This is a genomic window from Bacillus sp. NPDC060175, from assembly GCF_042728695.1.
Lineage (GTDB): Bacteria > Bacillota > Bacilli > Bacillales > Bacillaceae_G > Bacillus_A.
In genome coordinates, this window is the sequence record NZ_JBHWYR010000040.1 from 1 (window position 1) to 48,394 (window position 48,394).

General features: G+C 36.2%; 50 protein-coding genes, 2 tRNA genes and 1 rRNA gene. 52 read left to right on the plus strand and 1 reads right to left on the minus strand.

Annotation, left to right across the window (positions count from 1 at the left end):
* The 10 genes from rrf to rsmI form a co-directional block, all read left to right on the plus strand.
* Nucleotides 1-93, plus strand: a 5S ribosomal RNA gene (gene rrf / locus ACFWDE_RS19060); the annotation flags it as partial.
* Nucleotides 94-292: 199 nt separating this feature from the next.
* Nucleotides 293-472, plus strand: a complete 180-nt coding sequence (locus ACFWDE_RS19065; RefSeq protein WP_002091596.1) for a sigma factor G inhibitor Gin — start codon at nt 293-295, stop codon at nt 470-472.
* A gap of 79 nt (nt 473-551) precedes the next feature.
* Complete coding sequence (locus tag ACFWDE_RS19070) at nt 552-1,973, plus strand: aminotransferase class I/II-fold pyridoxal phosphate-dependent enzyme (protein ID WP_377894007.1); 1,422 nt, start codon at nt 552-554, stop codon at nt 1,971-1,973.
* Between the two features lies 1 nt (nt 1,974).
* Entirely contained in the window at nt 1,975-2,601 is a 627-nt protein-coding gene (gene tmk, locus ACFWDE_RS19075; RefSeq protein WP_377894009.1) for a dTMP kinase, read from the plus strand.
* Nucleotides 2,602-2,636: 35 nt separating this feature from the next.
* Nucleotides 2,637-3,620: a DNA polymerase III subunit delta' gene (holB, locus tag ACFWDE_RS19080; RefSeq protein WP_002144548.1), complete on the plus strand. Its 984-nt coding sequence runs from the start codon at nt 2,637-2,639 to the stop codon at nt 3,618-3,620.
* Between the two features lie 5 nt (nt 3,621-3,625).
* Nucleotides 3,626-4,453, plus strand: coding sequence for a PSP1 domain-containing protein (locus ACFWDE_RS19085; RefSeq protein ID WP_002144546.1), 828 nt, complete (start codon nt 3,626-3,628; stop codon nt 4,451-4,453).
* Between the two features lie 14 nt (nt 4,454-4,467).
* Complete coding sequence (gene yabA, locus ACFWDE_RS19090; RefSeq protein ID WP_002009639.1) at nt 4,468-4,818, plus strand: DNA replication initiation control protein YabA; 351 nt, start codon at nt 4,468-4,470, stop codon at nt 4,816-4,818.
* Nucleotides 4,819-4,938: 120 nt separating this feature from the next.
* The gene (locus tag ACFWDE_RS19095) at nt 4,939-5,679 is read left to right on the plus strand and encodes a tRNA1(Val) (adenine(37)-N6)-methyltransferase (protein WP_016106811.1); all 741 of its coding nucleotides are present in this window, start codon (nt 4,939-4,941) and stop codon (nt 5,677-5,679) included.
* The gene (locus ACFWDE_RS19100) at nt 5,666-5,956 is read left to right on the plus strand and encodes a GIY-YIG nuclease family protein (protein WP_002144543.1); all 291 of its coding nucleotides are present in this window, start codon (nt 5,666-5,668) and stop codon (nt 5,954-5,956) included. Before ACFWDE_RS19095 ends, ACFWDE_RS19100 begins: the two co-directional genes overlap by 14 nt.
* Entirely contained in the window at nt 5,925-6,800 is an 876-nt protein-coding gene (gene rsmI / locus ACFWDE_RS19105) for a 16S rRNA (cytidine(1402)-2'-O)-methyltransferase (RefSeq protein ID WP_002144542.1), read from the plus strand. Before ACFWDE_RS19100 ends, rsmI begins: the two co-directional genes overlap by 32 nt.
* 20 nt (nt 6,801-6,820) lie before the next feature.
* Here rsmI and ACFWDE_RS19110 read toward each other — a convergent pair whose 3' ends face one another.
* A complete protein-coding gene (locus ACFWDE_RS19110; protein ID WP_002063374.1) occupies nt 6,821-7,105 on the minus strand; it encodes a transition state genes transcriptional regulator AbrB in 285 nt (94 codons plus the stop codon).
* A 368-nt stretch (nt 7,106-7,473) separates the two neighbouring features.
* Between ACFWDE_RS19110 and metG the strand changes: the two genes are divergently transcribed.
* From metG to lysS, 42 genes are all read left to right on the plus strand, one after another.
* Nucleotides 7,474-9,456: a methionine--tRNA ligase gene (gene metG / locus ACFWDE_RS19115; protein WP_377894011.1), complete on the plus strand. Its 1,983-nt coding sequence runs from the start codon at nt 7,474-7,476 to the stop codon at nt 9,454-9,456.
* A gap of 165 nt (nt 9,457-9,621) precedes the next feature.
* The gene (locus tag ACFWDE_RS19120) at nt 9,622-10,389 is read left to right on the plus strand and encodes a TatD family hydrolase (protein WP_377894012.1); all 768 of its coding nucleotides are present in this window, start codon (nt 9,622-9,624) and stop codon (nt 10,387-10,389) included.
* A gap of 260 nt (nt 10,390-10,649) precedes the next feature.
* Nucleotides 10,650-11,207: a ribonuclease M5 gene (rnmV, locus tag ACFWDE_RS19125; RefSeq protein WP_002107292.1), complete on the plus strand. Its 558-nt coding sequence runs from the start codon at nt 10,650-10,652 to the stop codon at nt 11,205-11,207.
* The gene (gene rsmA, locus ACFWDE_RS19130; protein ID WP_002091590.1) at nt 11,204-12,082 is read left to right on the plus strand and encodes a 16S rRNA (adenine(1518)-N(6)/adenine(1519)-N(6))-dimethyltransferase RsmA; all 879 of its coding nucleotides are present in this window, start codon (nt 11,204-11,206) and stop codon (nt 12,080-12,082) included. The genes rnmV and rsmA overlap by 4 nt, the downstream gene beginning before the upstream one ends.
* A 110-nt stretch (nt 12,083-12,192) precedes the next feature.
* The gene (gene yabG / locus ACFWDE_RS19135) at nt 12,193-13,056 is read left to right on the plus strand and encodes a sporulation peptidase YabG (protein ID WP_377894015.1); all 864 of its coding nucleotides are present in this window, start codon (nt 12,193-12,195) and stop codon (nt 13,054-13,056) included.
* Nucleotides 13,057-13,294: 238 nt separating this feature from the next.
* Complete coding sequence (veg, locus tag ACFWDE_RS19140) at nt 13,295-13,558, plus strand: biofilm formation stimulator Veg (protein ID WP_002107294.1); 264 nt, start codon at nt 13,295-13,297, stop codon at nt 13,556-13,558.
* A 91-nt stretch (nt 13,559-13,649) separates the two neighbouring features.
* A complete protein-coding gene (gene sspF / locus ACFWDE_RS19145; protein ID WP_002094215.1) occupies nt 13,650-13,829 on the plus strand; it encodes an acid-soluble spore protein SspF in 180 nt (59 codons plus the stop codon).
* 196 nt (nt 13,830-14,025) lie between these two features.
* Nucleotides 14,026-14,895, plus strand: a complete 870-nt coding sequence (gene ispE, locus ACFWDE_RS19150; protein ID WP_157383855.1) for a 4-(cytidine 5'-diphospho)-2-C-methyl-D-erythritol kinase — start codon at nt 14,026-14,028, stop codon at nt 14,893-14,895.
* A gap of 54 nt (nt 14,896-14,949) precedes the next feature.
* Nucleotides 14,950-15,798: a pur operon repressor gene (gene purR, locus ACFWDE_RS19155; RefSeq protein WP_377894018.1), complete on the plus strand. Its 849-nt coding sequence runs from the start codon at nt 14,950-14,952 to the stop codon at nt 15,796-15,798.
* A gap of 123 nt (nt 15,799-15,921) precedes the next feature.
* A complete protein-coding gene (locus ACFWDE_RS19160; RefSeq protein WP_000869819.1) occupies nt 15,922-16,296 on the plus strand; it encodes a RidA family protein in 375 nt (124 codons plus the stop codon).
* A gap of 152 nt (nt 16,297-16,448) precedes the next feature.
* Nucleotides 16,449-16,742: a septation regulator SpoVG gene (spoVG, locus tag ACFWDE_RS19165; protein ID WP_000454042.1), complete on the plus strand. Its 294-nt coding sequence runs from the start codon at nt 16,449-16,451 to the stop codon at nt 16,740-16,742.
* A gap of 322 nt (nt 16,743-17,064) precedes the next feature.
* Nucleotides 17,065-18,444 (plus strand): bifunctional UDP-N-acetylglucosamine diphosphorylase/glucosamine-1-phosphate N-acetyltransferase GlmU, encoded by a 1,380-nt coding sequence (gene glmU / locus ACFWDE_RS19170; protein WP_002091584.1) that lies wholly within the window; start codon nt 17,065-17,067, stop codon nt 18,442-18,444.
* A gap of 18 nt (nt 18,445-18,462) precedes the next feature.
* On the plus strand, nt 18,463-19,416 hold the full coding sequence (locus ACFWDE_RS19175) for a ribose-phosphate diphosphokinase (protein WP_002091580.1): 954 nt from the start codon (nt 18,463-18,465) through the stop codon (nt 19,414-19,416).
* Nucleotides 19,417-19,488: 72 nt separating this feature from the next.
* Entirely contained in the window at nt 19,489-20,049 is a 561-nt protein-coding gene (gene pth / locus ACFWDE_RS19180) for an aminoacyl-tRNA hydrolase (RefSeq protein ID WP_377894042.1), read from the plus strand.
* 70 nt (nt 20,050-20,119) lie between these two features.
* The gene (locus ACFWDE_RS19185) at nt 20,120-20,344 is read left to right on the plus strand and encodes an anti-sigma-F factor Fin (protein ID WP_377894021.1); all 225 of its coding nucleotides are present in this window, start codon (nt 20,120-20,122) and stop codon (nt 20,342-20,344) included.
* Nucleotides 20,345-20,449: 105 nt separating this feature from the next.
* On the plus strand, nt 20,450-23,980 hold the full coding sequence (mfd, locus tag ACFWDE_RS19190) for a transcription-repair coupling factor (RefSeq protein ID WP_377894023.1): 3,531 nt from the start codon (nt 20,450-20,452) through the stop codon (nt 23,978-23,980).
* A 134-nt stretch (nt 23,981-24,114) separates the two neighbouring features.
* Nucleotides 24,115-24,651, plus strand: a complete 537-nt coding sequence (gene spoVT / locus ACFWDE_RS19195; protein ID WP_215554940.1) for a stage V sporulation protein T — start codon at nt 24,115-24,117, stop codon at nt 24,649-24,651.
* A 229-nt stretch (nt 24,652-24,880) separates the two neighbouring features.
* Nucleotides 24,881-26,482 (plus strand): putative polysaccharide biosynthesis protein, encoded by a 1,602-nt coding sequence (locus tag ACFWDE_RS19200; RefSeq protein WP_377894024.1) that lies wholly within the window; start codon nt 24,881-24,883, stop codon nt 26,480-26,482.
* Nucleotides 26,483-26,494: 12 nt separating this feature from the next.
* The gene (yabN, locus tag ACFWDE_RS19205; RefSeq protein WP_377894026.1) at nt 26,495-27,955 is read left to right on the plus strand and encodes a bifunctional methyltransferase/pyrophosphohydrolase YabN; all 1,461 of its coding nucleotides are present in this window, start codon (nt 26,495-26,497) and stop codon (nt 27,953-27,955) included.
* A gap of 14 nt (nt 27,956-27,969) precedes the next feature.
* Nucleotides 27,970-28,245 carry an RNA-binding S4 domain-containing protein gene (locus ACFWDE_RS19210; protein ID WP_377894027.1) on the plus strand — a complete coding sequence of 92 codons (276 nt, stop codon included), beginning with the start codon at nt 27,970-27,972 and terminating at the stop codon, nt 28,243-28,245.
* Between the two features lie 58 nt (nt 28,246-28,303).
* Nucleotides 28,304-28,612 carry a sporulation protein YabP gene (yabP, locus tag ACFWDE_RS19215; protein ID WP_001059101.1) on the plus strand — a complete coding sequence of 103 codons (309 nt, stop codon included), beginning with the start codon at nt 28,304-28,306 and terminating at the stop codon, nt 28,610-28,612.
* Nucleotides 28,609-29,262 (plus strand): spore cortex biosynthesis protein YabQ, encoded by a 654-nt coding sequence (gene yabQ / locus ACFWDE_RS19220; protein WP_002091573.1) that lies wholly within the window; start codon nt 28,609-28,611, stop codon nt 29,260-29,262. Before yabP ends, yabQ begins: the two co-directional genes overlap by 4 nt.
* Entirely contained in the window at nt 29,259-29,618 is a 360-nt protein-coding gene (divIC, locus tag ACFWDE_RS19225; protein WP_002124547.1) for a cell division protein DivIC, read from the plus strand. Before yabQ ends, divIC begins: the two co-directional genes overlap by 4 nt.
* Before the next feature lie 87 nt (nt 29,619-29,705).
* Nucleotides 29,706-30,194 carry a S1 domain-containing RNA-binding protein gene (locus tag ACFWDE_RS19230; RefSeq protein ID WP_002063394.1) on the plus strand — a complete coding sequence of 163 codons (489 nt, stop codon included), beginning with the start codon at nt 29,706-29,708 and terminating at the stop codon, nt 30,192-30,194.
* 159 nt (nt 30,195-30,353) lie between these two features.
* Nucleotides 30,354-30,427: transfer RNA gene (locus ACFWDE_RS19235), tRNA-Met, on the plus strand.
* Between the two features lie 13 nt (nt 30,428-30,440).
* A tRNA-Glu gene (locus ACFWDE_RS19240) sits at nt 30,441-30,512 on the plus strand.
* A gap of 261 nt (nt 30,513-30,773) precedes the next feature.
* Entirely contained in the window at nt 30,774-33,245 is a 2,472-nt protein-coding gene (spoIIE, locus tag ACFWDE_RS19245; RefSeq protein WP_377894031.1) for a stage II sporulation protein E, read from the plus strand.
* A gap of 204 nt (nt 33,246-33,449) precedes the next feature.
* Nucleotides 33,450-34,880, plus strand: a complete 1,431-nt coding sequence (gene tilS, locus ACFWDE_RS19250) for a tRNA lysidine(34) synthetase TilS (RefSeq protein ID WP_377894033.1) — start codon at nt 33,450-33,452, stop codon at nt 34,878-34,880.
* Nucleotides 34,877-35,419 carry a hypoxanthine phosphoribosyltransferase gene (gene hpt, locus ACFWDE_RS19255; protein ID WP_002124550.1) on the plus strand — a complete coding sequence of 181 codons (543 nt, stop codon included), beginning with the start codon at nt 34,877-34,879 and terminating at the stop codon, nt 35,417-35,419. Before tilS ends, hpt begins: the two co-directional genes overlap by 4 nt.
* Nucleotides 35,420-35,504: 85 nt before the next feature.
* A complete protein-coding gene (ftsH, locus tag ACFWDE_RS19260) occupies nt 35,505-37,406 on the plus strand; it encodes an ATP-dependent zinc metalloprotease FtsH (RefSeq protein WP_341307909.1) in 1,902 nt (633 codons plus the stop codon).
* A 222-nt stretch (nt 37,407-37,628) separates the two neighbouring features.
* A complete protein-coding gene (locus tag ACFWDE_RS19265) occupies nt 37,629-38,417 on the plus strand; it encodes a type III pantothenate kinase (RefSeq protein WP_215554947.1) in 789 nt (262 codons plus the stop codon).
* 6 nt (nt 38,418-38,423) lie between these two features.
* Nucleotides 38,424-39,299: a redox-regulated molecular chaperone HslO gene (gene hslO, locus ACFWDE_RS19270; RefSeq protein ID WP_377894036.1), complete on the plus strand. Its 876-nt coding sequence runs from the start codon at nt 38,424-38,426 to the stop codon at nt 39,297-39,299.
* Between the two features lie 117 nt (nt 39,300-39,416).
* Nucleotides 39,417-40,340 (plus strand): cysteine synthase A, encoded by a 924-nt coding sequence (gene cysK / locus ACFWDE_RS19275; protein ID WP_002144517.1) that lies wholly within the window; start codon nt 39,417-39,419, stop codon nt 40,338-40,340.
* Between the two features lie 223 nt (nt 40,341-40,563).
* Nucleotides 40,564-41,961, plus strand: a complete 1,398-nt coding sequence (gene trpE, locus ACFWDE_RS19280; protein WP_377894037.1) for an anthranilate synthase component I — start codon at nt 40,564-40,566, stop codon at nt 41,959-41,961.
* A 5-nt stretch (nt 41,962-41,966) separates the two neighbouring features.
* A complete protein-coding gene (gene pabA / locus ACFWDE_RS19285; RefSeq protein ID WP_215554950.1) occupies nt 41,967-42,554 on the plus strand; it encodes an aminodeoxychorismate/anthranilate synthase component II in 588 nt (195 codons plus the stop codon).
* The gene (gene pabC / locus ACFWDE_RS19290) at nt 42,548-43,420 is read left to right on the plus strand and encodes an aminodeoxychorismate lyase (RefSeq protein ID WP_215554951.1); all 873 of its coding nucleotides are present in this window, start codon (nt 42,548-42,550) and stop codon (nt 43,418-43,420) included. Before pabA ends, pabC begins: the two co-directional genes overlap by 7 nt.
* Entirely contained in the window at nt 43,395-44,255 is an 861-nt protein-coding gene (folP, locus tag ACFWDE_RS19295) for a dihydropteroate synthase (protein WP_219916808.1), read from the plus strand. The genes pabC and folP overlap by 26 nt, the downstream gene beginning before the upstream one ends.
* Nucleotides 44,256-44,618: a dihydroneopterin aldolase gene (gene folB / locus ACFWDE_RS19300; protein WP_002113276.1), complete on the plus strand. Its 363-nt coding sequence runs from the start codon at nt 44,256-44,258 to the stop codon at nt 44,616-44,618. It begins immediately after the preceding gene.
* The gene (folK, locus tag ACFWDE_RS19305; RefSeq protein WP_377894039.1) at nt 44,615-45,130 is read left to right on the plus strand and encodes a 2-amino-4-hydroxy-6-hydroxymethyldihydropteridine diphosphokinase; all 516 of its coding nucleotides are present in this window, start codon (nt 44,615-44,617) and stop codon (nt 45,128-45,130) included. Before folB ends, folK begins: the two co-directional genes overlap by 4 nt.
* A complete protein-coding gene (locus tag ACFWDE_RS19310; protein ID WP_002009706.1) occupies nt 45,082-45,285 on the plus strand; it encodes a helix-turn-helix domain-containing protein in 204 nt (67 codons plus the stop codon). The genes folK and ACFWDE_RS19310 overlap by 49 nt, the downstream gene beginning before the upstream one ends.
* Nucleotides 45,286-45,308: 23 nt before the next feature.
* Nucleotides 45,309-46,307, plus strand: coding sequence for a tRNA dihydrouridine synthase DusB (dusB, locus tag ACFWDE_RS19315; protein ID WP_215554954.1), 999 nt, complete (start codon nt 45,309-45,311; stop codon nt 46,305-46,307).
* A gap of 160 nt (nt 46,308-46,467) precedes the next feature.
* Nucleotides 46,468-47,967 (plus strand): lysine--tRNA ligase, encoded by a 1,500-nt coding sequence (gene lysS, locus ACFWDE_RS19320; protein ID WP_377894040.1) that lies wholly within the window; start codon nt 46,468-46,470, stop codon nt 47,965-47,967.
* The last annotated feature ends 427 nt before the right edge of the window (nt 47,968-48,394 follow it).

Below are 48,394 nucleotides of genomic sequence, written 5' to 3' on the forward strand. Positions count from 1 at the left end.
CACACCCGTTCCCATACCGAACACGGAAGTTAAGCTCTCTAGCGCCGATGGTAGTTGGGACCTTGTCCCTGTGAGAGTAGGACGTCGCCAAGCAAGATAAAAACACAAGTCTTTTGACTTGTGTTTTTTTGTGTTTAAACAGTACACGAAAGAAGTAAAGGGAATACATAAGTAATACAAACACGTTGCCCAAGGGTAAATCATATTATATAAGAAATTGATGTATATTTTTCTGAAATTTGTTAAGGAATAGAGGTATATAATATGTTTATTTAAAAAGGGAGGAAAGATTATGAAATTACCAAGTGAAATTTGCATCGTTTGTGAGACAAAAAGAGGAGAAGGAATATATGTATATAATAATTTAATATGTTACGAGTGCGAAAGAAATTTGGTTAATACTGAGACAAATGACCCGAAGTATATACATTATTTAAAACAACTGCGAAAATTAGAAGTATCATATTTTTAAATAGGCATTATGCCTATTATTTTTTTTGCCCTAATATCTGTATAATAGATACAGAATGAATAATAAGGAAGAGATGTATATGAATCAAAATCGTATGCCTTTATATGAGGCGTTAATAGAATTTAAAGAAAGGCGACTACTATCTTTTCATGTTCCGGGTCATAAGAATGGTTTAAACTTCCCTCAGAAAGCTTCAGAGGGGTTTAAGGACATATTATCGATTGATGTAACAGAGTTAACAGGATTAGATGATTTACATAGTCCATTTGAATGTATAGATGAAGCACAGCAATTATTAGCTGAAGTATATGGCGTGCACAAAAGTTATTTTTTAATTAATGGTTCAACAGTTGGAAATTTAGCAATGATTTTGTCTTGCTGCGGCGAACATGATATTGTCCTCGTACAAAGAAATTGTCATAAATCAATCATTAATGGTTTGAAATTAGCAGGGGCTAATCCGGTCTTTTTAAACCCATGGATTGATGAAGTACATAACGTACCAGTAGGTGTTCATGATGACATTATTAAGGAGGCAATTACAAAGTATCCAAATGCAAAAGCACTTATTTTAACACATCCTAATTACTATGGTATGGGAATTGATTTAGAGGCAAGTATCGCTTACGCACATGCACATAAAATTCCTGTTCTAGTAGATGAAGCCCATGGGGCACATTTTTGTATAGGGGACCCCTTCCCGAAGTCAGCATTAGTTTATGGTGCGGATATTGTGGTTCATTCCGCACATAAAACATTACCTGCGATGACAATGGGATCTTATTTACATATAAATAGCGGTTTGGTGAGTGAAGAAAAAGTTTCCTCCTATTTAAGTATGCTACAATCTAGTAGCCCATCGTATCCAATTATGGCTTCTCTTGATATAGCACGTTTTGCAATAGCAGTTATAAAGGAAGAGGGTCATGATGAAATCATTGAGTTTTTACGCCGATTTAAAGAAGGATTGCGATCTATCCCACAAATAGCCATCTTGCAATATCCATCGCAAGATGAATTAAAGGTTACGGTGCAAACTCGCTGTCAGTTATCGGGGTATGAATTACAGTCTGTATTTGAAAAGGTCGGTATATATACGGAAATGGCAGATCCATATAACGTCCTATTTATATTACCGTTACAAGTAAATGAGGGTTATATGAAAGCTATAGAGATAATTCGAGTAGCTTTGCAGCAATATAAGGTAAAAGACAAGACAGCATCAATTCGGTATACTTATAAAGGGGAGATTTCCCCTTTACCGTATACGTATAAACAATTAGAGAGATACGAAACGAAGTTAGTATCTCTAGAAGAAGCCGTTGGTATGATAGCAGCAGAAATGGTGATTCCATATCCACCTGGAATTCCATTGATCATGTATGGAGAGAGGATTACTCAAGAACATACAAAGCAAATTACTCATTTAGAGAAAGCAGGGGCTCGTTTCCAAGGCAGTACGAAATATATGAACGTGTATGATATAGAAAGTAGGTTTTAGGATGAAGGGATTATTTGTAACAATTGAAGGGCCAGAAGGATCGGGTAAAACAACATTAATTAAAAGCTTATTACCGTACTTTGAGCAAAAGGAACAAAAGGTAATGGCAACGAGGGAACCAGGTGGTATTGCAATTTCTGAAGAGATTAGGACAATTTTACATAAGCAGGAATATACGATGATGGAAGCACGTACAGAGGCTCTTTTATATGCTGCTGCACGTAGACAACATTTAGTGGAGAAAGTTATGCCAGCGCTTGAGGAAAACTATCTTGTACTATGTGATCGTTTTGTTGATAGCTCCTTAGCTTATCAAGGTTATGCAAGAGGATTAGGCGTAGATAAAGTATTCGAAATGAATCGCTTTGCAACTGAAGATTGTATGCCAGGTTTAACTATTTATTTAGATATTAAGCCAGAAGTTGGGTTAGCTCGAATTGCAAAAGATGCAGGCCGCGAGGTGAATCGACTAGATATGGAAGATATCTCTTTCCATAAACTTGTGCGTGAAGGCTATTTACAAGTTGTAGAACGCTTTTCAAATCGCATTGTACTAGTAAATGCTGATCAGCCAATGGAAAAACTTATAGAAGAAGTTGTTCAGATTATAGAAGATAAATTGTTATAATAGAAGGAAAGAATGAAATAAGTGAGGTATGCATTATGATGAAGACGTGGGAGCAGCTTTCTGCTATACAGCCCATTGGTGTCAAAATGTTGATGAATAGCATTGCAAAAGAGCGTATATCCCATGCTTACTTGTTAGAGGGAGGAAAAGGTACTGGGAAGTTCGCAACAGCAATTCAAATGGCAAAAAGTTTTCTCTGTTCACAAAGAAATGGTGTAGAGCCTTGTCATGTATGTACGAATTGTCGCCGAATTGATTCAGGTAACTACCCAAACTTACATATTGTAAAACCAGATGGATTATCTATTAAAAAGCAGCAAATTCATGATTTACAAGAAGAGTTTTCAAAAACAGGATTAGAAGCAAATAAAAAAGTATATATTATTGAGCATGCAGATCGTATGACAGCAAATGCAGCGAATACGCTCTTAAAGTTTTTAGAAGAACCAAGTAGTGATACAACAGCTATTTTACTTACTGAACAAAGTCATCAGATTTTAAATACAATCTTATCTCGTTGTCAAGTTGTTACGTTTAGGCCGTTGCTTACAGAATCTTTAATTAAGAGGTTAGAGGAAGAAGGTATTACAGTTTCTTTATCTACACTTGCTGCGCAGCTTACGAATAGTTTTGAAGAAGCTTTATTAATGTGTAATGATGAATGGTTTGCACAAGCGAGAGCTTTAGTGATAAAATTATGTGAAGCGCTCGAAAAAGATAAGGCCTCTATTTTTTTTGTACAAGAAAAATGGGGAAAGCACTTTGGAGAGAAAGAACAATTACAGCAAGGCTTAGATATGTTACTCCTTATTTATAAGGATTTATTATATGTTCAACTTGGAGAAGAAGATCGTCTTGTTTTTCATGAGCAGAAAGAGATGTTCGAATCCTTTTCTTATGCTCAGAAGCGCATTGTATCAGCTCTCTTTAATATATTAGAGGCAAAAAATAGAATCAACGCTAATGTAAATGCGCAGCTTGTGTTCGAACAGTTAGTGTTGCGGTTGCAGGAGGGATGACCGTTTTGTATGATGTAGTAGGTGTTCGCTTTAAGAAGGCCGGAAAGGTATATTACTTTGATCCAAATCAGTTCGATATCTCAGAAAATGAGTTTGTAATTGTAGAAACGGTAAGAGGTATTGAATATGGAAAAGTAGTTATTACCAAAAAGCAAGTTGATGAAAACGACGTTGTATTACCGCTTAAAAAAGTTATTCGTATTGCAAATGAAAATGATCGTACCATTGTTGAAGAGAATAGACATGCTGCGAAAGAAGCATATCAAGTTTGTCAACAAAAGGTAGGAGAACATAATCTTGATATGAAGCTTGTAGATGTAGAGTATACGTTCGATCGTAATAAGATTATTTTTTACTTTACTGCGGATGGACGGATTGATTTCCGGGAACTAGTGAAAGACTTAGCGGCAATTTTTAGGACAAGAATTGAGCTGAGACAGATTGGCGTTCGTGACGAAGCAAAAATGCTTGGTGGTATTGGTCCATGTGGTCGTATGCTTTGTTGTTCTACTTTTTTAGGAGATTTTGAACCTGTATCCATTAAAATGGCAAAGGATCAAAATTTATCATTAAACCCTGCAAAAATCTCTGGTTTATGTGGTCGCTTAATGTGTTGCTTAAAATATGAGAATGATGAATATGAGGCAGCAAAGGAACAACTTCCTGATTTAGATCAACGTATACAAACACCGCAAGGTACTGGCCGTGTTATCGGATTAAATATTTTAGAAAGATTAATTCAAGTGGAACTAGTAGACAAGGAACGGATAGTAGAATATACGTTAGATGAATTAATTAATAAAGGGGTCGTTTCGAGTCAAACCACAGATTAATGAGGTGGGTGCTTGTGGAGAAAAAGGATATTTTTGCATCGGTTTCTAGTATGGAAGAGCAAATTGGACATTTATACAAACAGTTGGGAGAATTAAAACAACATCTTGCAGAATTATTGGAAGAAAACCAACATATAAAAATGGAAAATGAAAATTTGCGACATCGTTTTGAAGAAGTGCAGAACAAGGAAAAACAAAAAACTCAAAAACGCAAAGAAATGAAGGCGAAGACAGATATTGGTGAAGGCTACGATAACCTAGCGAGACTATATCAAGAAGGTTTTCATATTTGTAATCTACATTATGGAAGTGTACGTAAAGAGGGAGATTGTTTATTCTGTCTGTCATTTTTAAATAAAAAGTGAGATTACCTTTCCAATATAATTGGAAAGGTAATTTTTTATACATGAGAGTAGAATGAAATTTATTTTTACATTAATAGAGGATGAAATAGGGTAGGTTAATTGTAAGAAAGGGAGCAATATATGAATTTATATGAAGATGAGCGTTTAGATTACTTATTAGCGCAAGATATGAAGATTGTACAAAGTCCATCAGTATTTAATTTTTCTTTGGATGCTGTTTTACTTGCAGATTTTGCTTGGGTGCCAATTCAAAAAGGTAATTTACTTGATTTGTGTACAGGTAACGCAGTTATCCCTCTTTTATTAAGTACAAGGACAAAAGGGAAAATTACAGGTGTAGAAATTCAAGAGCGCTTATATGATATGGGAATAAGAAGCGTTCAATATAATAATTTAGAAGAAAGAATTCATTTAATCCATGGAGATTTGAAAGATATGCCGGAGAAACTTGGACGTCATCAATATGATGTTGTAACATGTAATCCTCCTTATTTTCAAACACCACAAACTTCTGAGAAGAATATCAATGAACATTTAGCGATAGCTCGTCATGAAATTATGTGCACATTAGAGGATGTTGTATATGCAAGTAGCCAGTTAGTGAAACAAGGTGGGAAAGTAGCATTTGTACATCGTCCAGGTCGTTTGCTCGACATCGTCACATTAATGCGTAAATACAAAATCGAACCGAAACGTGTGCGATTTGTTTATCCTAAGGCTGGTAAAGAAGCGAATACATTGTTAATTGAAGGAATTAAGGATGGGAATGCAGATTTGAAAATCTTACCACCTCTTTTTGTATATGAAGAAAACAACGAATATACAAAGGAGCTTCGTTCAATTTTATATGGAGAAGAATAATCATTGTTTTTATGTGGTGGAGTGTTCTGATGGAAGTTATTATGCTGGATATACAAATCATATAGAAAAACGGATTCAGACCCATAATAGTGGGAAAGGTGCTAGATATACACGCGCTAGGCTTCCAGTTAGTTTAAAATATGTAGAGGGTCATGAGGATAAACGAACGGCTATGCAAGCTGAATATCACTTTAAACAGTTAACGAGGAAACAAAAAGAAGAATATATGCAAAAAGGAGAACGCTATGTGGCAGCAAAAAAGCTTTCAGCAAAATGAAAAGGGAGTTTTATATTTAGTACCGACTCCAATCGGAAATTTAGAGGATATGACATTTCGTGCAATCCGAATTTTAAAAGAGGCAGATCTTATTGCTGCGGAAGATACAAGGCAAACGAAGAAGCTTTGTAATTATTTTGAAATTGAAACACCAGTTATGAGTTATCATGAGCATAATAAAGGAGTAAGTGGACAGAAAATTTTAGATAAGTTAGAAGAAGGTAAGACTGTAGCCATTGTGAGCGATGCTGGTATGCCATGTATTTCAGATCCTGGTTATGATATCGTTGTAGAGGCTGTAGCAGAACAATATCATGTTATCCCGCTTCCTGGGGCAAATGCAGCTCTTACAGCATTAATTGCATCAGGACTTGAGACAAAACATTTTTATTTCTATGGTTTCCTGCAAAGAAATAAAAAGGGACGTAAGCTTGAATTAGAAAAACTACGCTATATTCCAACTACAATGATGTTTTACGAGGCACCGCATCGTTTAGATGACACTTTAATCTCTATGCAAGAAGTATTAGGAAATAGGGAAATCGTATTATGTCGTGAGCTAACGAAGAAATTTGAAGAGTTTATTCGTGGAACAATTGAAGAAGCGATTGAGTGGACGAAGCAAAATGAAGTTCGTGGTGAGTTTTGTATTTTAGTAGCGGGTTCAACAGAAGAACCTACTCAAGAAGAACAATGGTGGGAAGCCATTTCAGTATATAATCATATTGAACATTATATAAATGAAAAAGGTATGAATTCAAAAGAAGCGATAAAAACAGTCGCTAAAGACCGAGATTTGTCGAAACGAGACGTATATCAAATCTATCATGTTGATAAAAAATAAGCTTCTCATAATTGAGAAGCTTATTTTGCTGTTTCGATATAATCTTGAAGTTCGTTTAAGACCTGTTCAGCGCCTTCTTTGCTTAAGATAATTTTACCTTCAGCTAAAGATAGGTTACCATCAGATACTTCACCAGTTACTTGGCAAGTCATGTTTGGTTTATATTTTTTTAAGATGATTTTTTCTTCATCAACGTAGATTTCAAGAGCATCCTTTTCTGCAATACCTAAAGTACGGCGTAATTCGATTGGGATTACTACACGACCTAATTCATCAACTTTACGAACGATACCAGTAGATTTCATAATTATTTTCCTCCTAAATAAATAGTTTATAAGTTTCGAGTCTATTTTTTGATTCGTCATTTTTCGACAAAATACCCTATGGACATATGATACCAATCATTTACATTTCCGTCAATTCTTAAATTCTATATTTTAAAAAAAGATTTATAGATTTTTATACTTCTTATATATAATAGAATGTAAGTCATTTCTACAATTGTTTCGTATTATTTTTTTATAATGTTTATACTTTTCGGAAAAAATATTGTATATTTTTTTGAATATGAGTAATAGATGATAAAGATATCGAGCATTAACTCGTTTTTATATGTGAGTTTTTGATATACTGTTTATAAATACATATGAGGTTATTCGGGAGGTCCAAAACGATGAAAGAGGAAAATAAGTCCTTTTATATTACTACCCCAATTTATTATCCAAGTGGAAAGTTACACATTGGACATGCTTATACGACAGTAGCAGGAGATGCGATGGCACGATATAAGCGTATGCAAGGATATAATGTTCATTATTTAACAGGAACTGATGAGCATGGACAGAAGATCCAAAAGAAAGCAGAAGAACTAAATGTTACACCACAAGCATATGTGGATAACATTGTATCAGGGATTAAAGAACTTTGGGAGAAGATGGATATCTCTTATGATGATTTTATTCGTACAACTGAAGATCGTCATAAAGATGTTGTTGAGAAAATCTTCAAGCAGCTAGTAGATCAAGGCGATATTTATCTTGATGAATATGAAGGTTGGTATTCTGTACAAGATGAAACATTCTATACAGCGCATCAATTAATAGATCCAATTATGGAAGGTGACAAAGTAGTTGGTGGAAAAAGCCCAGATAGTGGTCATGCTGTAGAACTTGTTCGCGAAGAATCTTATTTCTTTAGAATGGGTAAATATGTAGACCGACTATTAAAGTTCTATGAAGATAACCCTCATTTCATTCAGCCGGAGTCCCGTAAAAATGAAATGATTAATAACTTCATTAAACCAGGATTAGAAGATTTAGCTGTTTCTCGTACTTCATTTGACTGGGGAGTTCGTGTTCCAGGTAACCCAAAACACGTTGTTTACGTATGGGTAGATGCGTTGTCTAATTACATTACTGCATTAGGATATGGAACAGAAAATGAAGAGAAGTATAAAAAATTCTGGCCAGCAGATGTCCATTTAGTTGGGAAAGAAATCGTTCGTTTCCATACAATTTATTGGCCAATTATTTTAATGGCTTTAGATTTACCACTTCCGAAGAAAGTCTTTGCTCATGGCTGGATTTTAATGAAGGATGGAAAAATGAGTAAGTCAAAAGGAAACGTAGTAGATCCAGTTACACTAATCGATCGTTACGGATTGGATGCATTGCGTTACTACTTACTTCGCGAAGTTCCATTTGGATCTGATGGAGTATTCACACCAGAAGGATTTGTTGAACGAATCAACTTTGATTTAGCGAATGATTTAGGGAACTTATTAAATCGTACAGTAGCTATGATTGATAAATACTTTAACGGGGAAATCCCTGCATTTAAAGCAAATGTAACTGAGTTCGATGAAACGCTAGTGACATTTGCCAAAGATACATTGAAAAAAGTAGAAGAGGCAATGGAGAATATGGAATTCTCTGTAGCGCTAAGTTCCATTTGGCAATTAGTTAGCCGTACGAACAAATATATTGATGAAACGCAGCCATGGGTATTAGCGAAGGATGAGAATGATCGTGAAAAACTTGCGTCTGTAATGGCCCACTTAGCTGAGGTACTTCGTCAAACGGGTATTATGCTTATGCCATTCCTAACAGTAGCACCAAGTAAGATGTTTGCTCAACTTGGACTTACTGAAGAGGCGCATAAATCTTGGGAAAGCCTATCTACAATTGGATGTATTCCAGCTGGAACAAAAGTAGAAAAAGGAAACCCTATTTTCCCTCGTTTGGAAATGGAAGTAGAAGTGGGGTATATTAAAGAACAAATGCAAGGTTCTGCTCCTAAAGTAGAAGAGAAAAAAGCAGAAGAACCAAAGGTAGAAGAAATTACAATTGATGATTTCTTTAAAGTAGAATTACGAGTAGCTGAAGTAATATCCGCTGAACCTGTGAAAAAAGCAGATAAGTTGTTAAAAATTCAGCTTGATTTAGGTACAGAGAAGCGTCAAGTGGTTTCTGGGATTGCTAAATTCTATTCCCCAGAAGAACTAAAAGGTCAAAAGGTTATTTGTGTAACGAATTTAAAACCTGTAAAATTACGTGGTGAATTATCACAAGGTATGATTTTAGCAGGTGAAGAGAATGGCGTATTGTCATTAGCATCAATTGACCAGAATTTACCAAATGGTACAAAAATCAAGTAATTGAGACAAGAAAAGGATGTTTCACGTGTAACATTGGTGAAGCATCTTTTTTCTTTTTACATCCCCTTTTTTTGCATTAAAATTGTAGTATTGTTATCGTTAAGTTAGAAAGAGTGTAGTTTTTCTATGAGAGAATTGATTTCAATATAAAAGGAGTTATTTATTATGTTGTTTGATACACATTCACATTTAAATGCAGAGCAATTTGAAGAAGATTTACAAGAAGTTATCGCGAGAATGAAAGAAGCGGGAGTTACATATACAGTTGTTGTTGGATTTGATGAAGTAACGATAAAGAAAGCAATTGAATTAGCAGAGGCTTATGATTTTATTTACGCTGCAGTTGGATGGCATCCCGTTGATGCAATCGACATGAATGAAGAACATTTAGCTTGGTTAGAAGAATTAGCTGCTCACCCTAAAGTAGTTGCAATTGGAGAAATGGGATTAGATTATCACTGGGATAAGTCTCCAAAAGAAATACAGAAGGAAGTATTCCGTAAACAAATTGCATTAGCAAAAAAGGTGAAATTACCGATTATTATACATAACCGTGATGCAACTCAAGATATTGTTGATATCCTAGAGGAAGAGAATGCAGCTGAAGTAGGAGGCATTATGCATTGCTTTAGCGGTAGTGTAGAAGTAGCGCAGCGATGTGTCGATATGAACTTTTTAATTTCATTAGGTGGGCCAGTAACATTTAAAAATGCCAAGAAACCGAAAGAAGTTGCTATGGAGATTCCGTTAGAAAAATTATTGATAGAGACAGATTGTCCATATTTAACACCACATCCATTTCGGGGGAAACGAAATGAACCGAGTTATGTAAAACTGGTAGCAGAAGAAATTGCGAATTTAAAAGGAATTTCTTATGACGAAGTAGCACAAATAACAACAAAGAATGCCAAGGCCTTATTTGGTGTTGAATAAAAAAGAATGGGGAGTCCCATTCTTTTTTTGTTTTTTGAGAAGAGAGACAATAGAAATGATAAGAACCCACTATTTACTCATAACATAAGTGTAGAAATATTGCGGATAAATTAAGATAGAGATAGAAGTGTTACAATAAGGGGAGTGAACAAAGATTTTTCTCTTCTACTTTTTAAAATGTAAGATTAGGAAAATAATAATGGAAAAGTCGTCATTTTTTTGTTTTACTAAGTAGAGATGAAACGAGTGTGGAGGCAAGCATGAAAATTAAAGAGATTATCGTTGTAGAAGGTAAAGATGATACAGTTGCGATTAAACGTGCTGTTGATGGAGATACAATCGAAACGAACGGTTCAGCAATCGGTGATCATGTTATTGAGCAAGTTAAATTAGCGCAGCAAAAACGAGGCGTTATTATTTTCACAGATCCGGATTATCCTGGAGAGCGTATTCGAAAGATTATTTCTGACAAAGTTCCTGGATGTAAGCATGCTTTTTTACCGAAGGAAGAAGCACTTGCGAAAAGGAAGAAAGGCGTTGGAATCGAACATGCTTCTAATGAGTCGATTCGCCGTGCTTTAGAGAATATACATGAAGAAATGGAAGCTTACACAAGTGAAATTAGTTGGAGTGATCTAGTCGATGCGGGCTTAGTGGGCGGAGAAATGGCAAAGAGTCGCAGAGAAAGAGTGGGTAAGCTATTAAAGATTGGTTATACAAACGCAAAACAGTTACATAAACGTTTACAAATGTTTCAAGTTTCAAAGGAATCATTTGCAGAAGCTTATAAGCAAGTAATACAGGAGGAAAAAAAATGAAGGATATCGCAACACCAAATCGTACGAAAGACATTGTTGAAAAGTATGGATTTTCATTCAAAAAAAGTTTAGGACAAAATTTTTTAATTGATACAAATGTATTAAATCGTATCGTTGATCACGCAGAAATCGGTTCAGAAAGTGGCGCAATTGAAATTGGACCAGGTATCGGTGCGTTAACAGAGCAATTGGCGAAGCGTGCTAAAAAAGTAGTGGCTTTTGAAATTGATCAGAGATTATTACCAATTTTAGACGAGACGTTAGCTCCATATAGCAACGTTACAGTTATAAATAAAGATGTACTAAAAGCAGATGTACATGAAGTGTTTAGTGAGCAATTTGAAGAAGGGCAAGATGTAATGGTAGTAGCTAACTTACCATACTATATTACAACGCCAATCTTATTTAAATTGCTTGAAGAAAAATTACCGGTTCGTGGATTTGTTGTTATGATGCAAAAAGAAGTTGGGGATCGTTTAGCTGCTAAACCAGGAACGAAAGAGTATGGTTCTTTATCAATTGCCATTCAGTATTATACAGAGGTAGAAACAGTTATGACTGTACCGCGTACAGTGTTTGTGCCACAACCAAATGTTGATTCTGCGATTATCCGTCTTCTAAAGCGTCCTAAACCAGTTGTAGAAGTGACAGATGAAACTTTCTTCTTTGAAGTAGTACGAGCAAGTTTCGCACAGCGTCGTAAAACTTTAATGAATAATTTATCAAATAATTTAAATGGTTTCCCGAAAGATAAAGAGCTGTTGGATCGAATTTTAACAGAAGTAGGAATTGATCCGAAGCGAAGAGGCGAAACGCTATCTATCGAAGAGTTTGCAACATTAAGTAATGCATTAATTCTTCATAAATTGTCATAAGAATATGAAAGGGACAGTTCAACTTGAACTGTCCCTTTTGTCACCTTTCCTTTCCTAAATTCATACTTTAAAAACAGGTAAGATGGCCTAACGAGTTTGGAGGTAGGAGAATGGCTTTACATGTTGGAGAATTAGTTGAACGATATTCTTATAATAGGGATATTCTTTTTCGTATTATAGAAATAAAAGGCGAGATAGCAATATTATTTGGAGAGGAAATTAGACTTGTGGCGGATGCACCACTTGCAGATTTAGTTAGTATAGATCAACGAGAACATAAAAATAGAGTGAAGCGTGCAAAAGAAACGATGGAGCGTACTTACCGGTTGTTTCAGCAAGATTACGTGTTGATGAAACAAAGACATGAACATAATTCAACTGGTGGATATACAAGTGAAGTGAATTATTTTCAAATGCCAGGGCGTGTATTGCATATAGATGGAGATCCTTTATATTTGCGCAAGTGCTTAGATTTATATAATAAAATAGGCGTTCCTGTTCAAGGTATTCATTGTAAGGAAACGGAGATGCATGAAAAGGTAGTAGACTTAATAGATCATTTTCGCCCAGACATTTTAGTTATTACAGGACATGATGCATATACAAAGTCAAAAGGGGTTATGGGAGATTTAGCAGCATATAGGCATTCTAGACATTTTGTACAGGCTGTTCGAGAAGTACGGAAAAAGTATCCATCATTAGATCAACTCGTTATTTTTGCTGGGGCTTGTCAATCACACTTTGAGGCGTTGATTCGAGCAGGTGCTAATTTTGCTAGTTCACCGTCTAGAATTAATATTCATGCTCTAGATCCGGTATATGTAGTTGGCAAAGTTAGTTTCACCTCATTTATGGAAAGAGTCAATGTATGGGACGTTGTGCGTAATACAATTACTGGTGAAAAGGGACTAGGCGGAATTGAAACAAGAGGGATTTTACGAACGGGATTACCCTTTCAACATTATGATGAATGAGCAAGGTACATACGTATCTTGCTTTTTTATGTGGAAATGATTTAAATGAATCTGGATAAAAAGCGACAAGAATGTGCAGACTATACAATGATACTTGTACAATATAGCATTTCTTCTATCTATTCGAACGCATGATGCTTTTATAATGATATTGTCTGTAAATTGCGGTTAATAATTGGGAGAGATATATCGTGTTTTAAGTGTTCAATCTAAATTACAGCGAGGTGTAGCAAGGTATATGTCAAAACGTTTAGATGAAATTAAAAGCGAATTAGATCACCATCTTGGACAACGACTTGTGTTAAAGGCGAATAGCGGAAGAAGAAAAACTGTGGAGCAATCGGGTGTACTTGCAGAAACGTATCGTTCTGTGTTTGTTGTCCAGTTAGATCAGCAAGAAGATGCATTGCAACGTGTATCTTATAGTTATGCAGATGTTTTAACAGAGACAGTAGAGTTAACATTTTACGATGAACCTCATAATGAAGCATTTTATAATTAATGTGTTACTTGTTACATATATTCCCACAAATGAAAAGCTATATTATTTTGCATACTAATTATACCGTAGCAAAATAAGGAGGGACTCTGCATTGAGTAGACGAAGAGGAGTCATGTCAAATCAATTTAAAGAAGAGCTTGCAAAAGAGCTTGGCTTTTATGATGTTGTTCAGAAAGAAGGATGGGGCGGAATTCGTGCGAAAGATGCTGGTAATATGGTAAAACGTGCTATAGAAATTGCAGAACAGCAATTAATGAAACGAAACCAGTAGTTGTAAGATACTTTCTATGCTACGGTAGCCGAGGAGAGATTCCTCGGCTTTTTGCACGCTAAAAGGTGCCATCATTTGACATAAGTAGTTTCATTCTGAATGCTTTTCGTTATAATTAGGGAAGTTTCATCGTCTTACTATAAATTTATGGTAAAATAAACGATAAAAGATTGAGTACATAGAGTGGGTGAATAGATTGAAGCTACTAGTGAAAGCACCAGCAAAGATTAATCTGTCGTTAGATGTACTGGGAAAAAGACAAGATGGATATCATGAAGTGAAAATGATTATGACAACAATCGACTTAGCAGATCGTTTAGAGCTAATGGAATTAGCAGAAGACCGTATTGAAATTTTGTCCCATAATCGGTATGTCCCAGACGACCAACGCAATTTAGCTTATCAAGCAGCAAAATTATTAAAAGAGAAGTTTAATGTAAAAAAAGGTGTATCTATTACTATTGAAAAAACGATTCCAGTAGCCGCTGGATTAGCAGGTGGAAGTAGTGATGCAGCAGCGACATTACGTGGCCTTAATAAGTTATGGAATTTAGGGCTGACAATTGAGGAATTAGCAGAGCTTGGCGCAGAAATTGGGTCAGATGTATCTTTCTGTGTATATGGCGGAACTGCAGTTGCCACTGGAAGAGGAGAAAAAATTGAACATATAAAAACTCCACCTTCTTGTTGGGTTATTTTAGCAAAGCCTCATATTGGTGTATCTACTGCTGACGTATACGGAAATTTAAAATTAAATCGTGTTACACATCCAAATGTAGATAAAATGGTTGAAGTCATTAATGACGGGGACTATAAAGGAATTTGTGATACTGTTGGTAACGTTTTAGAAGATGTGACGTTTGTGATGCATCCTGAGGTTGCACGTATTAAAGCACAGATGAAACGCTTCGGTGCAGATGCCGTATTAATGAGTGGAAGTGGTCCAACTGTATTTGGTCTTGTACACCATGATTCGCGAATGCATCGTATATATAACGGATTAAAGGGATTTTGCGAACAAGTATATGCAGTTCGTTTATTAGGAGAGCGAGAAACACTTGAATAAAGACGTATAATACGGTATGATTTGTTTAGAATATTCGTGATTTGAGGTGAGAGTGTGAAAATTAGACGAAGTACAAGATTGGTTGATCTGACTTATTACTTGTTACAAAATCCTCGTCAGCTAGTTTCTCTCACTTTTTTTGCTGAAAGGTATCAATCGGCTAAATCTTCCATTAGTGAAGATTTAGTTATTATTAAGCAAACGTTTGAACAACAAGGAGTCGGCACATTGCAAACGGTACCAGGAGCAGCAGGAGGAGTGAAATATATTCCATATATAAGTGAAGAGGAGGCAAATCTGATTATTAATGAGCTTTGTAGCTTATTTGAAAATCCGGATCGTATTTTGCCAGGTGGTTATTTATATATGACGGATCTTTTAAGTAATCCTCGTCAAATTAATGGCGCGGGTCGTTTGTTCGCTTCGGTTTTTGCTAGGCAATCAATTGACGCAGTTATGACGGTAGCGACAAAAGGAATTCCACTTGCTTATGCAGTGGCGAACTACTTAGATGTACCGGTAGTAATTGCGAGAAAAGATAATAAGGTAACAGAAGGACCCACTGTTAGTATTAACTATGTATCAGGTTCCTCTAAGCGAATCCAAACGATGACTTTAGCAAAGCGTAGCCTTCCAGAAGGATCCAATGTTTTAATTATTGATGACTTTATGAAAGCTGGCGGAACCATTCAAGGCATGATGAGCATGCTAGAAGAGTTTAAAGCTAATGTTGTTGGAATTGGCGTATTAGTAGAGTCTACGGATATTGAAGAAAGACTTATTAATAACTTTGTATCATTAATTCGTCTGTCAGAAGTTGATGTGAAAGAAAAAGCGATTCAAGTGGAAAAGGGAAATTATTCACTTGCACCATTTGATAAAGGGCTTGTAGAGGCTGAGTAAAAAGGTAAAGCAGATAGCTTTACCTTTTTTTATTCCTATTTATAAATTACAAAATAGATGGACAAACTGCCTTTGGTACACTATTTTTAAAGAGTAAAAATAAATAATAAAAGGGTGAAAAGTATGAAAGTTGTTCAAACAAGCAAAGCACCACAGGCAATCGGACCATATTCACAAGGGATTATTGTAAATAATATGTTCTATAGTTCAGGACAAATTCCGTTAACGGCAAGTGGAGAACTTGTAACAGGAGATGTAACAGTACAAACAGAGCAAGTATTTGAAAATTTACAAGCGGTATTAGCAGAAGCAGGTGCTTCATTTGATACAGTGGTAAAAACAACAGTATTCTTAAAGGATATGGATGATTTTAATGCTGTTAATGAAGTATACGGTTCTTATTTCTCTACTCATAAACCAGCGCGTTCTTGTGTACAAGTAGCAAAATTACCGAAAGATGTTTCTGTTGAAATCGAAGTAATTGCCCTAGTTAAGTAACTCTTTGTAAGCGATAACCTCTACTAATCCTTATATTCAACTTTTTTAAAAATTTTTATCTTAAAAATTTTAAAAAAATTAAAGGGAAAATAGAAAATTTGTGGAATTTATACAAATATATCGCTTATTTAGAAAAGGGTGGTGAACACAAGATGGAAGTGACTGACGTAAGATTACGCCGCGTAAACACAGAAGGCCGCATGAGAGCAATTGCCTCTATTACTCTAGACCATGAATTTGTTGTTCATGATATTCGTGTAATTGATGGTAATAATGGATTATTTGTAGCAATGCCAAGTAAACGTACTCCAGATGGAGAATTCCGTGACATTGCACATCCAATTAATTCTAATACACGCTCTAAAATTCAAGATGCGGTTTTAACAGAGTATCACCGTTTAGGCGAGTTAGAAGAGGTTGAGTTTGAAGAAGCAGGCGCTTCGTAAAATTCGAATGAAAAGGGCTTTTGAAAGAAAGCCTTATAATTTTGTAGCAAACTCCTGTAAGCATTTACAGGAGTTTGTTTTTTTTGATTTCATATAATTTGTATTCGTAAAATTCGAAATCCATTTAGAAAAAGAGAAGAAACTTCTAATTTTTTGAAAATCATTTTAAATAGTATAGCTTATTTCTTAAAAAAGATACTAAAGAGTAAAACATCGTATAAGAATTATGGTAAAATTTAATAGTTAAAATGTGTTTCTTGAAATATATGATGATTTAGGATAATATCGTTAATGGATAAATAGGTTGCGATGGAGGGTCTATATGTCAAACAGATTTGCAGTGATTCTAGCTGCAGGTAAAGGCACACGTATGAAGTCCAAGCTATACAAAGTGCTGCATCCTGTATGTGGAAAACCAATGGTACAACATGTAGTCAATGAAGTATCTCAATTAGGATTGCAGAAACTTGTAACAGTCGTTGGACATGGTGCTGAAAAGGTACAAGAACAGCTAGGAAACGTAAGTGAGTTTGCATTACAAGCAGAACAACTTGGTACAGCTCATGCTGTCGATCAAGCTGCAAGTGTACTTGCAAATGAAGAAGGAACAACTTTAGTTATTTGTGGTGATACACCTCTAATAACTGCTGAAACGATGGAAGCATTGCTTCAGCAACACGAAGAAGCGGGAGCAATGGCGACGGTACTAACAGCGTACATAGAAGAGCCTGCTGGATATGGCCGTATCGTTCGTAATGAGAATGGTCATGTTGAAAAGATTGTTGAGCATAAGGATGCAAATGAAAAAGAATTAGCTATTAAAGAAATTAATACAGGTACGTATTGTTTTGATAATAAAGCTTTATTTGCTTCACTTTCTAAAGTTTCAAATGATAATGTACAGGGCGAATATTACCTTCCGGACGTTATTGAAATTTTAAAGAATGAAGGTCATATTGTATCAGCTTATCAAACAGAGCACTTCGATGAAACGTTAGGTGTTAACGACAGAGTCGCTCTATCGCAAGCGGAAATTATTATGAAAAATCGTATCAACCGAAAGAACATGGTAAATGGTGTTACAATTATTGATCCAAGTAACACATACATTTCTGCGGATGCAATTATTGGTAGTGATACAGTTCTTCACCCAGGAACGGTTATTGAGGGTAACACTGTAATTGGTTCTGATTGTGAAATTGGACCGCATACAGTAATTCGCGATAGTGAAATTGGAGATCGTACGGTAATTCGTCAATCTACTGTACATGACAGCAAACTTGGTACAGAAGTATCGGTTGGTCCATTTGCACATATTCGTCCAGATTCAGTTATTGGAGATGAAGTGCGCGTTGGAAACTTCGTAGAAATCAAAAAAACTGTTTTTGGTAATAGAAGTAAAGCTTCACACTTAAGTTATATCGGGGATGCACAAGTTGGAGAAGACGTGAATCTTGGTTGTGGTTCAATTACGGTGAACTACGATGGCAAGAATAAGTTTAAAACTGTAATTGGTAACGGGGTATTTATTGGATGTAATTCAAACCTTGTTGCTCCTGTAACAGTTGAAGATGGTGCTTATGTGGCAGCAGGCTCTACAATAACAGAGAATGTTCCATCAAAAGCATTATCAGTAGCACGTGCACGTCAAGTTAACAAAGAAGACTATGTTGATCAATTGCTGAATAAGAAAAAATCATAATGTGGAGGGTTAATCTAGATGTCGACTCAATATCTAAATTCTAATTTGAAAGTATTCTCTTTAAACTCTAATAAGGAACTTGCTGAGCAAATCGCAAAGCATATTGGAGTAGGACTAGGAAAATGTTCTGTTGATCGTTTTAGTGATGGAGAAGTTCAAATTAACATTGAAGAAAGTATCCGTGGTTGCGATGTATTCATTATTCAATCTACAAGCTTCCCAGTAAACGAACATATCATGGAATTACTTATTATGATTGATGCATTGAAACGTGCATCTGCAAAAACAATTAATATTGTTATTCCTTACTATGGTTATGCGCGTCAAGACCGTAAAGCGCGTTCTCGTGAACCAATTACATCGAAACTTGTAGCAAACTTGCTTGAAACAGCAGGTGCAACTCGTGTAATCACTCTAGATTTACATGCTCCACAAATTCAAGGATTCTTTGATATCCCGATCGACCACTTAATGGGTGTACCGATTCTTTCAGATTACTTTGAAGCAAAAGGCCTTAAAGATATCGTAATCGTATCTCCTGATCACGGTGGTGTAACGCGTGCTAGAAAAATGGCGGATCGCCTAAAAGCGCCAATCGCTATTATTGATAAGCGTCGTCCTCGTCCGAATGTATCGGAGGTAATGAACATTATCGGTAACATCGAAGGCAAAACAGCAATTTTAATTGATGACATCATTGATACAGCTGGTACAATTACATTAGCGGCAAACGCTCTTGTTGAGAACGGTGCTTCTGAAGTATATGCTTGCTGTACACACCCAGTATTATCTGGCCCAGCAATTGAGCGTATTCAAAATTCGAATATTAAAGAGTTAGTTGTAACGAACTCTATTGTATTACCAGAAGAGAAGAAAATTGATAAAGTACATGAACTTTCAGTTGCTCCATTAATCGGAGAAGCAATCATTCGTGTATACGAAGAAGAATCTGTAAGTGTATTATTCAATTAATTGGATAGAATGAGACGTAACCAAGCTTGGTTACGTCTTTTCGTATCGAAAAAAGAAAGTAGTGGTACAAGAATGAAATTAATAGTAGGACTTGGGAACCCAGGTAGAGAATATGAATTAACAAGGCATAATATTGGATTTATGGCGATCGATGAACTTGCAAAGCGTTGGAGTATTTCTTTGAATGAACAAAAGTTTAAAGGAGTATTTGGCGCTGGCTTTGTTAATGGGGAAAAAGTAATCTTACTAAAGCCACTTACATATATGAATTTATCTGGGGAAAGTATCCGTCCGCTCATGGATTATTATAAAATTGATGTTGAGGACTTCATTGTTATGTACGATGATTTAGATATTCCTGTAGGTAAGTTACGCCTTCGCATGAAAGGTAGTGCGGGTGGACATAATGGTGTGAAATCAACAATTTCACATTTAGGGACACAAGAATTTCAACGTATCCGTATGGGAATCGATCGTCCGAAAAATGGGATGAAAGTAGTGGATTACGTATTAGGACGTTTTACATCTGAAGAAATATCTGGCGTTAATCAATCCATTGAAAATGCAGCGAATGCATGTGAGGAATGGTTAAATAAACCTTTTCTCCAAATCATGAATACTTTTAATAGTTAAGCGCACAATCTGGAATATTTTATTTTGTTTTATCCCATACTAGTAGAAATTGGATATTCAGGAGGCTAGTATGGAAGGTTATTATTACTGTAGACATTGCGGAAGTAATGTGGGCTCCATTATCGCAGAAAAAGTATATAGCGACGTTTTGTTTCAACTAACAGAGCAAGAAGTAGTGGATATGATTCATTTTCATGAGAATGGAAATATATATATAAAAACGATTTGTGAATCGTGTCAAGAAACGCTCGCATCTTATCCTAAGTATTATGAATATGAAAAATTTCTGCAATAAAATGTTGTCGCTTTGGCATGTCCAAAGCATTTTTCTGTTTTCTTTTTCCAAAATATTTGCATAAAATATAGTAACTTGCTCTTTATGTTGAGAGGAGTTTTGAAAATGATAGGTTTATTAGAGCAATTTTATAAAAATGAAGAAATACAATCGGTTATTAATGGGCTAGAAGATGGGTTGAAAGAACAACTTGTATCGGGTATGGCAACATCCTCTCGTTCATTATTAATGGCAGCTTTATATAAAAAAACAAAGCAATCACAACTTATTGTGACGCACAATTTATACCAAGCACAAAAAGTACATGAAGATTTAGTGGCGTTACTTGGTGAAAAGGATGTTTGGCTATATCCGGTAAATGAATTGATAGCATCGGAAGTTGGTGTTGCAAGTCCAGAATTGAAGGCGCAGCGTATTGAAGTGTTAAATCGCTTAGCTGCGGGAGAGAATGGGATTATTGTAGCGCCAGTTGCAGGGCTGCGTAGGTTTTTACCAATAAAAGAATTATGGAAGCAAAGGCAAATTGAAATCAATCTAGGGCAAGAGATTGATTTAGATGCACTCTTGCATACCTTACATCATATTGGCTACGAGCGTAAGTCGATGGTAGAAGCTCCAGGAGAGTTTAGTTTGCGCGGGGGAATATTAGATATTTACCCATTAACTGAAGAATTACCATTTCGTATTGAATTCTTTGATACACAGGTTGATTCTATTCGATTATTTGATGTGGAAGAACAGCGCTCTCAAGATAAAAGGGAAAGTGTTCGGTTTGGTCCGGCAACAGAGTTTTTATTTTCACAGGAAGAATTGAAATCGGGAATTAAGCATCTTGAAGAAGGTTTGACTAAGACGATGCAAAAGCTTTCCGATGATAAATTAAAGACTGCTGTACTTGAGACGGTTAGTCATGAAATTGAAATGTTGAAAAACGGGCAAAGTATAGAACAAATGTTTAAATATTTATCTATTTTCTATAAAGAACCTGCTAGTCTGATAGATTATTTACCAGAAAACGGTGTTGTAATTTTAGATGAGATTTCCCGTATTCAAGAAACAGCATCACATCTTGAAACAGAAGAAGCGGAATGGTATATCTCACTTCTTGGCGAAGGAACAATTATTCAGGATTTATCTTTCTCCCACTCATTTGAGGAGTTTCTTCATAATAAAAAAAGAAGTTTTGTATATTTAACGTTATTCTTACGCCATATAGCACACACACATCCTCAAAACATTGTGAATGTGACATGTAAAACGATGCAAGATTTCCACGGACAGATGCAGTTGTTAAAAACTGAAATTGATAGATGGAATGAAGGGCATTTTACGACCGTTGTGCTTGGAACAGATGATGAACGTGTAAAAAAACTACAACATATTTTAAGTGATTATGATATTGATGCAGACATTGTAGAGGCCACAGATGTCTTATTGCCTGGAAGGTTACAAATTGCTGTAGGTGATTTACATGCAGGCTTTGAAATGCCGATGCAAAAGTTTGTTGTCATTACTGAAAAAGAGCTTTTTCATAAGAAGGTTAAAAAGTCACAACGTAAGCAAAAGTTATCTAACGCTGAACGTATTAAAAGTTATTCGGAATTAAAAGTTGGAGACCATGTAGTTCATGTAAATCATGGTATAGGTAAATTTTTAGGTATTGAGACATTAGAGATTAATGGTGTTCATAAAGATTATTTAAATATTAAATATCAAGGTAATGATAAGTTATACGTTCCAATTGAACAAATTGATCAAGTGCAAAAATACGTAGGGTCTGAAGGTAAGGATCCAAAAGTTTATAAATTAGGCGGAAATGATTGGAAGAAGGTCAAAACGAAAGTTGAAAAATCTGTACAAGACATTGCAGATGACCTAATTAAATTATATGCCGAGCGTGAAGCTTCGAAAGGTTATGCATATACACCAGATACGGCAGAACAACAGGAATTTGAATCTTCTTTCCCATATCAAGAGACAGAGGATCAATTACGTTCTATTGAAGAGATTAAGAAAGATATGGAACGCGGACGTCCGATGGATAGGCTTCTTTGTGGCGACGTAGGATATGGAAAGACTGAAGTAGCTATTCGTGCGGCATTTAAAGCAATTATGGATGAAAAACAAGTTGCGATTTTAGTACCGACAACAATCCTTGCACAACAACACTATGAAACAATTCGAGAGCGTTTTCAAGATTACCCGATTAATATAGGGTTACTAAGTAGATTCCGCACACGAAAACAACAAAATGAAACGATTAAAGGTTTAAAAGATGGAACGGTGGATATTGTAATCGGAACGCATCGTATTTTATCTAAAGATGTTATGTATAAAGATTTAGGACTTCTTATTATTGATGAAGAACAAAGATTCGGCGTTACACATAAAGAAAAAATTAAACAATTGAAAGCAAATGTTGACGTGTTAACATTAACGGCAACTCCGATTCCACGTACACTTCATATGTCTATGCTTGGTGTACGCGATTTATCTGTTATTGAGACACCACCAGAGAATCGTTTCCCAGTACAAACATATGTAGTAGAGTATAATCCAGCGTTAATGCGAGAAGCGATAGAGCGAGAGTTGGCAAGAGGAGGCCAAATTTACTTCCTATATAACCGTGTGGAGGATATTGAAAGAAAAGCAGATGAAATTTCGATGTTAGTTCCAGATGCTCGTGTAACATACGCACATGGGAAAATGAATGAAGGTGAATTAGAGTCTGTTATGCTATCGTTTTTAGAAGGGCAGCATGATGTTCTTGTAAGTACAACAATTATTGAGACGGGTGTAGATATTCCGAATGTAAATACATTAATTGTATTTGATGCAGATCGTATGGGATTATCGCAGTTGTATCAGCTTCGTGGTCGTGTTGGACGTTCTAATCGCGTCGCGTATGCCTACTTTGCATACAAACGCGATAAAGTGTTATCGGAAGTTGCAGAGAGGCGTCTGCAGGCAATTAAAGAGTTTACAGAGCTTGGATCTGGTTTCAAAATTGCGATGAGAGACTTATCAATTCGTGGTGCGGGTAATTTGTTAGGGGCAGAACAACATGGATTTATTGATTCTGTCGGATTTGATTTATATTCTCAAATGTTAAAAGATGCAATTGAGCAGCGTAGAGGAACAGACGGAGTTGAAAATACCGTTAATGTTGAAATTGATTTAGAAGTAGACGCATATTTACCGGATGCGTATATTTCAGATAGTAAACAAAAAATTATGATGTATAAACAATTTAGAGGTATTTCTGCAATTGAAGATATTGAAGAGTTGCAGGAAGAGATGATCGACAGATTCGGTGATTATCCACAAGAAGTTGGTTATTTATTACAAATTGCAAACATTAAAGTGTTGGCGATGAAAGAACAAATTGAGTTAATTAAGCAAAATAAGTTTGAAGTAACATTCCTGTTTTCTGAACAAGCGAGCCAAAATATAGATGGTGGAAAATTATTCATGCTAGGAAGTAGTTTTGGTCGTATGATCGGTCTTGGTATGGAGGGGTCACAATTGAAAATTGTGATGAAAACGAATGGATTAGAGACATCGAAATGGTTAACAATTGCTGAAAATTTATTAAAAGGCTTACCAGATGTAAAAAAAGAAGTAATAAATGCCTAATATAAGATAAAAAATACAATTCGACGTGCATAGAAGAACTAATGTGTAAAATACTATGTTTAATAGTTGGTGATTTTTACATGAACAGGTAAATTCACCACTTTGATCATCAGTAGAAAGTGAGGCAGCATAGAATGAAAGCAACTGGAATCGTACGTCGAATTGATGATTTAGGCAGGGTAGTAATCCCAAAGGAAATTCGTAGAACTTTACGTATTCGAGAAGGGGACCCACTAGAAATATTTGTTGATCGCGATGGAGAGGTCATTTTAAAGAAATATTCTCCGATTAGTGAACTAGGTAATTTTGCAAAAGAATATACGGAAGCTTTATATGATAGCTTAGGACATAATGTGCTTGTATGCGATCGTGATTCTATTATCGCAGTAGCAGGCGCATCTAAAAAAGAATACTTAAATAAAAGTGTTGGCGATTTAATTGAGAAGACAATGGAAGAGCGCAAGTCTGTAATTATGACAGATGAAAGTGAAATTTCAATTATTGATGGAGTAACAGAAAAAGTCAGCTCCTATACAATTGGCTCGATTGTTGCGAATGGGGATCCAATTGGGGCTGTTATTATCTTCTCTAAAGAAGCTATTATAAGTGAAGTAGAGCATAAGTCAGTAAATACAGCTGCAAGTTTTTTAGCGAAACAAATGGAGCAGTAGTGAAGTGTAATTTCTATAAGTAGCAATCTTTCCTAATTATGATATTTCTATTTGAGAAATTAACTATTTGGAGATATAAGCATTGAATGAAGGTAGCGCTTTGCTACCTTTTTTCATTGAGTATTTTTGCTGTTGAAAGAAGTCAGTGAATGTAAGGAATATGAAGGAGAGACAGTTTTTCTTTGTGATATAATACGAGGGGTGAGAATAGAAAAAGGAGTTTTCTTGTATGGAAGCGAAGAAGTACCAAGCCTTTTGGCGTGGGGCTATTATATTAACAATCGCAAGTTTTGTTACAAAGGTATTAAGCGCTTTTTACCGTATTCCATATCAAAATATAGCGGGTGATGTTGGTTTTTATATTTACCAACAAATTTATCCATTTTATGGATTTTGTTTAATTTTAGCCACTTATGGGTTTCCCATTATTATTTCAAAAATGGTCGCAGAAAGATTAGAACGAGGAAAACAAAAAGAAGCAGAAGAAATTATTTGTGTATCTTTTTGGTTTTTATTAGGAATTGGATTTATAGGGTTTTTCACATTATTCTTTGGGGCCGAAACAATTGCATCGGCTATGGGTGATATACATTTAGATAAATTATTACGTGTTATTTCATTTTCATTCCTACTAATGCCATTTTTATCTGTAGCGAGAGGATATTTTCAAGGATTCAATAATATGATGCCGACGGCTGTTTCGCAAGTAATTGAACAAACGATTCGTGTTTCTATCATTGTATTTTTATCACTATTCCTTATTGCTCATGGATTTGATTTATATACAGTTGGTGCAGGTGCTATGCTAGGTTCAATTGCAGGCGGGCTTATTGGGATCATCGTACTTTTACTTTATATGCGTCATGATTTCCATGTTATTTTCTTTAAAAGTTGGAAGAGAATTGGAGATAAAAAAAGGATTATTCGAATCCTTTTTTGGCAGGGATTAGCGATTTGTGTTAGTAATTTAGTCCTTATTTTTATACAAATGGCGGATTCTATTTCCTTTTATACTTTGCTTATTCGCGCGGGAGAGCAAGTTGAAAATGCAAAGGTACTAAAAGGTGTTTATGATAGAAGTATCCCGCTTATGCAATTAGGTACTGTTGTGACAACTTCTTTCTCATTGTCACTTATTCCTATTATTACAGCGGCGAAAGAAAGAGGAGATCTTTCATTTATTCAAGAGAAGGTAAAGTTAGCAATGAAAATAACATTTGCTATTGGATTTGCAGCTGCTATTGGATTAACTTGTATTATTCAACCTACAAATATTATGTTGTTTGAAAATAGTGATGGATCAGATGTGTTATCGATTTTATCTTTATCTATTTTATTTAGTTCATTGTCAATTACAACTGCTTCTATTTTACAAGGAGTGGGACAAACATTAAAACCAGCAATATTCGTTGTATTTGGAGGTAGTTTAAAGCTAGCTTTAAACTATATATTAATGCCGTATTTTGGTGTGAAGGGAGCTGCAATTGCAACTTTAGTTGCGCTTATTGTAATTGCCTTGCTAAATAGTGTGTTGCTTATGCGAGCTGTATCGGAGCCGCTTATTGATAGGCGGAATATGTTAGGTGTGGTTATTAGTGGTATCGGTATGGGGTTTGTATTAATAATCTTTATGCGTATGTTGCGAATGTCTGGATTAGTAATTGATACAGGACATAGAGGAATTGCGACGGTTGAAGCGCTGTTAGGTGTAGCTATCGGCGGATTAGCATATATGTTTTTAATTTTAAAATTACGTGTATTTACAAAAGAAGAATTAGGAACCGTTATGAAACAAGAGAAAAAAGAAGGTTCATTGAAGAAGAGTGGATAGAGGTGACTGGTTGTGAGTGGAATTATTACTATTTTAGGATTAGGTGCTGGTGAGTTAGATCAGTTAACGATGGGCGTATATCGAAAGATAAAAGAAGCGGACCATATGTTTGTTAGAACGAAGGAACACCCAGTTATAGAAGAATTGGAGCAAGAAGGTATAAAATATACAGCTTTTGACGAGGTATACGAAGCGCATGATACATTTGAAATCGTATATGAAACAATCGCGAATAGGTTGTTAGAACAAGCGAAAGGTACAGAAATTATTTATGCAGTTCCTGGTCATCCGCTTGTAGCGGAAAGAACCGTTCAGCTACTTTTGGAAAAAGGAGAAGTAGCAAATATTGAAGTGCGACTTGAAGGTGGACAAAGTTTCCTTGATCCGATGTTTGCGAGCCTAAAGATTGATCCGATTGAAGGATTCCAATTAATTGATGCTACATCATTTGAAAGAGGACAATTAGAATTACGTCAACATTTAATCTTTTGCCAAGTGTATGATGCGTTCGTTGCTTCAGATGTGAAACTGATGTTAATGGAGATGTTGCCAGATGATTATGAAGTGTATATCGTAACAGCTGCAGGAACTTCATTTGAGCAAGTAAAAAAGGTACCGTTATACATGTTAGATCATGAAACGGAGTTAAATAATTTAACGAGTGTATATGTACCCCCGGTTAAGGAACGTGCGTCTTTGTATCAGCAGTTTGATGTGCTTAGAGCAATTATTGCGGAACTGCGTGGACCGAATGGTTGCCCTTGGGATAAAAAACAAACTCATCAATCTTTAAAGGAATACTTAATTGAAGAAGCATATGAAGTGCTAGAAGCAGTTGATGAAGAGGATGATGATCATTTAGTAGAAGAACTGGGTGATATATTATTACAAGTTATGCTTCATGCTCAAATTGGAGAGGATGAAGGTTGGTTCTCTATAGATGATATTATTCGGACTTTAGCTGAGAAAATGGTTCGTCGTCATCCGCATGTGTTTGGGAATACGGATGTAAATAATGCTGATGAAGTGATTGCAAATTGGGAAGAAATTAAAAAACAAGAAAAGGGATTCGTGAAAGAATCTGTTTTAGCGGGTATTCCAAAAAGCTTGCCACAGCTAATGCGTGCTTATGAAATTCAGAAGAAAGCTGGAAAGGTTGGATTTGATTGGGTTGATGTGCAGCCGATGATAGAGAAGGCCTTAGAAGAATGGCAAGAATTCCAACAAGAAGTTGTAAACATGGATGAGAAAAAGATGCTAGGTGAATTTGGTGATTTACTATTTGCATTTGTTAATATAGCTCGTCATTATAAATTAGATCCAGAAGAAGCGTTACGTTCAACTAATGAGAAATTTATGGCTCGCTTTTTATACATGGAAGCAAAAGTAGCTGAAATGAATAAGGAAATGCAAGATTTATCATTAGAACAGTTAGATGTTTTATGGGAAGAGGCAAAACAAACAGAGCGTTAATAGGGGGATTTGATATGCGTCTAGATAAATTTTTGAAAGTATCACGTTTAATTAAAAGAAGAACATTAGCAAAAGAAGTGTCTGACCAAGGAAGAATTTCGATTAATGGCCAAGTGGCAAAAGCGAGTTCAGATGTGAAGGTAGAGGATGAATTAACAATTCGTTTCGGGCAAAAAATAGTAACTGTGAAAGTAAATGAATTGAAAGAAACAACTAAAAAAGAAGATGCAGCAACCATGTATAGTCTCGTTCGTGAGGAAAAAGTGAAAGCGGAAGAAGGCTTGTTCTAAAATAGGTTAGCCCTTCATACATTACTATTAGCTAGTATAAAGCTATGGGGGGATTTTCGTGAATAATGGTTACTCACCTATGTCTTCTAATCAACAAAATGTTTCTGTAGAGCATGATATTATCATGCGTGGCAGGCGTGTAATCGATATTACTGGTGTAAAGCAAGTAGAGAGTTTTGATAGCGAAGAGTTTTTACTTGAGACTGTAATGGGTTTTTTAACAATTCGTGGTCAAAATTTGCAAATGAAGAATTTAGATGTAGAAAAGGGTGTTGTATCAATTAAAGGGAAAGTTCATGAAATGCTGTATATTGATGAGAACCAAGGGGAGAAAACTAAAGGCTTCTTTAGTAAGTTGTTTAAATGAGCCTAACAATTCAGTTGTATACAATGCTTTCAATGATTGGAATGGGTGCTTGGATTGGTGCTTCTTTAGATACATACCAACGGTTTTTAAAACGCCAAGAGCGTAAACGTTGGCTTGTATTTATACATGATATACTATTTTGGATTGTCCAAGCATTATTCGTTTTTTATGTATTATTGCGTGTAAATGAAGCCGAACTACGTATATATGTATTTTTGGCGTTACTATGTGGTTTTGCAGCATATCAAAGCTTATTGAAAGCACTATACATGAAGATGTTAAATTTTCTCATCTATATTTTTGTACAAACAACACAATTTTTTGTTCGAATTATACAGCTACTCATGATAAAACCTGTTATTATTATAGCACAGCTATTTATTGCATTTATATTATTCTTATTTCGTATACTGCTTTCAATTGGACATGTGTTATGGAAAATGGTGATTTGGATATTACTTTTCATATGGAAAGTTTTTTTCTCGCCTGTTCGGTTTATTGCTTCGCTCATATGGAAACTTCTCCCTAATCGTGTTAAACTTTTTATAATGAAGCATGTAGGGTTCCTGCAATATGTAGCAAAATTGAAGGGACATATCTTCCAATTATGGGTGCGTATAAAAAAGAAGTTAGGGGGACCTCGGAAATGAGGGAACTGAGACAAAGAACAATCGAAAAACAGAGTCCAAATCCTGTTAAAGAACATATAATACAAACGGATGAGAACAGGAAGCGACTTTATCGCCGTTTAGCGGTTTTTCTTGTCTTTGCTTTTACAATTATTGCTAGTATTAGTGTGACGTTTTATCAACAAAACAGTTCCATTAAAGCAAAAGAAGCGAAAGTTAAGGACATGAAAAAAGAACTGGATTCATTAACGAAAAAAGAAAAGAATCTAAAAGATGAAGTTCAAAAGTTGAATGATGAAGAGTACGTTTTAAAGATTGCTAGAAGAGATTATTTCTTCTCCGGAAAAGGGGAGATAATTTTTCCTGTTTCTAAGTAGAGTATGTCTTATTGACACTGTATTTTAGGATTATATATAATAAAGTAAAATTTGACTTTTTAACCACTAAGGAGGAGCATTTTTTTTATGTCAATCGAGGTAGGCAGCAAGTTACAGGGTAAAGTAACAGGTATTACAAATTTTGGGGCTTTTGTGGAGCTGCCAGAAGGCTTAACAGGTCTTGTTCATATTAGTGAAGTTGCTGATAATTATGTGAAAGATATTAACGATCACTTAAAAGTAGGCGACCAAGTAGAAGTAAAAGTTATCAATGTTGAAAAAGATGGCAAAATTGGCCTATCTATTAAGAAAGCGAAAGAACGTGAAAAAACAGAAGGAGATCGTCCACGTGGTGAATACCAACGTGGTGGTGATCAACAACGTTCTGGACGTCCACAACGTAATAATAATCGTTCTTCCAACAGAGATAACCGCGGTGGCGGTAACGAACGAGCTCCAAAAGAAACATTTGAGCAAAAGATGGCACGCTTTTTAAAAGATAGTGAAGATCGTTTAACTTCTTTAAAGCGTAACACAGAATCTAAACGTGGTGGCCGTGGCGCACGTCGTGGATAATAAGTCCGTTTAATTCTTAACATATAGAGAGGTACCCAGAGTGATTACTCGGGTACTTTTTTATGTGAGAGAATATATTTTTAAAAAAGTTTTTGAGATGTGTTGACTTTAAAACGTATCTGATGTAAGATACTAATTGTCCGTTAAATACGACGACATGGCGGTGTAGCTCAGCTGGCTAGAGCGTACGGTTCATACCCGTGAGGTCGGGGGTTCGATCCCCTCCGCCGCTATATTTAATTTAACGGCCCGTTGGTCAAGTGGTTAAGACACCGCCCTTTCACGGCGGTAACACGGGTTCGAATCCCGTACGGGTCATCTAAAAAGATCATGCAAATTTGCATGATCTTTTTTTGTTAAATATAAATTAAGACGTACAATACTTCTACAAAATCACCCTATATTTTCTGAACATTCTTTCAACTTACTTTAAATAAATTAAATACTATGTATATATGTAGATTTATTTCGAATAAAAAGTCGAACGATTATAAAAGTCAAAACTGTTGTTTTGACAAAAAAACCAATAATCATCTTTTATAATAACAGTAATTAAACTATGCAGGTGGTGTTAAACATATGCCTAAAGTAGGAAGGAATACTATGAGCACAAGTGCATTGGCGATGAATGAAAGTCAGCTTGGAACAATAAAGTGGACGAGTAAGTTGCGAATGAAGTTTGAACAAGTTTTCTTTAGATGGGGATTCATTATTGCTGTTATTGGTTTTCTTTTGGGACGAGCATATATATTAACAAACATTTTACCGTTTGCATTGCCGTTTTTTGCTGCTGTTTATGTTATGAAGCGAGATAAAATGCCGCTCGCGTTCTTAGCCCTAATGGGGGGAGCACTTTCAGTTTCAATAGACAATTTATTTTTTACTTTTGCATCTATCTTTACCTTCTTTATTTATAATATCTTCTTTAGTCGGTTTACACGTAAAACTGTTGGACTTGTACCATTCCAAGTATTTATCTCCGCATTAACCGCACATTTAGTTGTTGTATATTTTGCACAGCAAACCGTCACCATGTATGATCTGCTCGTCAGTACGATCGAAGCGGGGCTTAGCTTCGTATTAACGATGATATTTTTACAAAGTGTTCCGCTTTTAGTGGAAAGGAAAGGGAAGCAACAAGCGTTAGAAACAGAAGAAATTGTTTGTTTAATTATATTACTAGCATCTGTTTTAACGGGCACAACGGATTGGTTTGTTTATGATGCTTCTATTCAACATATTTTTACTAGATATTTAGTATTAGTATTTGCCTTTATTGCAGGGGCAGCTACAGGGTCCACAGTAGGAGTTGTCACTGGGTTAATATTAAGTTTAGCGAATGTGGCTAGCTTGTCTCAACTTAGTCTCCTTGCCTTTTCAGGATTGCTTGGGGGATTGTTAAAGGAAGGGAAGCGTATAGGAGTTAGTTTAGGTTTATTAATTGGTACAAGCTTAATTACATTATATGTAGACAAGCAAACAAGTATTGTAACAACTTTAATTGAATCTGGTGTAGCAATTGTTTTCTTCTTATTAACGCCGAAGCTTGTTATGGATCGTATTGCTAAGTTTATGCCAGGTACACAGGAGCATTCACAAGATCAACAACAATATTTAAGAAGAGTGCGCGATGTTACAGCGAACAAAATCAATCAATTTGCTAATGTATTTGCTGCTTTGTCCAATAGCTTTTCTGTATATGGGTATGTGGAGGAGGAAGATAAAGAAACAGAAGCTGATTTATTTTTAAGTACAATTACTGCAAAAACATGTCAAACATGCTTTAAGAAGGATCAATGTTGGGTAGTTAATTTTGATAAAACATACGATTATATGAAACAAATAATGAGTGAAACAGAAGAAGGAACGCTGCAGCATAATCGGAAGTTAGTTCGTGAATGGGACAAGCATTGTGTGAGAGGGAAGAAAGTAACGGATTTAGTAGCGGGTGAATTAGATCACTTCTATGAGGGACAGAAATTAAGAAAACAAATGAAGGAAAATCGTAGAATTGTAGCGGAGCAATTACTAGGTGTATCAAAAGTGATGGAGGATTTCGCTAAGGAGATACAACGAGAAAGAGAGAACCATCAAGCGCAGGAGGAGCAAATTTTACAAGCGTTTCGTGATTTTGGTGTCGAAGTGGAGCATGTTGATATTTATTGTTTAGATAGAGGAAGTATTGATATTGAAATGTTGATTCCGGCTGTATCTAATGAACATGGGGAATGTGAGAAGTTGGTTGCTCCGATGCTTTCAGATATTTTAAAAGAGAATATCGTCGTTAAGCATGAAGAGAAATCCTCATATCCAAATGGGCACAGTTTAATATCATTTGGTTCAGCGAAGACGTATTCTCTTGATACAGGATTGGCCACAGCTGCAAAAGGTGGCGGGTTTGTTTCAGGTGATTCCTACGCGATGATGGATTTGAGCGTTGGTAAATATGCACTTGCGATTAGTGATGGTATGGGAAATGGACAAAGGGCTCATATGGAGAGTAGGGAAACGGTAAAATTATTACAAAAGATACTTCAATCAGGTATTGATGAAGAAATAGCGATTAAGTCCATCAATTCGATTCTTTCTTTAAGGACGACAGAGGAGATGTATACAACGCTTGACTTGGCTATGGTAGATTTACGGGATGCGAGTGCGAAGTTTTTAAAGGTTGGATCGACGCCGAGTTTTGTTAAACGCGGAAATAATATTTTGAAAATTGAGGCAAGTAACTTGCCGATGGGAATCATTGAAGATGTTGAAGTTGATGTGGTTGGTGAGCAATTAAAAACGGGTGATCTTCTTATCATGATGAGTGACGGCATTTTTGAGGGAGCGCAACATGTGGAGAATCATGAATTATGGATAAAACGTAAAATTAAAGAACTACAAACAGAGGATCCACAGGAAATTGCTGATATTATTATGGAAGAAGTAATTCGCTCTGGTGATGGTTATATAAATGATGATATGACTATTGTGGTGGCGAAAGTAAAGAAAAATATGCCGAAGTGGGCTACGATTCCAATAGTAGGAATGCAGGCGCAATAAAATAATCAAAAAAACCTAGGTAGATGCCTAGGTTTTTTTGATTAAAAAGGTAATGTGATTACTTTGTTAAATATACAGGAGGGATGTAAGATAAAAATGTGGATTTTGTACATCTTTTTTTTGCACAATGTTTGTAAAAGTTGTACCATTATATACAAGGTAACTAATGTTGTTGTTCTTGTTTAATGAAAGGTGATTGCGAAGTTGAAAGATGCATTTGTTGAAAAAGTAGATGACTTTGTAAAGCAGCATGATGTATTAAAGAAACATTCAACAATTGTTGTAGGGGTTTCTGGTGGTCCTGACTCTTTGGCTCTTTTATATTATTTGTTAGAAAAAAGGGCAGAAAAACAGCTCGAAATTGTAGTAGCACATGTGGACCATATGTTTAGAGGTAATGAATCTTATGAGGATTTACAGTTTGTACAGGCTCTTTGCAAAGAGCTAGGAGTTATTTGTGAAACGCTAAGGATTAATGTGTCGCAATATCAACAGCAATATGGAATGAATGCACAAGTTGCAGCTAGAGAATGCAGATATGCATTTTTGGAAAGAATAATGAAGAAATATGATGCGAGATATGTAGCTCTTGGTCACCATGGAGATGATCAAGTAGAGACGATTTTAATGCGCCTTGTACGAGGGAGTACTCCGAAAGGATACGCAGGAATTGTAGTGAAGCGATCTTTTCATAATGGATATTTAATTAGGCCGTTACTTGGGGTAACTAAGGAAGAAATTGTTGATTACTGTAATAAATTAAAAGTTATTCCGCGTATAGATCCGAGTAATAAAAAAGAAGTATATACAAGGAATCGATTACGTAAATATGTCCTTCCTTATTTGAAAGAAGAAAATCCACAAATGCATGAGAAATTCCAAAAATTTAGCGTGCAGATGCAAGAGGATGAGGCTTATTTGCAGGAATTAGCTTTTGAGAAAATGAATAAAGTAATTACAAAAAAAAGCGATAAACAAATTAGCTTATCAATTCCTGCCTTTGAATCCATGTCTATGCCTTTACAAAGAAGAGGGATTCAACTAATATTAAACTATCTTTATGAATATAAGATTCCATCTTCGCTTTCTTCTATACATATTGACAAGGCGATTGAATTTTTTAGGCGGGCACAACCTTCAGGTTCACTAGATTTTCCAGGTGGTTTGAAAATTGTTCGTACATACGAAGAATGTGGTTTTGGATTTAAACAAGAAATTGTTTCTCCTTTTTCGCAAGATTTATCAGTACCTGGGACAATTATATTGCCGAATGGGGATAAACTTGTAACAGAGGTGAGCGAAGATATACCGAGTAACATGAATGAAACAGTATTTGTTGCTAAGTATAATGATATATCGTATCCACTTCGTATTCGGTCTAGGGAAAATGGAGATCGCATGTCAATGCAAGGTATGGATGGTACAAAAAAGATAAAAGCTGTTTTTATCGAAGCGAAAGTACCAAAAGAAAAAAGAGAAGAATGGCCGATCGTTTGTGACGCAAGTGGAAATATTATTTGGGTACCCTTGTTGAAACGATCTGCATTTGCTACTTCGAAAGAGCTAGCAAAGAAGGGTAAATACATGATTATTCACTACAAAAGCAAGGAGTCTTCCGGGAGGATAATGAAATGATGAATCAAGATATCGAAAAAGTATTAATTTCTGAAGAACAAATACAAGAAAAGGTGCACGAACTAGGTGCAGTTATTGCAGAGGATTACAAAAATACAGTACCTCTTGCGATTGGTGTACTAAAGGGCGCAATGCCATTTATGGCAGATTTATTAAAGAGAACAGATACATATCTTGAAATGGATTTTATGGCTGTATCTAGCTACGGTCACTCTACAGTTTCGACAGGCGAAGTAAAAATCTTAAAAGATCTTGATACTTCGGTAGAAGGTCGCGATATTTTAATCGTTGAAGATATTATTGATAGCGGTCTTACACTAAGCTATTTAGTAGACCTGTTTAAATATCGTAAAGCGAAATCTGTAAAAATTGTTACGTTATTAGATAAGCCAACAGGCCGTAAGGTTGATCTGAAAGCAGATTATGTTGGATTTACTGTTCCTCATGAATTTGTTGTAGGATATGGATTAGATTATAAAGAGCAGTACCGTAATCTTCCTTATGTAGGAGTATTAAAACCAAGTGTTTACTCAAATTAATTAAATATAGGCGTTACAATTGTATAGGAAATTTTTTCTATGTTACGATTTACTATAGTGTTTATGCCGTGAGAGGAGGTTAGGAATGAATCGTATCTTCCGTAATACCATCTTTTATTTACTGATATTCTTAGTAGTAATTGGGATCGTAAGCTATTTTAATGGTTCGACGCAAAAAACGACATCAGTTAGCTACGATAAATTCATTACTCAACTTGAAAAAGGTGAAGTGCGTAATGTGCAGCTTCAACCGAAAAATGGTGTGTTTGAGGTAAAGGGACAATTCAAGACTTCTAGCCAAGGAGAACAATTTGTTACTTATGCACCAAATACTGAGGAATTACAAAAGAAAATTAATGATAAAGCGCAAGGGGCTGAAGTTAAGTATCAACCAGCAGAAGAAACAAGTGCTTGGGTAACGTTCTTCACTTCCATCATTCCGTTTGTCATTATCTTCATTTTATTCTTCTTCTTATTAAATCAAGCTCAGGGCGGCGGTAGCCGTGTTATGAACTTCGGGAAAAGTAAGGCGAAGCTATACAATGATGAAAAGAAAAAAATTCGTTTCAGAGATGTTGCTGGAGCGGATGAAGAGAAACAAGAACTTGTTGAGGTAGTTGAATTCTTGAAAGACCCTCGTAAGTTTGCTGAAGTTGGTGCCCGTATTCCGAAGGGTGTTCTATTAGTGGGACCTCCAGGTACAGGTAAAACTTTACTAGCACGTGCTGTTGCAGGTGAAGCAGGCGTTCCGTTCTTCTCTATTAGTGGTTCTGACTTCGTAGAGATGTTCGTCGGTGTCGGTGCATCCCGTGTACGTGATTTATTTGAAAATGCAAAGAAAAATGCTCCTTGTATCATTTTCATTGATGAAATTGATGCAGTAGGACGTCAACGTGGCGCGGGTCTTGGCGGTGGTCATGATGAGCGTGAACAAACGTTGAACCAATTGCTTGTTGAAATGGATGGATTCGGTGCAAACGAAGGTATTATTATCATCGCTGCGACAAACCGTCCTGATATTCTTGATCCAGCGTTATTACGTCCAGGTCGTTTTGACCGTCAAATTACAGTAGATCGTCCAGATGTAAATGGTCGTGAAGCTGTACTTAAGGTACACTCTCGTAATAAACCGCTTGATGAGAATGTCAACTTAAGAGCAATTGCAACTCGTACACCAGGATTCTCTGGTGCCGATCTTGAAAACTTATTAAACGAAGCTGCTCTAGTAGCTGCGCGTCAAGATAAGAAGAAAATTGATATGAGTGACATCGATGAAGCAACGGATCGTGTTATTGCAGGTCCAGCTAAGAAAAGTCGTGTTATCTCTGAAAAAGAACGTAATATTGTTGCATTCCATGAGGCTGGCCATACTGTAATTGGTGTTGTCCTTGATGAAGCAGATATCGTTCATAAAGTAACAATTGTCCCTCGTGGTCAAGCTGGTGGATATGCGGTAATGCTTCCGAAGGAAGATCGTTACTTCATGACAAAACCAGAGTTACTTGATAAAATCACTGGTTTACTGGGTGGTCGAGTAGCCGAGGAGATTGTATTTGGTGAAGCAAGTACAGGTGCTCACAACGACTTCCAACGTGCGACTGGTATTGCAAGACGTATGGTTACAGAATTCGGGATGAGTGATAAGCTTGGACCGATGCAATTTGGTAGCTCACAAGGTGGTCAGGTATTCTTAGGAAGAGACTTCCACTCAGAACAAAACTACAGTGATGCAATCGCACATGAAATTGATGTGGAAATGCAAGTCATTATTAAAGGCTGTTATGCTCGTGCGAAACAAATTCTTACTGAAAAACGAGATAAGCTTGATATTATCGCGAAAACGTTACTTGAAGTAGAAACATTAGATGCAGAGCAAATTAATCATTTATATGATTATGGCAGATTACCTGAGCGTCCAACATCTTCAGATGATGTGAAAGTAAACATCAATATGAAGAAAGACGATGAAGATACAGAAGATAAGTAAGAGATGAAGGAGTGACAATAGTCACTCCTTTTTTTTGTGGAATGAATTTAAGTGGCAAAAGAATTTAACTGAAACTATTATTAAAAATTGAAATAGAGAGTAATCTTTTTGTACAATGATGAGTATAGAAAAACTGATTATATAAGTATGTGTGATATGATGTTTTTATAAGTTTTATACATACTGCACAAATATAGATTAAATAAGATAAGTGGTGAGAATATGATTTTTGTATTGGATGTAGGGAACACAAATGCGGTACTAGGTGTGTTTGAAGAGGGGAAACTTCGTCAGCATTGGCGCATGGAAACAGATCGTCATAAAACAGAAGATGAGTATGGGATGCTTGTAAAGCAGTTACTTGAGCATGAAGATCTTTCTTTTGAAGATGTGAAAGGTATTATTGTGTCTTCAGTCGTACCGCCAATTATGTTCGCTTTAGAGCGTATGTGTGAAAAGTATTTTAAAATTAAACCGCTTGTAGTGGGGCCTGGGATAAAAACTGGCTTGAATATTAAATATGAAAATCCACGTGAAGTAGGCGCGGACCGAATTGTAAATGCAGTAGCAGGAATCCACTTATATGGAAGTCCGCTTATTATTGTTGATTTTGGTACGGCTACTACATATTGTTATATTAACGAAGAGAAGCATTATATGGGTGGCGTCATTACGCCAGGAATTATGATTTCAGCAGAGGCTTTATATAGCAGAGCAGCAAAGCTTCCTCGTATTGAAATTACAAAACCGAGTAGTGTTATAGGGAAGAATACAGTAAGTGCAATGCAATCAGGTATTCTTTATGGATACGTTGGACAAGTGGAAGGTATTGTTAAGCGTATGAAGGAAGAAGCTAAGCAAGAACCGAAAGTTATTGCAACAGGTGGATTAGCAAAATTAATTTCAGAAGAATCAAATGCAATTGATATTGTAGATCCGTTTTTAACGTTAAAAGGTTTGTATATGTTATATGAACGTAATGCAAATTTACAACATGAGAAGGGTGAATAAATAAGTATGAAAGATTATTTAGTAAAAGCGTTAGCGTTTAATGGAGAAGTTCGTGCTTATAGTGTACGTACAACAAATACAGTAAGTGAGGCGCAAAAACGTCATGATACATGGAGAACAGCTTCAGCGGCACTTGGTCGTTCTTTAACTGCGGGTACAATGATGGGTGCTATGTTAAAAGGCGAGCAGAAGTTAACGATTAAAGTAGAGGGTAACGGCCCGATTGGTCCTATCTTAGTCGATGCTCATGCAAATGGGGATGTACGTGGTTATGTAACGAATCCTCATGTTGATTTTGAAGGAACGGAACAAGGAAAATTACGTGTATATCAAGCGGTAGGTACAGAAGGATTTGTAACGGTAATTAAAGATATCGGTATGCGTGAACCGTTTATCGGTCAATCTCCAATTGTTTCAGGAGAACTAGGGGAAGATTTCACATATTATTTCGCAGTTTCTGAGCAGACACCTTCTTCTGTAGGTGTTGGTGTTCTTGTAAATGGAGATGATAGCGTATTAGCGGCGGGTGGATTCATTCTTCAAATTATGCCAGGTGCGCAGGAAGAAACAATTTCATTTATTGAAGAGCGTCTGCAACAAATCCCGCAGGTATCACAATTAATCGAACAAGGTCTTTCTCCAGAAGAATTACTGTATGAAGTGCTTGGAGAAGATAAAGTGAAAGTGTTAGAAACAATGGATGTTCAATTTAATTGTACATGTTCACGTGAGCGTATTGAAAGTGTATTAATTAGTTTAGGGAAAGCGGAGTTAGAACAAATTCGTGCAGAAGAAGAAGAGACGGAAGTTCACTGTCACTTCTGTAATGAACGATATAAATTCGCTAAAGAAGATATTACAAGTCTAATTGAGAACCTGTAATAAAGAAGTTTGGGCGGAGAATCAGCCGACCAAATAGATTGACAAATAGGGAATTTTCTGACAAAATCTAAATATAGATAAAACCAATAAAAATACTCGGTGTTAGGAGTGACAGGAATGCGAGTGGCACAATCAGTTTCAGAATTAATCGGGAAAACGCCGATCGTTAAGTTGAACCGCATCGTAGAATCAGACAGCGCAGATGTATACTTAAAATTAGAATTTATGAATCCGGGGAGCAGTGTTAAAGATCGTATCGCGTTAGCTATGATTGAAGATGCTGAAAATAAAGGATTATTAAAAGAGGGCGATACAATCATTGAGCCGACAAGTGGTAACACAGGTATTGGCTTAGCGATGGTAGCAGCTGCTAAAGGATATAAGGCAATTTTAGTAATGCCAGAAACAATGAGTATTGAGCGTCGTAATTTATTACGTGCTTACGGTGCGGAATTAGTATTGACTCCAGGACCTGAAGGAATGGGCGGAGCAATTCGAAAGGCAACTGAATTAGCGGAAGAACATGGATACTTTATACCACAACAATTCCAAAATCAAGCGAATCCAGAAATCCATCGTATAACAACGGGTCCAGAAATTGTTGAACAGATGGGGGATCAATTAGATGCGTTTATCGCAGGTATTGGTACAGGTGGAACAATTACAGGTGCCGGTGAAGTGCTGAAAGAAGCTTATAAAGATATCAGAATTTACGCGGTAGAACCTGCGGATTCACCAGTATTATCTGGTGGAAAGCCAGGACCACATAAGATCCAAGGAATTGGAGCGGGGTTTGTTCCGGAGACATTGGATGTAGAGGTATATGATGAAATTATTCAAGTGAAAACGGAGCAAGCGTTCGAATATGCGAGAAGAGTGGCTAGAGAAGAAGGTATTTTAGTTGGTATCTCTTCGGGAGCAGTCGTTTATGCAGCGACAGAAGTTGCGAAGAAATTAGGTAAAGGGAAAAAGGTACTTGTTATTATCCCAAGTAACGGTGAACGTTATTTAAGTACACCACTTTATCAATTTGAGTCATAAGTGAATTTGATTTGAAAAGCATCCTTAAAAAAGGATGCTTTTTCTTTTTTGATTGGAAAAAGGAAAAGAGTGAATGACTAGAAAACTTCATGTAAAATAAGAAGTAGTATAATTAATTTATTTTCACTAGCCCTCAAGTATAATCATTCTCTATGTAAATAATTTTATGTAGTTTGAGTTGATTGGCTTAAGAGGGTGGGATAACAGAAGACGGGGTGTTGATATGCAACGAAGAAAATCTTTAGCGCTTTCTATTCCATATCAGTTAGATTTCTTTAAGCAATATAAATTTCTTTCTCAGGATAAGCCGCAACATATTTTGTTAGAAAGTGGACGTGGTGGTCGTTATAACATTGTTGGGCTGAATCCAGTAGCGGTAATTCAGGGTAAGAATGAGACGTTACATATAAGTGAAAGTGGTAAGGAAACAATAAAGCGAGGGAATCCATTAGATTTAATGCAAGCCTATATGGAGAAATGGAAAACGGATTATAATCCGGAGTACCCACCTTTTCAAGGTGGGGCAATTGGATACTTTAGTTATGATTGTATCCGTTATATTGAAAAACTTTCTTCTCTTGCGAAGGATGATATTAATATACCTGACATATTCTTTTTGTTATTTGATGACGTGTTTGTGTATGATCAACAGGAGAGAGTATTATGGATTATTACGCATTATGTAGATGAGTGTGAAGAGGCAGAAGAACGACTAAATGAATGGAAGGGTCTTTGGATGAAAGAAGCACCCAAAGTGACTATGCCGTTTGAATGTCCTGAAAAGAAAAATGAAGCAGTCGCTTTTACGGAAGAGGGCTTTATGAAGGCTGTTGAGCGTATTCAAGAATATATTGGAGCGGGTGATGTGTTTCAAGTAAACTTGTCGACAAGACAAGAAAGAACATTACAAACACATCCGCTAGAAATATATACAAGTCTTCGTGAAATTAATCCATCTCCATATATGGGTTACTTGGAGTTTGGAGATTTTCAAATTGTTAGTGCTTCGCCTGAATTGCTAATTAAAAAGCAAGGAAAAGAAGTGAGTACAAGACCAATTGCTGGTACGCGCTCTCGAGGAGCAAGTGAGCAAGAGGATGAGGAATTAGCGAAAGAATTAATTGAAAACGAAAAGGAAAGAGCAGAGCATGTAATGCTTGTGGATTTAGAACGAAATGACTTGGGCCGTGTTTGTAAATATGGCACTGTTGAAGTAGATGAATTTATGGTAATTGAAAAATACTCACACGTTATGCATATTGTTTCTAATGTGCGTGGTGAGGTGGAAGCAGATAAAGATGCTTTCGATTTGGTGAAGGCTGTATTTCCTGGTGGGACAATTACCGGTGCCCCGAAAATACGTACGATGGAAATTATTGAAGAATTAGAACCTGTTCGTCGAGGGATTTATACGGGTTCAATTGGTTGGATTAGTTATTCTGGAGATACGGAATTGAATATTGTAATCCGAACACTGCTTGCTAAAGATGGACAAGCGCATGTGCAAGCTGGAGCGGGTATTGTAATTGATTCAAATCCAAAAAATGAATATAAAGAGTCGTTAAAAAAAGCAATCGCTTTATGGCGTGCAAAAGAAAGTAGCGAAGAAACGGTTAGGTGAGAGAAATGATATTAATGATTGATAATTATGATTCTTTTACATTTAATTTAGTGCAGTTTCTTGGAGAACTTGGACAAGAGCTTGTTGTTAAGCGTAATGATGAAGTGACTATTTCGGATATTGAGAACATGAAACCAGATTTTTTAATGATTTCGCCAGGTCCATGTAGTCCTAATGAGGCGGGAATCAGTATGGATGTTATTAAATATTTTGCAGGTAAGCTCCCGATTTTTGGGGTCTGTCTTGGACATCAATCCATTGCACAAGTATTTGGAGGGGATGTTGTCAGGGCAGAGCGTTTGATGCATGGAAAAACATCTTTAATGCATCATGATGGGCAGACGATTTTTTCTGATATTCCAAATCCATTTACCGCGACACGTTATCACTCTCTTATCGTAAAAAAAGAGACGTTACCGAATTGTTTAGAGATAACATCTTGGACTGAAGAAGGTGAAATTATGGCGCTTCGTCATAAAACGTTGCCGATTGAAGGGGTACAATTCCATCCGGAATCTATTATGACTTCTCACGGGAAAGAGTTGCTACAGAATTTCATTCGCAAATATACCCCAAGTGTGACATCGTGTTAATTTACGTAAATGGCACGTATGTAGAAGCGAGTGAAGCGAAAATTTCTCCGTATGACCACGGTTACCTATATGGGCTTGGGGTTTTTGAGACGTTTCGTATTTATAATGGTCATCCCTTTTTATTGGATGATCATTATGAACGCTTAATGGGTGCGCTTGATATATTGCAAATCAAATGGACAATGACAAAAGATGAAGTGATGCTTATTTTAAAGAATCTACTCGTTAAGAATGGGTTAAAGCATGCATATGTGCGCTTAAATGTATCGGCGGGTATAGATGAAATAGGATTACAAACGGAAGTATATGAAGAACCGTCTGTTATTGTTTTTATAAAACCTTTAGCAGCTCCAGGGAATGTAGTGGAAAAAGAAGGAGTTATTTTAAAGCAAGTGAGAAATACACCAGAGGGTGCATTTCGCTTGAAGTCCCATCATTATTTAAATAATATTTTAGGGAAACGCGAAATTGGAAATGTTGTGAATAAGGAAGGTATTTTTCTTACCGAAACAGGTTATGTTGCAGAGGGTATTGTTTCGAATCTCTTTTTGGTTAAAGGAGATATTTTATATACTCCTTCATTAGAAACAGGGATTTTAAACGGAATCACTCGTGCGTTTATTATAAAGGCTGCTGAAGAGCTAGATATAGAAGTAAAGGAAGGTTTCTTTACAAAAGATGAATTGCTTTCAGCGGATGAAGTGTTCGTAACGAACTCTATTCAAGAGATTGTTCCCCTTTATCGTATAGAGGAGAAAGATTTCCCGGGTAAAGTGGGAGTGGTTACAAAAAGATTTATGGATCTTTATGGAGTGCAGAGAGAGAAATTGTGGAGCAGAAATGAATTGCGAAGAGGAGATGTGTAGTTTGAAGTGGGATTATGATTTGCGCTGCGGCGAATATACATTGAACTTAAATGAAAAGACATTAATTATGGGGATTTTAAATGTAACGCCAGATTCATTTTCTGATGGTGGGAGTTACAACGAAGTAGATGCTGCAGTACGACATGCGAAAGAAATGAAAAATGAAGGTGCTCATATTATTGATATTGGCGGCGAATCTACTCGACCAGGTTTCGCTAAAGTTTCAGTAGAAGAAGAAATAAAGCGAGTTGTTCCAATGATTCAGGCAGTGTCAAAAGAAGCAAAGATACCTATTTCTATTGATACGTATAAAGCTGAAGTTGCGAAACAAGCGATTGAAGCTGGTGCTCATATTATTAATGATATTTGGGGGGCGAAGGCGGAACCGAAGATTGCTGAAGTTGCAGCTTATTATGATGTGCCTATTATCTTAATGCATAACCGAGATAATATGAACTACCGCAACTTAATGGCTGATATGATTGCTGATTTGTATGAGAGTATTAAAATTGCTAAAGATGCGGGCGTGCGAGATGAGAATATTATTTTAGACCCAGGTATTGGCTTTGCGAAAACACCTGAGCAAAATTTAGAAGCGATGCGTAATTTAGAGCAGTTAAATGTACTGGGTTACCCAGTTCTATTAGGTACTTCAAGAAAGTCCTTTATTGGCCATGTATTAGATTTACCAGTGGAGGAACGTCTTGAAGGAACGGGCGCTACCGTTTGTCTTGGTATTGAAAAGGGCTGTGAGTTTATCCGTGTTCATGATGTGAAAGAAATGGCGCGTATGGCTAAGATGATGGATGCAATGATTGGTAAGGGGGCAAAGTAATTGGATAAAATTTATATCCATGATATGGAGTTTTACGGTTATCATGGTGTATTCCCGGAAGAAAATAAATTGGGTCAGAGATTTAAAGTGGATTTAACGGTGGAGTTGGATTTAAAACGTGCAGGAGAAAGTGATGACTTAGAGCATTCTGTCAATTACGGGGAGCTTTTCGAACTATGTAGAAAAGTTGTTGAAGATAGAACGTATAAGCTTGTAGAAAGTATCGCTGAAAATATCGCTACAGATATATTGAAACAATATGAGAGTATTTCACAATGTACAATTAAGGTAATTAAACCAGATCCGCCGATACCGGGGCATTATCGTGCTGTAGCGGTAGAAATTACGAGAGAACGTCCATGAATAATATAGCGTACATTGCATTAGGTTCGAATATTGGAGAGCGTTATATTTATTTAACTGAAGCAATTCAGTTTTTAAATAAAAACCAGCATATCCAAGTCGATGATGTTTCGTCTGTATATGAAACTGATCCGGTTGGCTATACTGACCAAAATTGCTTTTTAAATTTAGTTATAAAAATTTTTACCAATTTATCACCGCAAGAATTATTGAAAGTAACACAAAAGGTAGAGAATGATCTAGGGAGAAAAAGGGAAATTAGATGGGGCCCGAGGACCATCGACCTTGACATTTTACTATATAATCAAGAAAATATTGAAGCAGAGAATCTTATTGTTCCGCATCCGCGGATGTTCGAAAGAGCTTTTGTTATCGTTCCGTTGTTAGAGATTAATCAAGATATAAAACAAAACATTTCACGTTCACAAGTAGAAGAAATGAAAAGGCGAGAGGGAGTAACGGTATGGAAGCAGAAAAATGGGGAAGACGCATTCGTGCTTTTCGAAAGCTAAAAGGCTATACGCAAGAAGGTTTTGCGAAAGAATTAGGGGTATCTGTATCGGTTTTAGGTGAAGTTGAGAGGGGCAATAGATCACCTTCCCAAGATTTTGTAGTAGAAGTCGCTAAAACATTAAACGTTTCAATAGACGAATTGATGCCAAAGTGACCGTAAAGGAAGGAGTAAGTCGGGTGTTAAAGATTGCAAATATTAAGATGAAAAATCCAGTTGTACTAGCACCGATGGCGGGAGTGTGTAACTCTGCATTCCGTTTGACAGTAAAAGAATTTGGTGCAGGTTTAGTTTGTGCTGAAATGGTAAGTGATAAGGCAATATTACTTAATAACAAAAGAACATTAGATATGTTATATATCGATGAGAGAGAAAAGCCATTAAGTTTACAAATTTTTGGTGGAGAGAAAGAAACTCTTGTAGATGCTGCGAAATACGTAGATAAATATACGACAGCAGACATTATTGATATTAATATGGGTTGTCCGGTGCCGAAAATCACTAAGTGTGATGCGGGAGCGAAATGGCTCTTAGACCCAAATAAAATATATGAGATGGTAGCGGCAGTTGTAGATGCGGTTGAAAAACCAGTTACAGTTAAAATGCGTATTGGTTGGGATGAAGATCATATTTTTGCAGTTGAAAACGCTAGAGCTGTTGAGCGTGCTGGTGGGCAAGCGGTAGCAGTTCATGGACGTACACGAGTGCAAATGTATGAAGGGAAAGCGGATTGGGATATTATTAAACAAGTAAAGCAATCTGTGAATATCCCGGTTATCGGAAATGGTGATGTGGAAACACCGCAAGATGCAAAGCGTATGCTTGATGAAGTTGGTGTAGATGGAGTTATGATTGGCCGCGCTGCTCTTGGAGACCCGTGGATGATTTATCGTACGGTAAAGTATTTAGAGACAGGCGAATTAATGCCGGAACCAACAGTGCGTGAGAAAATTGATGTATGTATGCTGCATCTAGATCGTCTTATCGATTTAAAGAACGAGAATGTCGCTGTAAGAGAGATGAGAAAGCATGCAGCTTGGTATTTAAAAGGTGTTCGTGGTAATGCAAGTGTGCGCAATGGTATCAATATTTGTAACACACGTGAAGACCTTGCGAATTTATTAGGTGCATTTGTAGAAGAAGTAGAAGCGAAACAACAAACAATTTACGTTGGTTAATAAGGTGGCATAGGAGATTGACATTCTTCTATACACTTCCTATAATTACGTGAAAGAAAGAAGAACTGCCAGTTAGTTGCTGGCAGTTTTTCTAGTTGAGTAGAAAATGCTATACTGTATATATTGTAAAATTTAATAGAGCTGGAGTGATATCAATATCATGGATAACATGAACCACGAAGAATTAAACGACCAATTGCTTGTTCGTCGTGAAAAGTTACATAACTTACGTGAACAAGGGATCGATCCGTTCGGTAAACGATTTGAACGCACAAATTCAACAACTGACTTAGTAAGTCTATATGGAGAATTCTCTAAAGAAGAATTAGAAGAGAAAGCAATCACTGTTTCTATCGCTGGTCGTATTATGACAAAACGCGGTAAAGGAAAAGCGGGATTTGCGCACATTCAAGATTTACAGGGGCAAGTTCAAATTTATGTTCGTAAAGATACTGTTGGAGACGAAGAGTACGAGTTATTTACGACAGCAGATTTAGGTGACTTAGTAGGTATTGAAGGTAAAGTGTTCAAAACAAACGTTGGAGAACTTTCAGTAAAAGTAACAGGATTTACACTTTTAACGAAATCTCTTCGTCCATTACCGGATAAATACCATGGATTAAAAGATGTTGAACAACGCTATCGTCAACGTTACTTGGACTTAATTACAAGTATGGAAAGCCGTGAAACATTCGTTACTCGTAGTAAAATCATTCGTGAAATGAGAAGATATTTAGATGAAAACGGTTATCTTGAAGTAGAAACGCCTATGATGCACGCGATTGCAGGTGGAGCGTCTGCTCGTCCTTTCACTACACACCATAATGCGTTAGATATGGAATTATATATGCGTATCGCAATTGAACTTCATTTAAAACGTCTTATTGTGGGCGGATTAGAAAAGGTTTATGAGATCGGCCGTGTATTCCGTAATGAGGGTGTATCAACTCGTCATAACCCCGAGTTTACGATGATTGAATTATATGAGGCGTACGCTGATTATAATGATATTATGAAACTAACAGAAAATATGGTTGCTCATATCGCGAAAAAAGTATTGGGTACAACAACAATCCAATATGGTGATTATGAAATTAATCTAGAACCAGAATGGACACGTCTTCATATGGTAGATGCAATTAAGCAACACTCTGGAGCGGATTTCTGGAATCCAATGAGTGTAGAAGAAGCGCGTGAACTTGCAAAAGAACATAATGTAGAAATTAAGAATACAATGGAAGTTGGTCATATTATTAATGAATTCTTCGAACAAAAAGTAGAAGATAAATTAATCCAACCAACATTTATTTACGGTCATCCGGTAGAGATTTCACCACTTGCGAAAAAGAATGATGAAGATCCACGATTCACAGATCGTTTCGAATTATTCATTGTTGCTCGTGAACATGCGAATGCATTCACTGAGTTAAATGATCCAATCGATCAAAAGGAACGTTTTGAAGCTCAATTAAAAGAGCGCGAGCAAGGTAATGATGAAGCTCATATGATGGATGATGACTATATCGAAGCTCTTGAGTACGGTATGCCTCCTACGGGTGGATTAGGAATCGGTATTGATCGTCTTGTTATGTTATTAACAAACGCACCATCTATTCGTGATGTACTATTATTCCCAGCTATGCGCCATAAACAAGACTAAGCTTTGGAGATTTCTCCAAAGCTTTTTTATTTCTTTATTTATTTGAGGGGGGAGAAACCTTCTATTAAAAGGAAAGCGAGATTATTGCTCGTTAAATGGATGCTAGATTAAAAAACTATACTTATATAGAAGAAAGGTGCTGTTTTTATGCTTTTTTACTAAGTTAAAAATTTTATTAGAAAAACTATTGCATTTTAATAATCAAACTGGTATATTTATATTCGTTGTCACGAAAGACAACATAAGAAACAAACGAAAAACAACTTATTGAAAAAAGTTGTTGACGAAAATATAACGAAATGTTATATTAATAAAGTCGCTTCTGAGCGGCAGACAAGTTCTTTGAAAACTGAACGAAACAAACAACGTGAACGTCAATTTTTATTTTTAGATGCTAGACAAACTAACTTTATTGGAGAGTTTGATC

Bases quoted from the DNA above. Each gene is read 5' to 3' on its own strand.
- ACFWDE_RS19065 (WP_002091596.1), top strand. From the start codon at position 293: ATGAAATTACCAAGTGAAATTTGCATCGTTTGTGAGACAAAAAGAGGA.
- ACFWDE_RS19070 (WP_377894007.1), top strand. From the start codon at position 552: ATGAATCAAAATCGTATGCCTTTATATGAGGCGTTAATAGAATTTAAA.
- tmk (WP_377894009.1), top strand. From the start codon at position 1,975: ATGAAGGGATTATTTGTAACAATTGAAGGGCCAGAAGGATCGGGTAAA.
- holB (WP_002144548.1), top strand. From the start codon at position 2,637: ATGATGAAGACGTGGGAGCAGCTTTCTGCTATACAGCCCATTGGTGTC.
- ACFWDE_RS19095 (WP_016106811.1), top strand. From the start codon at position 4,939: ATGAATTTATATGAAGATGAGCGTTTAGATTACTTATTAGCGCAAGAT.
- ACFWDE_RS19100 (WP_002144543.1), top strand. From the start codon at position 5,666: ATGGAGAAGAATAATCATTGTTTTTATGTGGTGGAGTGTTCTGATGGA.
- rsmI (WP_002144542.1), top strand. From the start codon at position 5,925: ATGTGGCAGCAAAAAAGCTTTCAGCAAAATGAAAAGGGAGTTTTATAT.
- ACFWDE_RS19110 (WP_002063374.1), bottom strand. From the start codon at position 7,105: ATGAAATCTACTGGTATCGTTCGTAAAGTTGATGAATTAGGTCGTGTA.
- metG (WP_377894011.1), top strand. From the start codon at position 7,474: ATGAAAGAGGAAAATAAGTCCTTTTATATTACTACCCCAATTTATTAT.
- ACFWDE_RS19120 (WP_377894012.1), top strand. From the start codon at position 9,622: ATGTTGTTTGATACACATTCACATTTAAATGCAGAGCAATTTGAAGAA.
- rnmV (WP_002107292.1), top strand. From the start codon at position 10,650: ATGAAAATTAAAGAGATTATCGTTGTAGAAGGTAAAGATGATACAGTT.
- rsmA (WP_002091590.1), top strand. From the start codon at position 11,204: ATGAAGGATATCGCAACACCAAATCGTACGAAAGACATTGTTGAAAAG.
- yabG (WP_377894015.1), top strand. From the start codon at position 12,193: ATGGCTTTACATGTTGGAGAATTAGTTGAACGATATTCTTATAATAGG.
- veg (WP_002107294.1), top strand. From the start codon at position 13,295: ATGTCAAAACGTTTAGATGAAATTAAAAGCGAATTAGATCACCATCTT.
- ACFWDE_RS19160 (WP_000869819.1), top strand. From the start codon at position 15,922: ATGAAAGTTGTTCAAACAAGCAAAGCACCACAGGCAATCGGACCATAT.
- spoVG (WP_000454042.1), top strand. From the start codon at position 16,449: ATGGAAGTGACTGACGTAAGATTACGCCGCGTAAACACAGAAGGCCGC.
- glmU (WP_002091584.1), top strand. From the start codon at position 17,065: ATGTCAAACAGATTTGCAGTGATTCTAGCTGCAGGTAAAGGCACACGT.
- ACFWDE_RS19175 (WP_002091580.1), top strand. From the start codon at position 18,463: ATGTCGACTCAATATCTAAATTCTAATTTGAAAGTATTCTCTTTAAAC.
- pth (WP_377894042.1), top strand. From the start codon at position 19,489: ATGAAATTAATAGTAGGACTTGGGAACCCAGGTAGAGAATATGAATTA.
- ACFWDE_RS19185 (WP_377894021.1), top strand. From the start codon at position 20,120: ATGGAAGGTTATTATTACTGTAGACATTGCGGAAGTAATGTGGGCTCC.
- mfd (WP_377894023.1), top strand. From the start codon at position 20,450: ATGATAGGTTTATTAGAGCAATTTTATAAAAATGAAGAAATACAATCG.
- spoVT (WP_215554940.1), top strand. From the start codon at position 24,115: ATGAAAGCAACTGGAATCGTACGTCGAATTGATGATTTAGGCAGGGTA.
- ACFWDE_RS19200 (WP_377894024.1), top strand. From the start codon at position 24,881: ATGGAAGCGAAGAAGTACCAAGCCTTTTGGCGTGGGGCTATTATATTA.
- ACFWDE_RS19210 (WP_377894027.1), top strand. From the start codon at position 27,970: ATGCGTCTAGATAAATTTTTGAAAGTATCACGTTTAATTAAAAGAAGA.
- yabQ (WP_002091573.1), top strand. From the start codon at position 28,609: ATGAGCCTAACAATTCAGTTGTATACAATGCTTTCAATGATTGGAATG.
- divIC (WP_002124547.1), top strand. From the start codon at position 29,259: ATGAGGGAACTGAGACAAAGAACAATCGAAAAACAGAGTCCAAATCCT.
- ACFWDE_RS19230 (WP_002063394.1), top strand. From the start codon at position 29,706: ATGTCAATCGAGGTAGGCAGCAAGTTACAGGGTAAAGTAACAGGTATT.
- spoIIE (WP_377894031.1), top strand. From the start codon at position 30,774: ATGCCTAAAGTAGGAAGGAATACTATGAGCACAAGTGCATTGGCGATG.
- hpt (WP_002124550.1), top strand. From the start codon at position 34,877: ATGATGAATCAAGATATCGAAAAAGTATTAATTTCTGAAGAACAAATA.
- ftsH (WP_341307909.1), top strand. From the start codon at position 35,505: ATGAATCGTATCTTCCGTAATACCATCTTTTATTTACTGATATTCTTA.
- ACFWDE_RS19265 (WP_215554947.1), top strand. From the start codon at position 37,629: ATGATTTTTGTATTGGATGTAGGGAACACAAATGCGGTACTAGGTGTG.
- hslO (WP_377894036.1), top strand. From the start codon at position 38,424: ATGAAAGATTATTTAGTAAAAGCGTTAGCGTTTAATGGAGAAGTTCGT.
- cysK (WP_002144517.1), top strand. From the start codon at position 39,417: ATGCGAGTGGCACAATCAGTTTCAGAATTAATCGGGAAAACGCCGATC.
- trpE (WP_377894037.1), top strand. From the start codon at position 40,564: ATGCAACGAAGAAAATCTTTAGCGCTTTCTATTCCATATCAGTTAGAT.
- pabA (WP_215554950.1), top strand. From the start codon at position 41,967: ATGATATTAATGATTGATAATTATGATTCTTTTACATTTAATTTAGTG.
- folP (WP_219916808.1), top strand. From the start codon at position 43,395: ATGAATTGCGAAGAGGAGATGTGTAGTTTGAAGTGGGATTATGATTTG.
- folK (WP_377894039.1), top strand. From the start codon at position 44,615: ATGAATAATATAGCGTACATTGCATTAGGTTCGAATATTGGAGAGCGT.
- ACFWDE_RS19310 (WP_002009706.1), top strand. From the start codon at position 45,082: ATGGAAGCAGAAAAATGGGGAAGACGCATTCGTGCTTTTCGAAAGCTA.
- lysS (WP_377894040.1), top strand. From the start codon at position 46,468: ATGGATAACATGAACCACGAAGAATTAAACGACCAATTGCTTGTTCGT.